This is a genomic window from Streptomyces sp. N35 (assembly GCF_016464295.1).
Lineage (GTDB): Bacteria > Actinomycetota > Actinomycetes > Streptomycetales > Streptomycetaceae > Streptomyces.
In genome coordinates this window covers 1-57671 of record NZ_JAEIMH010000012.1, presented here as the reverse complement: position 1 = coordinate 57671, position 57671 = coordinate 1, and the positions used below count along the sequence as shown (strand labels likewise).

Sequence of the window (57671 nt, the reverse complement as noted above, 5' to 3'; positions counted from 1 at the left end):
GTCGGGGGGGGGGGCGGCGGGGCCCCGGCGACCGGGGAAGTAGACTCCGAGCCGGGACAGGCCGGCGCCCGAGCGCCCGCACAGCACGCGGACGCGAGCGCACCCGCCGCCGGCAGCCGCTTCGACGGCGGCCGGATCCGGGGCGACAACAACGGGGTGTCAGCAGGCCAGATCGTCGGGAACATCTCGTTCGGCGGGCGGGGTGAGCGATGAGCACCGAGGCGCCCGAGGCCGCGCCCCAGCAGCAGGCCGGTGACTCCGACGGCGGTGAGCAGCCCGAGTCCGCCGCCGGCGGCGAAGAGACCGCCGAGGCCGGTGACGAGCAGGTCCAGGACGCCTGGGCCGCCCGGCGCGATCTGGCGGACCACACACCGAGGAGCATGCGGTTCGGTGCCCGGACCCGGTTCGACGGCGGACAGGTCGACGGCGACAACCACGGGGTCACCGCGGGCCAGATCGTCGGCGACGTCACGATCGGCGGGAAGACCGAGGTCCACTACCAGTTCGGCACCAGCACGCACTCCGCCGGCGAGGTGCCCGAGGCCACCCTGGAGCGGCTCGCCTCGCACTTCGTCGCCGACCGGCCGGTGTTCGAGTCGCTGGCCGAACAGCTGCGGTCCAAGCGGGTCCTGGTGCTGTCCGGGGCGCATTTCTCAGGGCGCCGCACAGCGGCCCTGATGCTCCTGCACCAGCTGGGCGTCTCCCCCGTACGCGCCCTCGACCGCTCCGTGCACCCCAGTGAGCTGGCCCGGCAGCTGGGCGCCGGCGGTCACCTCGTATGCGATCTGCTCACCGACCAGGGCCGCCCCCTGCGCGAGGCGGATCTGCTGGCCGCCCGGGACAAGCTGGCCGAGCAGGACGCGGCGTACCTGGTGATCACGGTGGACCCGAGGGCCGCCCTGGAGGACATCGAGGTCGTCGAGTGGCAGCCGCCCTCGCCCGCCCGCGTACTGGAAGCGCATCTGCGCACGCTCGTCCGCGCCGATGACGTACCGGCGCTCCTCGAGCTGCCCGCGGTGAAGGAGTTCCTCGGCCGTGCGCATCAGCTGCGCGAGGCCGCCGCCTACGCCCGGGCGCTGTCCCGGTACGCGGCCGGACAGGCGCAGGGGCGGGACATCGAGCGGTTCTCGCTGGCCGCCCTGGAGAGTCAGGTCCAGGAGTGGTTCGAGCAGGCCGAAGCGTCGCTGCATCTGCGCGACAAGTCCTTCCTGGTCGCCCTTGCCGCCTTCGACGGCGGCCCGTACGCGCTGACCGCGGAGCTCAGCGATCTGCTGTACAGCTTTCTGCAGAAGACCGAGAACCCCCATCTGCCGCCCACCGTCCCGGTGTTCGGCACCCACATCGGCAAACGGCTGCAGCTCGCCAGGGCCGAGCGCTACCGCGAGGACGGGCACACCGAGTGGGGTCCCGTGCCCCAGTGGATGGCCGCGTTCCAGGACGAGCGCGCCCCTCTCGTACTCCTGCGCGAGGTCTGGACCGGGCATCCCTCCGCCCGGCCCGCTCTCGTCGCCTGGCTGCGCAGGCTCGCGACCGACGGCCGTCCTTTCGTACGGACCCGGGCGGCGGCGACGGCCGCGGTGCTCGCGTACACCGATCTGCCGTCCGCCATGGCGCTGGTCATCGGACCCTGGGCGGCCAACAACCGTTTCCTGCCCCGGCAGAGTGCCGCCTTCTCGCTGACCCTCGCGCATGATCTGGGCACGCCGCATGTGCCCCGCATCATCGACTCCTGGTGCACCAGTGACGACTGGAGGCTGAGCTGGGTCGCCATCCGGGCCCACGGTCTGATCGGCCCCGAACGCCCGGCGCAGGCGCTCGCCGCCCTGCGTGCGGCCGCGCGCCGGCAGGCCGGGCACGAGGAGCCGCACGCGATCCTGCTCGAGGAACTCGCCGCCTCCGTACAGCTGCTGATCCTCTCGATCGGCGGTCACACCGCGCTGGCGGAACTCGTCCGCACCCTGCGCGACGACCGGGCGGTCTTCGACCTGGCCCTGAACGGGTTCCTCGGCGCCTGTCTGCACACCGGGAACGACGAGCCGTACGGCCGCCCCCTGGTGCTCGACCTGTTCGCGCGCGCCCGCCAGGAGCAGGACCCCGCCGCGGCGCACATCGCCGAGCTGTGGCGTGCGGCGCTCGGCGACCTGGGCCATACCGAGCCCGCCCTCGATGTCCTACGGAACTGGGTGCTCACCGCGGACCGGGACCAGGCGACCGAGTGGGCGCTCGCGGCCCTGCTGCCGGCCCTGGTCACCACCGCGCCCGAACTCGCCCGCCTCGACCACCTGTGGCGCAGGATGCCGGGGGAGGAGGGGGCGCCCCCGCCGCCGGCGGCGAGCCGGCTCCTGACCGTGCTGCCGCGGGCCTGATCCACGGCGCTTCCCGCGCCCTGCCGGTCCCTCACCCGTGCCGTGCCCGTCCCCACTCCCACACCCCGCCCGTCCCCACCCCACTCCCTGACCCCATCCGCTCGTGCCCTGCGAGGAGACCCGAAGCCATGGCCCCGACCACCGACTGGGAGCAGCCGGCCGACCGGCACAGCGAACTGGTCGACCCCGTGATCACCGTGCGGCAGCTGTCCCGGTTCGAATTCGCCCGCAAGAACCTCACCCGGATCGACCACGCCCTGGTCTTCTCGACGCCCAAGGGCTCGTACGACACCTATCTGCCACCGGTGCGGCCGACCCGCGCGGAGGCCGCGGCCAAGCGCTACACCTCGGTGTACGAGGTGGACATGGGCGTGCACCCGGTCAGCGCGGAGCTCCAACTGCCCAGTGACAACGACGCGTTCCAGTTCGGGGTGGTGGTCGACCTCTCCTGGCAGGTCGCCGAGCCCGGGCGGTTCGTGGCCTGCGGACACCGCAACGTCCCCCGTCTCGTCCTCGGCGAGCTGGAGCAGGCCGCACGGCCGGTCGCCCGCCGCTTCCCCATCGCCGACAGCGCGGCCGCCGAGGCCGAGATCCTCCGCGCGGTGGCGGCCGTCGGACCGCTCGGTGCCTGTGCCGGGCTCACGGTCACCTGGACCATCCGGCTCCGCCGCGACCAGGAGAACATCGACCATCAGCTGCGCCTTCAGGCCATCAACCACAACGTGACCGAGCAGATCCTGGCGCAGCAGCGCGGCATGGAGTATGACGTCGAGCTGGACCGGCGGCAGCGGCAGCAGGACGCCCTGACGGTGGGCCGGGCCATGGATTACGGCCGGCAGCAGCAGGAGCTCACGCTCCAGCAACAGCAGTGGCAGCACGAACAGGCCATGCTGCAGGCCCGCCGGCAGGTGGAGCTGCAGCAGATCGAGGCGCAGAAGATCGCCTTCTACCAGCACCACCTCGAGCAGGGCGGCGTGCATACCTGGGCGCTGCATCTGGCGCAGCACCCCGAGGACTCGGCACTGGTGATGAACAGCATGCGGGAGGACCAACTCCGCCTGATCCAGGCCCAGATGGACCTGGTCGGCCAGCTGCTCGGCGCGAACGGTGCGGAGAACTACGAGCTCGAAGGCCCCAAGCAGCTCGCGCTGCGCGCCGTGAGCGACATCCTGAACCAGCGGCTCCCCGGCGTGGCCCAGGGCGGACCGGCGGCCGGCGCCTCCGTGCCCGCGTACCCGGGGCAGCTGCCCGGGCAGCCGGGCGCGGGGCCGGGGCAGGCGGGCGTCGGGGTGGGGCAGACGGGCGTCGGGGCGGGGCAAGCGGACGCCGGGCCTGGGCAGGCGGACGCGGGAGTAGGAGTGGGACAGCCGAGCGCAGGAGCGGGACAGCCAGGCGCAGGACAGCCAGGCGCGGGAGCAGGCGCAGGAGCCGGACAGCCAGGTGCGGGACAGCCAGGTGCGGGACAGCCAGGTGCAGGAGCGGGGCCGGTGCAGCCCGCTCCGGGTCCTTCCGTACCGGATCCCGCTGCCCAGACCTCGGGCTTCCCCGTCCAGAACGTGGGCACCGGACCGCCCGCCGATGCGCCCCCGGGCGCCTTCGGCGCAGAGCGGCCCCCTGCCGCCGCGCCTGGCGTCGCCCCCGACGCCCAGGCCGCCGCATCTCCCGTATCGGCGGGGCAGTTCCCGCCGCAGGCCCTCTCCCCCGGGCAGCAACCGCAGCCAGCCGCTCCGGGCAGCCCCTATCCGCCGCAGCCACCCGCCACGGGCGGTGGGTTCGCGGGCTGGCAGCCCCCGGCCGGGTACGGAAACGTCCCGGTCATGCCGCAACCGGCCGCACCGGCGCCCTCGGACGGTATGGCGGGCCCCGCCGCGGAAGCGGTACATGGCCGGGCACCGGTGAGTGACGGCCCACCGCCGACGGCCGGAGACACCGACCCGCAGCACGGCGGCACCCAGTGACCACCGCCGGCCCGCAGACGGATCCGGTGTCGCCGGCCGATCCCACCGATCCCACCGATCCGGCCACCCCACCCGATCCGGCCAACCCACCCGACCCGACCAACCCACCCGGACCGACCAACCCACCCGGACCGGCTACCCGCACCGGCCCCAACGGTCCAGCCGCCCCGGCCACCCCGGCCGACCCAGCCACCCCCAGCAGCGAGGTCGCCGCGCGGCTCCTCGCGGACCTCCGTACGGAAATCGCGCGCGCCGACAGCAAGGCCTCGGTCCTCGTGGGCGCGCTCGGCATGACCGCCGGTGTCGTCAGCGGCCTGCTCGCCGGACGCGGCTGGCGGCCGGGCACCCTCTCCGTGCTGGGAGCGGCCGCCTGGTGGGCCGGCGCCTGCACGCTGGCGGCCGCACTGCTCGCGCTGCTCATGGCGGTGATGCCCCGCTACCGCAGCCGCGGCTGGATGCCGGGCCGGCCGCTCTCGTACTTCGGCGATATCCAACAGGCCGCGCAGCAGGGCCTGTTGGCCGAGGCCCTGGCCGCGACCGAACGCGCACCGACCACCGCTCTGCTCGCCGCCCTGGCGGACACCAGCCGGATCGCCGCCCGCAAGCACCAGTGGATACGCGGCGGCCTGCTCGCCTACTGCGCGGGCGCCGTGCTGCTGCCCGCCTCCTTGTTGATCGGCTGACGTCCGCCCTTGACCGGCTGACCCCCTCACCGCCCCTTGCCCTGCTGACGCCCCACCGCCTCTTGACGGGCTGACGCCCCACCGCCCGTTGACGGGCTGACGCCCCCACCGCCTCTGCGAAGGATCGCCATGTCCCAGCCTCCCGTGGAACCTCCCTACCCGGGCGCCCGGCCCGAACCCGCCCCGGCGTATCCCCAACCGCCCTACCCCGGCGCCCAGTCCGGCCCCGCTCCGACCCACCCCGAACCGTCCTACCCGCACGAGCCGAGCACGCCGCCTCCCGCGTACCCCGAAGCGCCCCATCCCGGGGCCCACTCCGTCCCCCCGCAGCCCGGCCCCGCGGCGCCGGCTCGGCCCCCGTACCCGGGCAGCCAGCCACCGCCCTACCCGCATGCGGGCCCACCACCCGGCCAACCGCCGTATCCCCGACAAGCCAACCTCATACCGCCACCTCCACCCCCCTCCCCGGAGCCCCGGCCGGCCACCGCACCCGACGACCTGGACTACCGGCACCAGCCGGGCAACCGGGTCCACTACAAGGCCTACCAGCGCGGCACCGACGCCACGTCCGTCGGCCAACTGGCGCTCCACGTCCCGGGGTTCCTGATGAGCCTCATCGTGGTGGTGATGGTCTCCGCGATCCTGGAAGCGCTCATCGGCCTCCCGTACTGGATACCGACGCTGGCCTGGCTCGCCTCCGGCGCCCTGGTCTTCCACCGCCCCGCCGAGGACCGCTTCGCCCGTTATCTCCTCAAGCTCAAGCGCCCTCTCCCCCAGGAACGCGCGCGCCTGGAACCCGTATGGCGCGAGGTGACGGTCCGTGCAGGTGTCGACGGCCGCCGCTACGAGCTGTGGATCGAGGAGAGCCAGGACCTCAACGCGTACGCCGCGGCAGGCCATATCGTCGGCGTCACCCGGTTCGCCCTGGAGAATCTGCCGAGCGCCCAGCTCGCCGCCGTGCTGGCCCATGAACTCGGCCACCACACCGGCGGCCACGCCTGGTCCTCGCTGCTCGGCTACTGGTACTCGCTGCCCGGACGCATCGCCTGGCGCGTCGTCCGCAACGTGATCATCCTCAGCATCGCGGTGGCGAGCTACTTCTCCTGCCTGGCCACCGCGGTCCTGATCGGCCTGGTCGCCCTGTTCACGTTCATGACCATCACGGTCCTTTACGGGCTTCCGCTGGTGCTGCTGCTCATCCCGTATCTGACCGCCGCCGTCGGCCGGCGCTCCGAGCTGCGCGCGGACGACTACGCGGCGGCACACGGCTTCGGCCCTCAGCTGGCCACGGTGCTGCACACCATGCACGGCATGGAGCAGCGGGCCCGCCACCAGGCCGCGCTCGCCGCCGGCAAACCGGTCGCCGAGCCCGGCGCCCTGGCCCGGCTACTCTCCACCCACCCGGACCTGCAGACCCGGATCGTACGGCTGCAAGGCCAGGCGCAGGCGCGGCGCTGACCGGCGGACACCGAGCCGCAACGCCGAAGGGCGCCCACCCCGCCGAAGCGGAATGGGCGCCCTTCAGTTCAACCGAAGACGTACGCCTTACTGGTTGTACGGACCGTAGTCGTAGTCCTCCAGCGGAACGGCCTGGCCGGAGCCCGTGCCGAACGGCGAGTAGTCGATGTCGTCGTAGCCGACGGCCGAGTACATCGCGGCCTTGGCCTCTTCGGTCGGCTCGACCCGGATGTTGCGGTAGCGGGACAGACCCGTACCGGCCGGGATGAGCTTACCGATGATGACGTTCTCCTTGAGGCCGATGAGGCTGTCGGACTTGGCGTTGATCGCCGCATCCGTCAGGACTCGGGTCGTCTCCTGGAAGGAGGCGGCCGACAGCCAGGATTCCGTCGCCAGCGAGGCCTTGGTGATACCCATCAGCTGCGGACGGCCGGAGGCGGGGTGACCGCCCTCGGTGACCACACGACGGTTCTCGGTCTCGAACTTCGAGCGCTCGACGAGCTCGCCCGGCAGCAGCTCCGCGTCGCCGGACTCGATGATCGTCACGCGGCGCAGCATCTGCCGGATGATGATCTCGATGTGCTTGTCGTGGATCGACACACCCTGCGAGTTGTAGACCTTCTGGACTTCGCCGACCAGGTGCACCTGCACCGCACGCTGGCCGAGGATGCGCAGCACGTCGTGCGGGTTGGTGGCACCCACGGTCAGCTTCTGGCCGACCTCGACGTGGTCGCCCTCGCCCACGAGCAGACGGGCACGCTTCGAGATCGGGAACGGCGTCTCGTCGCTGCCGTCGTCCGGGGTGACGACGATCTTCTTGGTCTTCTCGGTCTCCTCGATGCGGATACGGCCCGCGGCCTCGGAGATCGGGGCGACACCCTTCGGCGTACGAGCCTCGAAGAGCTCGACGACACGGGGCAGACCCTGGGTGATGTCGTCACCGGCCACACCACCGGTGTGGAAGGTACGCATCGTCAGCTGGGTACCGGGCTCACCGATGGACTGGGCGGCGATGATGCCGACCGCCTCACCGATGTCGACCAGCTTGCCGGTGGCGAGCGAACGGCCGTAGCAGAAGGCACAGGTGCCGACCGCCGACTCACAGGTCAGGACCGAGCGGGTCTTGACCTCCTCGACGCCGTTGGCGACCAGGGCGTCGATGAGCACGTCACCCAGGTCGACGTTGGCCGGCGCGATGACCTTGCCGTCGATGACGACGTCCTCGGCGAGCATGCGGGCGTAGACAGAGGTCTCGACGTCCTCGGCCTTGCGCAGCACGCCTGCGGCGTCCTTCTCGGCGATCCGCAGCTTCAGACCGCGGTCGGTGCCACAGTCCTCCTCGCGGATGATCACGTCCTGCGAGACGTCCACCAGACGACGGGTCAGGTAACCCGAGTCGGCGGTACGCAGGGCGGTGTCCGCCAGACCCTTACGGGCACCGTGCGTGGAGATGAAGTACTCCAGTACGGACAGACCCTCACGGAACGACGCCTTGATCGGACGCGGAATCGTCTCGTTCTTGGCGTTGGACACCAGACCACGCATACCGGCGATCTGACGCATCTGCATCATGTTTCCTCGGGCACCCGAGTCAACCATCATGAAGATGGGGTTCGTCTTGGGGAAGTTCTCATTCATCGCCTCGGCAACCTCGTTGGTCGCCTTGGTCCAGATGGTGATGAGCTCCTGCGTGCGCTCCTGCTTGGTGATCAGGCCGCGCTCGTACTGCTTCTGAACCTTCTCGTCCTGCGCCTCGTAGCCCGCGACGATGGCCTTCTTGGCCTCGGGGACGACGATGTCGGAGATGGCCACGGTGACACCGGAGCGGGTGCCCCAGTAGAAGCCGGCCGACTTCAGATTGTCGAGCGTCGCCGCCACGATGACCTTGGGGTAGCGCTCCGCGAGGTCGTTGACGATCTCGCCGAGCTGCTTCTTGCCCACCGAGTAGTCGACGAACGGGTAGTCCTCGGGCAGCAGCTCGTTGAAGAGCGCGCGGCCCAGGGTCGTCCGCAGACGGAAGGTGTCACCGGGCTGGTACTCCGGCTCGCCTTCCTCGGCGACCGGCGGCACCCAGCCACGCGGCGGGATGGTGCCCACCGGGAACCGGATGTCGATGGACGACTGCAGCGCGAGCTCGCCGGCGTCGAACGCCATGATCGCCTCGGCGACGGAGCCGAACGCACGGCCCTCGCCCTTGGTGTCACGGAGATCGCCGTCGGTGGTGAGGAAGAACAGACCCAGGACCATGTCCTGCGTCGGCATCGTCACCGGACGGCCGTCGGCGGGCTTGAGGATGTTGTTCGAGGAGAGCATCAGGATGCGCGCCTCGGCCTGCGCCTCCGCGGAGAGCGGCAGGTGCACGGCCATCTGGTCACCGTCGAAGTCCGCGTTGAACGCGGTGCAGACGAGCGGGTGGATCTGGATGGCCTTGCCCTCGACCAGCTGCGGCTCGAAGGCCTGGATGCCGAGGCGGTGCAGGGTGGGAGCACGGTTCAGGAGAACCGGGTGCTCGGCGATGACCTCTTCGAGGACGTCGTACACGACCGTGCGGCCGCGCTCCACCATGCGCTTGGCGCTCTTGATGTTCTGCGCGTGGTTCAGGTCGACCAGACGCTTCATCACGAACGGCTTGAAGAGCTCCAGCGCCATGGCCTTCGGCAGACCGCACTGGTGCAGCTTCAGCTGCGGACCGACGACGATCACGGAACGCGCGGAGTAGTCCACACGCTTACCGAGAAGGTTCTGACGGAATCGACCCTGCTTGCCCTTGAGCATGTCGCTCAGGGACTTCAGCGGGCGGTTACCGGGACCCGTGACCGGACGGCCACGACGACCGTTGTCGAACAGCGCGTCGACGGCCTCCTGAAGCATGCGCTTCTCGTTGTTCACGATGATCTCGGGCGCACCGAGGTCAAGGAGTCGCTTCAGACGGTTGTTGCGGTTGATCACACGGCGGTACAGGTCGTTCAGGTCGGAGGTCGCGAAGCGGCCACCGTCCAGCTGCACCATCGGACGCAGGTCCGGCGGGATGACCGGGACGCAGTCCAGGACCATGCCCTTGGGGCTGTTGTTCGTGGTGAGGAACGCGGAGACGACCTTGAGGCGCTTGAGCGCACGGGTCTTCTTCTGGCCCTTGCCGGTACGGATGATCTCGCGGAGGCGCTCGGCCTCCTCGTCGAGGTCGAAGGTCTCGAGACGCTTCTGCAGCGCCGCGGCACCCATCGAACCGTCGAAGTACGTGCCGAAGCGGTCACGCAGCTCGCGGTAGAGCAGCTCGTCGCCCTCGAGGTCCTGGACCTTGAGGTTCTTGAAGCGGTTCCACACCTCGTCGAGACGGTCGATCTCGCGCTGCGCACGGTCACGCAGCTGCTTCATCTCGCGCTCGGCACCCTCGCGCACCTTGCGGCGCACGTCGGCCTTGGCACCCTCGGCCTCGAGCTCGGCCAGGTCGGTCTCGAGCTTCTTGGCGCGGGCCTCGAGGTCCGCGTCACGGCGCTGCTCGATCTGCTGACGCTCGACGGAGACGTGCGCCTCCAGGGACGGCAGGTCGCGGGTACGACGCTCCTCGTCCACGAACGTGATCATGTACGCGGCGAAGTAGATGACCTTCTCGAGGTCCTTCGGCGCGAGGTCGAGCAGGTATCCGAGGCGCGAAGGAACGCCCTTGAAGTACCAGATGTGAGTGACGGGAGCGGCAAGCTCGATGTGGCCCATCCGCTCACGACGCACCTTGGCGCGCGTGACCTCGACGCCACAGCGCTCACAGATGATGCCCTTGAAGCGGACACGCTTGTACTTGCCGCAGTAGCACTCCCAGTCCCGGGTCGGACCGAAGATCTTCTCGCAGAAGAGTCCGTCCTTTTCGGGCTTGAGCGTGCGGTAGTTGATCGTCTCGGGCTTCTTGACCTCGCCGTGGCTCCACTGACGGATGTCGTCAGCGGTGGCCAGGCCGATCCGGAGCTCGTCGAAGAAGTTGACGTCGAGCACTATGCGTCAATCCCTCTCAGGGTTGTGTCTCATCAATGGTCTGTACGGGGTCCGGGGTCCCGCCACCCGGCCGCGCGGGCCGGGGGGCGCCCCCCCCCGGCCGGGGGGGGGGGGGGGCAGGGGACCCCGTCAGACCTCTTCGACGCTGCTCGGCTCCCGCCGGGACAGGTCGATACCGAGCTCTTCCGCAGCGCGGAAGACGTCCTCGTCGGTGTCGCGCATCTCGATGGACATACCGTCCGAGGACAGCACCTCCACGTTGAGGCAGAGCGACTGCATTTCCTTGATGAGCACCTTGAAGGACTCGGGAATGCCCGGCTCGGGGATGTTCTCGCCCTTGACGATGGCTTCGTAGACCTTCACGCGGCCCGTGACGTCGTCGGACTTGATCGTGAGCAGCTCCTGGAGGGCGTACGCGGCGCCATAAGCCTCAAGCGCCCACACCTCCATCTCACCGAAGCGCTGGCCACCGAACTGCGCCTTACCACCCAGCGGCTGCTGGGTGATCATCGAGTACGGTCCGGTCGAACGCGCGTGGAGCTTGTCGTCGACCAGGTGGTGCAGCTTCAGGATGTACATGTAGCCGACCGAGATCGGGTCCGGGAACGGCTCTCCCGAACGACCGTCGAACAGCTGGGCCTTGCCGGACGGCTGCACCATGCGCACACCGTCACGGTTCGGGATGGTGTGCTCGAAGAGACCGGAGATCTCGTCCTCGCGGGCACCGTCGAACACTGGGGTCGCGACGTTGGAGCCGCCGGGCACCTCATCGGCGCCGATGGACTGCAGACGCTGCATCCACTCCTCGGCACCCTGCACGTTCCAGCCCTGGCTGGCGAGCCAGCCGAGGTGGATCTCGAGGACCTGGCCCGGGTTCATTCGGGACGGGACACCGAGCGGGTTGAGGATGATGTCGACCGGGGTGCCGTCCTCCAGGAACGGCATGTCCTCGATCGGGTTGATCTTGGAGATGACGCCCTTGTTGCCGTGACGACCGGCGAGCTTGTCACCGTTGTTGATCTTGCGCTTCTGCGCCACGTAGACACGAACCAGCTGGTTCACGCCCGGCGGCAGCTCGTCGCCCTCTTCACGGTCGAAGACGCGGACGCCGATGACCTTGCCGATCTCGCCGTGCGGCACCTTCAGCGAGGTGTCACGGACCTCACGGGCCTTCTCACCGAAGATCGCGCGCAGCAGGCGCTCCTCCGGCGTCAGCTCGGTCTCACCCTTGGGCGTGACCTTGCCGACGAGGATGTCGCCGGCGACGACGTCGGCACCGATCCGGATGATGCCGCGCTCGTCGAGGTCCGAGAGGACCTCCTCGGAGACGTTCGGGATGTCCCGGGTGATCTCCTCCGGGCCGAGCTTGGTGTCACGGGCGTCGACCTCGTGCTCCTCGATGTGGATCGAGGAGAGGACGTCGTCCTGCACGAGGCGCTGCGACAGGATGATCGCGTCCTCGTAGTTGTGACCCTCCCACGGCATGAACGCCACGAGCAGGTTCTTGCCGAGGGCCATCTCGCCCTCTTCGGTCGAGGGACCGTCGGCGAGAACCTGGCCCTCGATGACGCGAGCGCCCTCGTCGACGATGACCTTCTGGTTGAAGGACGTGCCCTGGTTCGAGCGGGAGAACTTGGCGATGCGGTACGTGGTGTACGTGCCGTCGTCGTTCGCCACCGTCACGTAGTCGGCGGAGACCTCCTGGACGACACCGTCCTTCTCGGCCTTGATGACGTCACCGGCGTCGACCGCACAGCGGTACTCCATGCCGGTGCCGACCAGCGGCGCCTCCGCCTTAATCAGCGGGACGGCCTGGCGCATCATGTTGGAGCCCATGAGCGCGCGGTTGGCGTCGTCGTGCTCGAGGAACGGGATCATCGCGGTCGCGACCGACACCATCTGGCGCGGCGAGACGTCCATGTAGTCGACGTCGTCGCCCGGGATGTAGTCGATCTCGCCGCCACGGCGGCGGACCAGGACGCGGGACTCTTCGAAGTGGAAGTCGTCCGTCAGCGGCGCATTGGCCTGCGCGATGACGAATCGGTCCTCTTCGTCGGCCGTCAGGTAGTCGACGTCGTCGGTGACGATGCCGTCGACGACCTTGCGGTACGGCGTCTCGATGAAACCGAACGGGTTGATGCGGCCGTACGAAGCGAGCGAGCCGATCAGACCGATGTTCGGGCCTTCGGGCGTCTCGATCGGGCACATGCGGCCGTAGTGCGAGGGGTGCACGTCACGGACCTCGAAGCCGGCCCGCTCACGGGACAGACCACCGGGGCCCAGCGCGTTCAGACGACGCTTGTGCGTCAGCCCCGACAGCGGGTTCGTCTGGTCCATGAACTGGGACAGCTGCGACGTACCGAAGAACTCCTTGATCGACGCCACCACGGGGCGAATGTTGATCAAGGTCTGCGGCGTGATCGCCTCGACGTCCTGGGTCGTCATGCGCTCACGCACGACGCGCTCCATACGGGCCAGACCCGTACGGACCTGGTTCTGGATGAGCTCGCCGACGTTACGGATACGACGGTTGCCGAAGTGGTCGATGTCGTCGGTCTCGACGACGATCTCGCGGCCCGAGGCACCGACGGTCTCGGTCTCACCGGCGTGCAGCTTCACCAGGTACTTGATGGTGGCGATGACGTCGTCGGTGGTGAGCACGCCGGCGTCCAGCGGCTCTTCGGCGCCGAGCTTCTTGTTCACCTTGTAGCGGCCGACCTTCGCGAGGTCGTAGCGCTTCGGGTTGAAGTAGAGGTTCTCGAGCAGCGTCTGAGCGGCCTCACGCGTCGGCGGCTCGCCCGGACGCAGCTTGCGGTAGATGTCGAGCAGCGCGTCGTCCTGGCCCTGGGTGTGGTCCTTCTCCAGGGTGGCGCGCATCGACTCGTACTCGCCGAACTCCTCGAGGATCTGCTCGGTCGTCCAACCGAGAGCCTTCAGGAGAACGGTGACGGACTGCTTGCGCTTGCGGTCGATACGGACACCGACCATGTCGCGCTTGTCGATCTCCATCTCGAGCCAGGCACCCCGGGACGGGATGATCTTGGCCGAGAAGATGTCCTTGTCGGACGTCTTGTCGATGGAGGAGTCGAAGTAGACACCCGGCGAGCGGACCAGCTGCGAGACGACGACACGCTCGGTGCCGTTGATGCAGAAGGTGCCCTTGCTCGTCATGAGCGGGAAGTCGCCCATGAAGACCGTCTGGGACTTGATCTCGCCGGTCTCGTTGTTGGTGAACTCGGCGGTGACGAAGAGCGGGGCCGCGTACGTGAAGTCGCGCTCCTTGCACTCGTCGATCGAGTTCTTCGGAGGCTCGAAGCGGTGGTCGCGGAAGGTCAGCGACATCGACCCGGAGAAGTCCTCGATCGGGGAGATCTCCTCGAAGATCTCCTCCAGACCGGACTTGGTGGGGACGTCCTGACCTGATTCCAGAGCGGCCTCGACCCGACTCTGCCAAGCGGTGTTGCCGAGCAGCCAGTCAAAGCTCTCGGTCTGCAGCGCGAGCAGGTTCGGAACCTCGAGGGGCTCTTTGATCTTTGCAAAGGAGATGCGCAGCGGGGCGGTGCTGGCGCCGTTGTTCGTAATCGCGGTCGAGGCAGTGCGCGAGGCGGCCAAGAGGGGGTCCTTCCGAGGGCTCGGACTCACTACGCGCGTACCGGTCCCAGGCTGAACGCGTCGACAGAAAACCCCAGGTCAGGGAAGGTCGGCCGACGAAGCTCAAGCATGGGCATGCCCCTGGTGACGGGCAGGAGGCAGCTAACAGGCAGCGCAAAGGGTCAGTGTAGCCACTAGGCCCACTGATGTCCAGTGCGGGTTTTCGACCGACCCACGAACACCTCGAATGCTGCTGTTGTGGCGCCCCCGGCAGACCCCTCGCCGGTGGACGCATATCCACACTGCCCAGTTCGTCTTCGATCCATGCCTCGGATCCGGATCGATGTGACGACGCGTCCTGAGAATTGCGCGCTGCGTGCGGTTCGTCAAGGCCCCCTGTCCCGTGGAGATCGTCACCGGGAGCCTTGGGGGGCCTGGGAGAGCACAACGAAGATCACCATACTCGGCCGCACCGCCAGCGCAAGGCAGCCGTCACAGGAACGCCGAAGGGCGACCACCCATATGGGTGATCGCCCTTCAGTGTCTGCGCGTTACAGCCCTGGGGCCGTACTACGCGAAAGAGTCAGACGACTCGTGAAGTCACTTGACCTCGACGGAGGCGCCGGCAGCCTTGAGGGACTCGGCAGCCTTCTCAGCGGCCTCCTTGGCGACCTTCTCGAGGACCGGCTTCGGGGTGCCGTCGACGAGGTCCTTGGCCTCCTTGAGACCCAGCGAGGTGAGCTCACGCACGACCTTGATGACCTGGATCTTCTTGTCGCCGGCACCGGTGAGGATGACGTCGAACTCGTCCTGCTCGGCCTCGGCCTCGGCCGGGGCGCCCGCAGCGGCGGGGCCGGCAACGGCGACGGCCGCGGCGGCGGTGACGTCGAACTTCTCCTCGAAGGCCTTCACGAACTCGGAGAGCTCGATGAGGGTCATCTCTTCGAACTGCGCGAGCAGGTCGTCCTGGGACAGCTTCGCCATGATGGCGTCCTTCCACTAATTCGGCTGGTGCCGGGGTGTACTAGAGAGGCGGGCGTACATTCGGGCCCGCTGCGACCGCCGCCCGGTGGGCGACAGTCAATGCGCGAGCCGAATTACTCGGCACCGCCCTGCTCGGCCTGCTTGGCACGAAGCGCTTCCGCGGTGCGGACGAACTTCGACGGGAGCGCCTGGAAGACCTGAGCAGCCTGAGTCTGCTTACCCTTCATGGCACCCGCCAGCTTGGCGAGCAGAACCTCGCGGGACTCGAGGTCCGCAAGCTTCTTGATCTCGTCGGCGGACAGCGCCTTGCCATCAAGGACACCGCCCTTGATGACGAGAGCGGGGTTGTCCTTGGCGAAGTCACGCAGACCCTTCGCCGCCTCGACCGGGTCACCGGTAACGAAGGCAACGGCCGTCGAGCCCTTGAGGTGCTCGTCCAGCGCAGAGAACCCGGCCTCCTGGGCCGCGATCTTGGTCAGCGTGTTCTTCACCACTCGGTACTGAGCGTTCTCGCCGAGAGAACGGCGCAGCTGCTTGAGCTGCGCCACGCTGAGTCCGGTGTACGAGGTGACAACAGCGGCGTTGGAGTTGCGCAGGTCGCGCGTGATCTCCTCGACAGCTGTGACCTTCTCGGTCGTCGCCATGAGCCTCGGCCTCCTTCCGGGGTGATGATCCTCGACTGACCTTCCGATCAGTCGCGTTCGCCGGACCGCCTGAATCAGGCACTTGGAGAAGGGGCTCTGCACAAACGGGCTGTACAAAACGAAACGCCCCGGCGCAGGCGCACGGGGCGTGAACTCAAACCGAATGTAACCATCCGGGAGTGCATTCCACAGTCACCTGCGCGGGTCGTCCGCTAATGCGGATCCTTCGGCCGCCGCGCTCCCTGACGGGCGCACAGCAACGACCAGCGGTCTTTGGCTTCCTCGGAAGAGTACGCGAACGAATGCTTGTCGAGCAAATCGGGCCAGGAGCATCTACGATGCGCCCGGCCCGCTCGCCGTACAGCTGCCCTGCCACCGCGTCGGATCAGCCTTCGAGGCCGCCCTCTTCCAGGCCGAGACCCTCGAGCTCCTCGAGCATCTTCAGGACGTCGAAGGTCTGCGACGCCGGCGGAACCTCGACCTGAGCCTTGGCCCCGTAGTCGGAGAACGTCTGGTGGATCTCGACGGTGCCCTCCGGGGACTCCATCCCGACATCCATCTTGACCGGGTAGCCGTCCTTGTTGACCCAGACCTCGGTGTCGTAGCCCTTGATGCCGGACTTCTCCATGTTCTTCAGGAGCTCCTCGCGGTCCTTGCCTTCGAGGAAGTCGAGGGAGTCGTTGGACTCCAGCATCTCCGCGACCGTCAGCTTGCCCTTGTAGTGGTCGGCCTTCTGGCCGGCGACCGTCTCGGTGCCGAGGTGCTTGAGGTTCTCGGACTCCAGGAGCAGGGCCATCTGCTGGGCCGGGTCCTGGTTCATGTTCTCCATGCCGCCCGTCAGCGCCTTCTGCAGCTGCGGGTCGGCGCCTTCCTCGGCCATCTTGTCGGCCATGGCGCCGAAGTCCATCTTCATCCAGCGCTTGCCGTCCATCTCGGCGAGCGCGGCTTTGCCCATGTCCATGTACATCACGTTGTCGCGCATGACCATGCGGATCTGCTCGGGCGCGTCCGGGTCACCCGCGCTGAGCGCCGAGCCCGACATCGTCATGTCCAGGACGGTCGGGTCCCAGCCCATGACACCGGACATCTTCATGTCGCCCCCGCCGTCCAGGCCGGCCGGCATCGACATGGTCATCTCGACCTTGGCGGACTTCGCCTCGGCCGTCTTCTCGTACGCGGCCGTCAGCGTCTTGATCGCCGTCGCACGCGACTGGAACCTCGGCGCCTTGTCGGCGGCGGCCTTGCCGTCCGTCCCCGAGCCCTGGCAGCCGGCCACGGCGACCAGAGTGGCGGCGGATACGGCGGCCAGGCCTATGCGCTTGTACGTGCTCATCGGTGCAACCCCCCAGTGGTGCTTATGAGTAGACAGTCAACGTAGCCGAGGCCACCGACACGTAGAAACGCAAAAACCCCGGACCCGCCAGGCCCCCCGGGGGGCGGCGGGGGCAGGGCAATGACCAGCTGTGAGCTTCAAGCCCAGACCGCGGCCGGGTCCTCCTCGACGAGGAGGTTGCGGGTGCGGTTCGGGTCGAGCGGAATGCCGGGGCCCATCGTGGTGGCGATGGCGGCCTTCTTGATGTAGCGACCCTTGGCGGCGGACGGCTTCAGACGGAGGATCTCCTCCAGGGCCGCGCCGTAGTTCTCCACCAGCTTGGTCTCGTCGAAGGAGACCTTGCCGATGATGAAGTGCAGGTTCGAGTGCTTGTCGACGCGGAACTCGATCTTGCCGCCCTTGATCTCGTTGACCGCCTTGGCGACGTCGGGCGTCACGGTGCCGGTCTTCGGGTTGGGCATGAGACCACGCGGGCCGAGGACGCGGCCGAGACGGCCGACCTTGCCCATGAGGTCCGGGGTGGCGACGACCGCGTCGAACTCGTTGAGGCGGTTGCCCGCCGCGATCTCGGCGATCAGCTCGTCGGAGCCGACGATGTCGGCGCCCGCGGCTTCCGCGGCCGCAGCACGGTCACCGGTCGCGAAGACCAGGACCCGGGCGGTCTTGCCGGTGCCGTGCGGGAGGTTCACGGTGCCACGGACCATCTGGTCGGCCTTGCGCGGGTCGACACCCAGGCGGAAGGCGACCTCGACGGTGCCGTCGAACTTGGTCGCGGAGGTCTCCTTGGCGAGACGGACGGCCTCGAGCGGGGCGTAGAGCTTGTCCCGGTCGATCTTGGCGTCCGCAGCGCGGAGAGTCTTGCTGCGCTTCACATCTACTCCTGAGGTTCAGGGTGGGAGTTCGTGGTGCGGACCAGCGCTGGCCCTACCACTACTTCAAAGGTCTTACGGGGGTGAGGTCAGCCCTCGACCGTGACGCCCATGGAACGGGCGGTGCCCGCGATGATCTTGGACGCGGCGTCCAGGTCGTTCGCGTTCAGGTCGGCCATCTTGGTCTCGGCGATCTCGCGGACCTGAGCCAGCGTGATCTTGGCGACCTTGGTCTTGTGGGGCTCGCCGGAGCCCTTCTCGATACCGGCGGCCTTCAGGATCATCTTCGCGGCCGGCGGCGTCTTGGTGATGAAGGTGAAGGAGCGGTCTTCGTAGACCGTGATCTCCACCGGGATCACCCAGCCACGCTGCGACTCGGTCGCGGCGTTGTAGGCCTTGCAGAACTCCATGATGTTGACGCCGTGCTGGCCAAGGGCAGGGCCGACCGGCGGAGCCGGGTTGGCCGCGCCGGCCTGGATCTGGAGCTTGATAAGCCCCGTGACCTTCTTCTTCTTGGGAGGCATTGCTCTCTCCGGGTCCTAGTGAGAGTGAACCGCCTTCACCCGATCATCCGGATGGAGGCATACCGCACAACGATAACGGGTATCCATGCGCGGCTAAAAACCGAGCAGGTCAGACCGGCTTTAGAGAGCCCGTCTGACCTGTTCGGAAGCGTGCTGTCCAGTAAGAGCTAGTTCTTCTGGATCTGGTCGAAGCTCAGCTCGACCGGGGTCTCGCGGCCGAAGATCTCGACGAGGCCCTTGACCTTCTTCGAGTCGGCGTTGATCTCGTTGATGGTCGCCTGCAGCGTCGCGAACGGGCCGTCGGTGACGGTGACCGAGTCGCCGACCTCGAAGTCCAGAACCTGGACCTCGACCTTGCGCTGCGGAGCGGGCTTGCCCTCGGCCTCGGCGGCCTCGCGGGCGGCCTTCTCCTCGGCCTCCGGGGCGAGCATCTTGACGATCTCGTCCAGGGTCAGCGGGTACGGGTCGTAGGCGTTGCCCACGAAGCCGGTGACGCCGGGGGTGTTGCGGACGACGCCCCAGGACTCGTTCGTCAGGTCCATGCGGACGAGCACGTAACCAGGCAGCTTGTTCTGCTTGATCGTCTTGCGCTCGCCGTTCTTGATCTGGGCGACCTCTTCCTGCGGCACCTCGGCCTGGAAGATGAAGTCCTCGACGTTGAGCGAGACGGCGCGCTGCTCGAGGTTGGTCTTCACGCGGTTCTCGTAACCGGCGTAGGTGTGGATCACGTACCACTCGCCGGGCAGCGTGCGCAGTTCCTCGCGCAGGGCGGCGATCGGGTCGACCGGCTCGGCGGGCTCCTCGTCGGCGACGTCCTCGTCGGGCTCCTCGGCGGCGACGTCCTCGGCGGCGGCCTCGTCGGCCTCCGTCTCGGCGACGGCTTCGGCTTCGTCCTCGACGTGCACGGCCGCTTCTTCGGCGGACTCGCCGGCAGCGGCGTCGGCAGCTTCGGCCTGGTCCGGGTCCACGGAGTCCGCCGCCTCGACGATGTCGAGCTGGTCCTCTACGGACTCGATCGACTCGCTGGCGTCGTTCAGGTTCGGGTCAGACACGGTGGCTGCTTCTTCCTGGCTACAAAATGGGGGTGGAACGCGCGAAAGGGACGCCGAAGGTAACGGCGTCCTTGTCGCTGTGGCTTCTAACCGAAGATGTACTTGACGGCTTCGGAGAAGCCATAGTCAATCACGGTCACCAAGCCGATCATGATGACAACGAAGACAATCACCACTGTGGTGTATGTCGTCAGCTGATTGCGAGTCGGCCAGACAACCTTGCGGAGTTCGGCGACGATCTGGCGGTAGAAGATCGCGAGGCGGCCCAGGGGGCCCTTCTTTCCTCGCTTGCCGCCCTTACGAGCCTTCTTCTTGGACTCGGTCGCCTCGTCCGGGGCATCAGGCGTGTCGATGGAGCCCACGGCGTCCGTCACTCGTTTTCACCTGATTCCGGGTCGTGGCCGTGCCGCGCCCGGGAGAGCCGCACGGCGGTGCTTTGCAGTACGTACATGCGCACACATCCTGGCGATGGTGTGTGTAGCAGGGCCGGAGGGACTTGAACCCCCAACCGCCGGTTTTGGAGACCGGTGCTCTACCAATTGAGCTACGACCCTTTGAGTTCCCCCAACGTACCGCATCCCAACAGTCGCACGGGGTGCGGTAGGTGGGAGCGGCCTGTGAGGGCCAACGAGGGATGAGTGTACGTGGTCCGGGCCGTGGCGTCGAACAGGTACCTGCCCGCTGCCCATCAGACACCTGTCCAGGGGCGATGTCCGCTCTTCGGAACTCATGTGCTCGGGGCTGCGCGGGTCTGGAACGATGGGGCGCATGAGCGCTGCAACCCCACCCACCGAACGCCGTATCTCCCGCAGGATCGGAGCGATCTCCGAGTCCGCGACCCTCGCCGTCGACGCCAAGGCCAAGGCCCTCAAGGCCGCCGGCCGGCCGGTGATCGGCTTCGGCGCCGGTGAGCCGGACTTCCCGACGCCCGGTTACATCGTCGAGGCCGCCATCGAGGCCTGCAAGAACCCGAAGTACCACCGGTACACGCCGGCCGGCGGGCTGCCCGAGCTCAAGGCCGCGATCGCCGCGAAGACGCTGCGCGACTCGGGATACGAGGTCGAGGCCGCCAACGTGCTGGTCACCAACGGTGGCAAGCAGGCGATCTACGAGGCCTTCGCGACGATCCTGGATCCGGGTGACGAGGTCATCGTGCCGACCCCGTACTGGACGACGTACCCGGAGTCGATCCAGCTCGCGGGTGGTGTCCCGGTGTTCGTGACCGCGGACGAGACGACCGGCTACCGGGTCTCGGTGGAGCAGCTGGAAGCGGCCGTCACCGAGAACACCAAGGTGCTGCTCTTCGTCTCCCCCTCCAACCCGACGGGCGCCGTCTACACCCGCGCGCAGGTCGAGGAGATCGGCCGCTGGGCCGCCGCCAAGGGTCTGTGGGTCCTGACCGACGAGATCTACGAGCACCTGGTGTACGGCGACGCGGAGTTCGCGTCCCTGCCGGTGGTCGTGCCCGAGCTGCGCGACAAGTGCATCATCGTCAACGGTGTGGCCAAGACGTACGCCATGACCGGCTGGCGCGTGGGATGGGTCATCGGCCCGAAGGACGTGGTCAAGGCCGCGTCCAACCTGCAGTCGCACGCCACCTCCAACGTCTCCAACGTCGCGCAGGTGGCCGCCATCGCCGCCGTGTCCGGTGACCTGTCGGCCGTCGACGAGATGAAGACCGCTTTCGACCGTCGCCGCCAGACGATCGTGCGGATGCTCAACGAGATCGACGGCGTCCTGTGCCCTGTGCCCGAGGGCGCCTTCTACGCGTACCCCTCGGTGAAGGGTCTGCTCGGCAAGGAGATCCGCGGCAAGCGCCCGGAGTCCTCCGTCGAGCTCGCCGCGCTCATCCTGGACGAGGTCGAGGTCGCGGTGGTGCCGGGCGAGGCCTTCGGTACGCCGGGTTACCTGCGGCTTTCGTACGCGCTCGGCGACGAGGACCTCGTCGAGGGCGTCTCGCGGATCCAGAAGCTGCTCGCCGAGGCGCGCTGACCTCCGCGGACTTGTACGGGCCCCTGGCTTCGGCCGGGGGCCCGTTTGTTCGTTCGGGCAAGTACTCGTTGGTGGAAAGCGGCTACCGGGACGCCTGGTGCGTACGGCAGGATCTTCAGATGGAGCGTGTACGTGACGTACGGCTGTTGCCGAAGGCCCATCTGCATCTGCACTTCACCGGGTCGATGCGGCCCACGACCCTGCTCGAGCTCGCCGACAAGTACGGCGTGCATCTGCCGGAGGCGCTGACCGGCGGGGAGCCGCCGAAGCTGCGGGCGACCGATGAGCGCGGGTGGTTCCGGTTCCAGCGCCTCTACGACATGGCGCGGTCCTGTCTGCGGGAGCCCGAGGATATTCAGCGCCTGGTCAGGGAGGCCGCCGAGGAGGACATCCGGGACGGGTCCGGGTGGCTGGAGATCCAGGTCGACCCGACCTCGTACGCCCCACGGCTCGGCGGTCTGATTCCGGCGCTCGAGCTCATCCTCGACGCGGTGGACACGGCTTCGCGGGAGACGGGGCTCGGCATGCGTGTCCTGGTCGCCGCGAACCGGATGAAGCACCCGCTGGACGCGCGCACGCTGGCCCGGCTCGCGGTGCGGTACGCGGACCGGGGCATCGTCGGGTTCGGGTTGTCGAACGATGAACGCCGGGGCATGGCAAGGGATTTCGATCGCGCCTTCGCGATCGCGCGCGAGGGCGGTCTGCTCGCGGCGCCGCACGGCGGGGAGCTGACGGGGCCCGCGTCGGTACGGGACTGTCTCGACGATCTGCACGCCTCGCGCATCGGGCACGGAGTGCGGGCCGCCGAGGATCCGCGGCTCCTCAAGCGCCTTGCCGACAGGGGTGTGGCCTGCGAGGTCTGTCCGTCGTCCAATGTCGCGCTCGGGGTCTACGAGAAGCCCGAGGACGTACCGCTGAGGAAGCTGTTCGAGGCCGGGGTGCCGATGGCGCTGGGGGCGGACGACCCGCTGCTCTTCGGGTCCCGGCTTGCGGCGCAGTACGAACTGGCGCGGGCGTACCACGGGTTCACGGACGCCGAACTGGCGGAGCTGGCGCGGCAGTCGGTGCGTGCGTCGGCCGCGCCCCACGACGTGCGGGACAAGCTGCTCGCCGGGATCGACGACTGGATCGTCGGCTGACGCGGGTTGCGGGCTGATGCGGGTTGCGGACTGACGCGGGTTGCGGGCTGACGCGGGCCGGCCGAGGGGGCCGCTAGCCGATCCCCGCCAGGAGCGTGCGGACGAGGTCACGCGCGAACGCGTCCGCCGGAGGGGGCGGGAACTGGCCTGCCGCGTCGTACGCGAAGGCGCGCTGGGCGCAGGCGCCGAGGAGCAGGGACGCGGCCGCGTACGTGTCGGCTTCGGGGCGGATACGGCCTGCCACCTGCTCGGCACGGAGATAGGCGTCCAGGCCGACGATCGGCATATGAGGGCCCGTGCCCATCTCGCGCATGGCCGCTTCATGGCGGGTCTTGAGCTGGGTCTCGGCGTACAGAGACGCGGCGATCGGGAAGCTCTGCTCGTAGAACAGCGCGGCCTCGTGGGCGATCCGGACGAGGTTCTCCTCGATGGAGCGTGCGCTGGGGTTTCCGGCCAACTGGTCGAGGAGCGGTGTGAGCCTGGGCAGGCGCTCCTGCAGGACGGTCACGAAGAGCTCCTCCTTGCTGGTGAAGTGCTTGTAGAGGGCGGCCTCGGAGCAGCCGGCCTCCTTCGCGATGACCTTGGTGGTGGCGCGGGCCAGGCCGACGCTGAGCATCAGGTGATGGGCGGCGTCGAGGATGCGGGCTCTGGCCGGTTTCTGCATGGGGGCTCCTGGGGGGGCTTGACGGGTGAGTGAATGCTTACCCACTCTAGGGGTGAGTGAATACTCACCCACCCCGGGCGGTGAGTGAGTGTTCACCGACCGAAGTGAGTACTTACCCACCCGAGGAGGGGCCATGAAGCTCACTGTTTTCGGTGCGACCGGCGGGATCGGGCAGGAGATCGTCCGGCAGGCGCTGGCGGCGGGACACCAGGTCACGGCAGTCGTACGGGACCCTGCCCGGCTGTCCGTACAAGGGGAGCGCCTTGAGGTCTTCCGGGCCGACCTGTCGGATGCCGAAGGGCTGCGGGCCGCTGTCGCCGGGCGCGACGCGGTGCTCTCGGGGCTCGGGGCGCGCGGAATGAAGGACGCGCGCGACGGGATCGCGGCCCGGCTCACGCGGCCGGTGCTGCGGGCCATGGAGGCGGAGGGCGTGCGGCGGCTGCTCGTGGTCAGCGCCGCGCCGCTCGCCGGTGCAGCGGCGGAGCGCGAGCCGGCGGTGGACCGGGTGATGTTCCGGGTGATCAGCCGGGTGCTCAAGCCGGTGTACGACGATCTGCGGGTGATGGAGGACGAGCTGGCCTCCAGCGCGACCGACTGGACCTCGGTGCGGCCGCCGAAGCTGGTCGACAAGCCGGTGACGGGCACGTATCGCACGCGGACCGGCGGCAATCCGCGCAGCGCGCGCACGATCGGGCGAGCGGATGTGGCGCACGCGATGCTGGCGCTGATCGACGATCCGGGGACCGTCAAGCAGGCGGTCGGAGTCGCCTACTGAAGGGCGGTCGGCAGCTGTCGCGTCAGGCGGCCAGGCTGCCGGTCAGGTCGCGCGGCTGCCGGGTCAGGTCGCGCGACCGTCGCGTCAGGGCGGGCGACCGTCGCGTCAGGTCGCGCGACCGTCGCGTCAGGCCGGGCGACTGTCGCGTCAGGGCGTGCCGACTGCCGCATCAGGCCCGGGCTGCTGACGGGTCAGGTTGCGCTGCTGCCTGGCATGTTCGTCAGCTGCCAGAACTCCTCCAGGAGGGTCGGTGGGGTCGGACCGCCCAGCTCGACCTGTGTGAGCAGGATGCCGACCGCACCCGTGGCCGGATGGAGATGGGCCGAGGTGCCGGTGCCGCCGACCCAGCCGTAGCGGCCGGGGACGCTCCACGGGTGGGCCGCCACGAGGTCGACTCCTGCGCCGTAACCCCAGCCCTGGCCATCGAGGAACAGGTCGCTGCCCGCGCGCTGGGCTTCGGTGAGCTGGTTGGTGACCATGGCGCGGAGCGAGTCCGGGGACAGCAGGCGGTGGCCCGCGCCCGAGGCGCCTTCGGCGAGCATCATGCGCGCGAAGGCGTACCAGTCGTCGACGGTCGAGACCAGTCCGCCCGCGCCGGAGAGGAAGGCGGGCTCGCTGCTCCACTGGCCGTCGGGGGCGTCCACCAGTTCCAGGCCACTGCCGTCGGGGCTGTTGCGGTAGTACGAGGTGAAGCGGCCCAACTCCGTTGCGGGGACGGAGAATCCGGTGTCCTTCATGCCCAGCGGCTCAAAGATCCGCTCGGCGAGGAAGCCGCCGAGCGACCGCCCCGAGACCCGGGCGATCAGCACGCCCTGGAGCTCGGAACAGGTGTTGTAGAGCCAGGTGTCCCCCGGCTGGTGCAGCAGCGGGACTTGCGCGAGGGCCGCCATCCACTCGTCGGTGGCGGCGACTTCCTGCGGCCTCGGCGGCCCCTGCTTGAGCTCGGTGAAGAGCGGGGCGAGGGCGGGCTTGGAGAAGTCGGACGTGAAGCCGTATCCGGCCGTGAAGTCGAGCAGGTGGCGGACCGTGATGGGGCGGACGGCCGGGACGGTGTCGTCCACGGCAGCGTCCGGGGTACGGACGACCCGCGGCTTCTCCAGCTCGGGGAGCCAGTGTGCGACCGGATCGTCCAGACCGATGCGGCCGTCCTCGATCAGCATGAGGACGGCCGCGGCGACGATGGGCTTGGTGATCGAGGCGATACGGAAGAGGGTGTCGCGGGTCATGGGGGTGCCGGAGCCGAGGCCGGTGGCACCGACGGCCTGGACCTCCACCCGGTCGCCGTGAGCGATCAGGGCGACTGCACCGGGAACGGTGCCTTCATCCACGTAGCGCTGGAGGAGGGTGCGCAGAGCGGTCATGGGTGGCCTTCCCGTCGCCATGAGGTCCATGGAGGTCTACGAAAAGGGTGACTGCCTCAGCGACCGGAACTCATCTCTGCGCTCGGCGCGCCCGGTCAGGCTGCGCCTCTGTCGGCGGGGCGGAGCGTGGCTTCGCGGAGTTCGCGGGTGAATCGGGGCAGGGAGACGTGGTCCGCTTCCGCGGGGGTCGCCACGATGCCCACGCTGCCCTTGTCGATCCAGGCACAGAGGGTGAGGGGCCCTTGGCCGAGCGCATAGCCCATGCACTCCATGCGTCCTCCGAGCGATCCCGGGTCGGCGCTCCAGGAGTCCGTCGGTTCCCCCAGGGCAGAGAACCCGTTGCGCATGGCGGCGAGAAGCTCGGCGGGATCTTCACGATGCAGGTCCCCCGTCGCGCCGAAGAGGATAAAGGCCACACCTTCCTCCTGGGACGAGTAGACACCGGAGAAGGCCCGTGCTCCGGGTGGCAGGGGCATGCCTGCCACTCGCTTCTCCATCACCCCGCTCACCGCATCCCCCGTGTGGAGCGGAAGGCCGAGAAAGGACGTCGGCACCGACGCCTCGTACCGCGGATACTCCGCCGCCCGCGCCGCGTACCACCCGGCGGACCCCGTCACCGACCCGAACGCCACAAGGACCGCGAGCGCGCCGATCAGCCGCTCACGCCGGGTGGCGGACGGAAGGTCGGGGGCGCCCGGGGCCGGCTCCCGGTGGTCGAGGGGCAGCCTGACCTCGGCCCGCGCGCGGGCGCGGCGGAGCAGGACGTGTTGCTGCAGTACGGGGAGCAGCACCAGTGCGGCGGAGTACGCCACCGGCGCGGGCAGGTGGAGCGCGGGCGCTCCGAGGGCGACAGCGGCCACGAGCAGGGCCGCGACCAGGGCGTACATGTGCGGCGTGCGCACCACGATGCGAGCGAGCAGGGCGCTGGGCCGGGCCAGGCCCGCGAGGGTCTCGGCGCGTACCGCGAGGCGACGGTCGTAGGGCCACGCGGCGGCCGCCTGCTCGGCGTGCGCGGCGGCTGTCCGCACGTCCACGCCACCGGACAGCGCGCTGCGTGCGTCGTAGCGCTGGACGGTGGCGGGCTCCGCCCACTGGGCGCCGGACCCCCCGCCCGGGTGGCGCTCGCGCGCCTGCGGGGAAGGGGGCGCGAGTCCCTTGACCCGGCCCGCCGCGGCCCTGCCGCGTGACACCCGGCCCGGCTCGTCGAGCGCGTCGCCGGCCAGACCGAACTCCGCGTAGGCGGCGAGCAGGTCCAGGTCGTCGGGGAAGGTGACCAGGCCCATCTGGAAGGTGCGCTCCGCGGCCGCGTCGTGATCGTCCTCGTTCTCGGCGGCATGTGCCCGGCCGAGGACCAGATACAGCCCCGCGTAGGGCCCGAACGCGTCGAGTGCGTCCTGTGCCTGCGTACGCGCCGCCTTGAACTCCCCCGCCCGCAGCAGCGCCTGGGCGCGCTCGATGGCGAGCTGCGCGGACTGGCCGTCCACGGGCAGCCCGAACTGCCCGTTGTTGTCGTGCATCTGTGGTCCCCACCCCTGATGTGCTGTCGCCGGTCAAGTCGGCGCAGTCACTATCAGGGGCACCCCACAGCGCGGTCAAGCATGAATTCCCAGCTCAGAGGGATACGCCGACCATCACGGGCTCGTTGACCAAGGTGACTCCGAAGGCCTCGTGGACCCCGGCGACGACCTCGCGGGCCAGCGCGAGGAGGTCCTCCGTGGTGGCCGCGCCCCGGTTCGTCAGGGCCAGGGTGTGCTTGGTGGAGATACGGGCCGGGCCCGTGCCGTACCCCTTGGTGAAGCCGGCCTTGTCGATCAGCCAGGCGGCCGAGGTCTTCGTCCGCCCCTCCCCCGCCGGGTACGCGGGCGGGGTGACGTCGGCGCCGAGGCGCTCGTGGGCACGCTCCAGGAACGCCTCGTACTCGCCCGCCGTCAGGATCGGGTTGGTGAAGAACGAACCCGCCGACCACGTGTCGTGGTCCTCCGGGTCGAGCACCATGCCCTTGCCTGCGCGCAGCTTGAGCACCGTCTCGCGGGCCTGTCCGAGCGGTACGCGGTCGCCGGCCTCGACGCCGAGGGCGCGGGCGGTCTCCGGGTACTTGAGGGGGGCGCTCAGACCGCCGGCGTCCTCGAGTGCGAAGCGGACGCGCAGGACGACGTAGCGCTCCGGGTCGGACTTGAAGCGGCTGTGGCGGTACGAGAAGGCGCATTCGGCGTTCGGGAGGGTGACCGTCTCACCGGCTTCGCGGTCGTACGCGATTACCTCGGTGATGGTGCTGGAGACCTCCTGCCCGTACGCCCCCACGTTCTGGATCGGGGTCGCGCCCGCCGAGCCGGGGATGCCGGCCAGGCACTCGATGCCCGCGAGGCCCGCCTCGACCGTGTGCGCCACGGCGTCGGTCCACACCTCGCCGGCCGCCAGCTCCAGCTGCGTACCGTCGAGTTCGAAGCCCTGGGTGGCAATCCTGAGGGCCGTACCGGCAAAGCCCTTGTCGCCGATGATCAGGTTCGAGCCACCGCCGACGATGAGCAGCGGGGTGCCTGCGGCGTCGGCCGCGCGCACGGCTTCGATCACCTCGGCGTCGGTGGTCGCGGTGATCAGGCGGGCGGCCGGGCCGCCGAGCCGGAAGGTGGTCAGTGGGGCGAGCGGGGCTTCGTGGAGTTCCTGCACGCGCTCAAGGGTACGGTCCGGGGCCGACAGCTCCCGGACCGTACCCTCGTGCCTTCCTGCCCGGCGCCTCACGCACCGATCAGTTCGCGGCTCTCCTCATGGGTCTCGCCGACGTGCACGGCGGTCTTGCTCCGGCGCGGGATCGCCAGCGCCGCGAGGGCTGCCACGGCCACCGCCGCGGCGCCCGCCCACAGCGCGGGCTGCAGTCCGTCGACGAAGGTCTGCGCGGGCCCGTAACCGCCCTGCGCCGAGAAGACGGCCGCGAGGGTCGCGATGCCGAGGGCGCCGCCGACCTCGCGCAGCGCGTTGTTGGCGCCGGAGGCGACGCCCTGTTCGGAGGGGCGGACGCTGGACATGACCAGGTTCGCGGCGGGGGCGAAGAACAGCGCCATACCGATACCGCTGATGATCAGGGCCGGGAGCTGCGCCGCGTACGAGACGTCGGGGCTGAGGATCACCGCGAACCAGGCGAGGCCGATCGCCTGCAGGGCCAGGCCCGCGGCGACCACCGGGCGGCCGCCGATACGGTCGGACAGATAGCCCGCGATCGGCGCGACGATCATCGGCATCCCGGTCCAGGGCAGCATCCGCAGGCCCGCCTCGGTGGGCGAGTAGCCGAGGACGTCCTGCAGGAACTGGCTGAGCAGGAAGATGGAGCCGAACATTCCGAGGAACATCAGCAGGCTCGCCGCATTGATGCCGGCGAAGGCGCGGTTGCGGAACAGCCGCATGGGCAGCATCGGGTTCTCGGCACGTATTCCGTGGCGTACGAAGGCGGCGAGCAGCAGTCCGCCGCCGATCAGGCCGGCGAGGACCTGGACGCTGGTCCAGCCGTCGATGTTGCCGCGGATCAGGCCGTAGACGATGCCGAACAGGCCACCGCTGGCGAGCACGGTGCCGGTGATGTCGAGCGGAGCGCCGTTGCCGTACGACTCCTTGAGGCGCAGCCGGGCGAGCGGCAGGACGGTGAGACCGAGCGGCACGTTCAGCCAGAAGATCCACTGCCAGGAGATGTGCTCGGTCAGGCTGCCGCCGATGAGCGGGCCGCTGGCGACCGCGAGGCCGTTGACCGCGCCCCAGATCCCGTACGCCATCCCGCGCTTGGCGGCCGGAACGGCGGCCGTGAGCAGGGTCAGCGTGAGCGGCATCATGATCGCGGCGCCGACGCCCTGGACGGCGCGGGCGGCGATCAGGGAGTCGATGCCTGGGGCGAGCGCGGCCGCCGCGGAGGCGCCGGTGAAGATCGTGAGCCCGACGAGGAAGAGCTTGCGCCGGCCGAAGCGGTCACCCAGTGCGGCGCCGAACATCAGCAGAACGGCGAAGGTCAGGGTGTACGCGCTGACCGTCCACTCCAGGTCGTGCATCTCGCCGCCGAAGTCCGCGCGGATCGCGGGCAGGGCGGTTGTCACGACCAGGTTGTCCAGGGCGGCCATGAAGCCGGCGATGCTGGTGATGACGAGGGCCCAGACGGCTCCCCCGCGCCCTGTGGTGGTCTCGGTCTCTGCTCGCTGTGACATTGCTTTCCCCTCCGGCCAGTTGATTAGTTATTGATGACTAACTTCCGCGGGTACAAAAGTGCGCACCCTTCCGTGCCGTGCCACACCTCGCCTCACACCCAACGCCTGGACTACCGCGGCTGAACCTCGTCATAGAAGCCGGCCCACACCCGGTGATCAGACTGAAAGCCCATCGACACCAGGACGTTGATGAGCATCCCGTACGCGAGGAACTGCGTGGCCTCGTCGACGTCCGCCCCCATCGCCAGGTTGGCGACGTCGTACATCTCCATCCACTCCGCCCGCAGCGCCTCGCCGAACTCACGGTCGCCCGCGGCCTCGGCGGCCGCGACCGCCACGTACATCTGCATCTGCATGAGCAGTTTCTCGGGGTCGTCCGCGATGAGCGCCTGGTACGCGTCCCCCATCGCCTTGGTGGCCTCCTCGCCCTGCAGCCCGTCGGACGCCCGGCGGAAGACCTCGGTGACGTCCCGGCAGCAGCGGCGGGCGGCCTCGAGGAAGATCGCCTGCTTGCCCGGGAAGAGCCGGAAGAGATACGGCTGCGAGACACCGACCCGCTTGGCGATCGCCTCCGTCGAGGTGCCGTGGTAGCCGCCCCGGGAGAACTCCGTGACCGCCGCCCGGATGACGCTCTCGCGTCGCTCGTCCGCACTCATCCTGACCATGCGAGTAAGTTAGTGGCCAATTACTAACTACGTCAAGGGGTACGCGGAAGGGGCGCCCCGCCTGAGGAGCGCCCCTTACTGTTCTCGCAGGTCAGACAAGCTGGACTACGGCACGCGACATCCCGATCCGTCAGACCAGCTGGACGACAGCCCGCGACATCCCGAGCACCTTCTGCCCGGCGCTCATCGCGAGCAGATCCACCCGCACCCGGTTGTCGTCGAGCTTGGCCGCGACCTTGGCGCTGACCTCGATCGCGGCGCCCTCGCCGTCGTTCGGCACGACGACCGGCTTGGTGAAGCGCACGCCGTACTCGACGACCGCGGCCGGGTCGCCGGTCCAGTCGGTGACGACGCGGATCGCCTCGGCCATGGTGAACATGCCGTGCGCGATCACGTCCGGAAGGCCGACCTCGACCGCGAACTTCTCGTTCCAGTGGATCGGATTGAAGTCACCGGAGGCGCCCGCGTACTGCACGAGCGTGGCGCGCGTCACGGGGAAGGTCTGGGCCGGCAGTTCGGTGCCGACCTCGACATCTGCGTACGAAATCTTCGCGCTCATCGTCACTCTCCGTCCGCAGCGCGCGCGACGAGCTTGGTCCACGCGGTCACGACATGCTCGCCGGCCTCGTCGTGGACTTCGCCGCGGATGTCCAGGATGTCGTTGCCCGCCATGGACTTGATCGCCTCGATGGTCGAGGTGACGCTGAGGCGGTCGCCCGCGCGCACGGGGCGCGTGTAGGCGAACTTCTGGTCACCGTGCACAACGCGGCTGTAGTCCAGGCCGAGCTGCGGGTCCTCGATGACCTGGCCCGCCGCCTTGAACGTGATGGCGAACACGAAGGTCGGCGGCGCGATCACATCGCTGTGGCCGTACGCCTTGGCGGCCTCGGCGTCGCGGTAGACGGGGTTGGCGTCGCCCACCGCCTCGGCGAACTCGCGGATCTTCTCCCGGCCGACCTCATAGGGGTCGGTGGCCGGGTAGGTCCGCCCGACGAAGGACTGGTCGAGCGCCATGGGCTCGGCACCTCCTGCAACAGATGGGGACGTACTGCTGGGTACTGCGGGCGAAAACGACGCGAGGCCGCCCCCAAATGAATGGGGACGGCCTCGCGTACGAGCCTTGTTATCGCGTCTCGCGGTGCGCGGTGTGCGCATTGCAACGCGGGCAGTGCTTCTTCATCTCAAGACGGTCCGGGTTGTTACGCCGGTTCTTCTTGGTGATGTAGTTCCGCTCCTTGCACTCCACGCAGGCCAGCGTGATCTTCGGGCGGACATCGGTGGCAGCCACGTGAGTGCTCCTTGATGAACGGATGGTATTAACGCATAGAAGAGTAGCCGACCGGAGGACCGACCCCACAATCGGCTACTGTCAGTAGCGGTGACCGGACTTGAACCGGTGACACAGCGATTATGAGCCGCTTGCTCTACCGACTGAGCTACACCGCTGTGATGCAGGCCACGAAATGTGGTTGCACCAGAGCCCCAATGCGGAATCGAACCGCAGACCTTCTCCTTACCATGGAGACGCTCTACCGACTGAGCTATTGGGGCGAGCGATGAAGACATTACACGGTTGGTCGCCGATCGCCCAAATCCTTATGTCCCGCCTGGGCTGAGGCCCTCCCCGGGTACCTCACGCGCCTCCTGCACCACACCGGTACGACTATTTCGCTCCTCCTCGAAGCGGGCCGTGCGGCGCCCTAGGCTCGGAACACGCTGCGTGATCTTGATCGTCACGCCCTCCTGTTCCCCCGCCTCTGGAGTGCGATGCCCGACAGCCAGCCGCAGCCGCCGCACCGCGACGGCGCAGCCGAGGAGACGGCCTCGCTTCTGCTGTGCGGGGCGCGGCTCACCGACGGTCGCACGGTGGACGTACGCCTCGGGCGCGGGCGGATCGAAGCGGTCGGTACGGCGGGGTCGCTGGCCGCGCACTCCTCGCGCGTGGATCTCAGCGGCTATCTGCTGCTTCCGGCGCCGGCCGAGCCGCACGCGCACAGCGACACCGCACTCGCCGCGGACGGTGACGGGCCCGTCTCGTACGACGTGACGGATGTTCAGCGGCGCACCACCGAGGCCGCGTTGCTGCAGCTCGGGCACGGTGCGACGGCGCTGCGCTCGCATGTGCGGATCGGTGATGTGCAAGGGCTCGGACCGATGGAGGCGGTGCTGCAGGCGCGGCGTTCGCTGCGCGGGCTCGCCGAGCTGTCGGCGGTGGCGGTGCCGCGGCTGCTCACTGGGGTCGCCGGTGCTAACGGTCTGGCGATGCTGCGCGACGCCGTGAAGATGGGCGCCTCCGTGGTGGGCGGCTGCCCGGACCTCGACCCCGACCCCACCGGCTATGTGGAAGCGGTTCTCGAAGTGGCCGCCGAGCACGGCTGCCCCGTCGATCTGCACACCGACGGCCTCGACCCGGCCCGGCTCTCGCGCCTGGCGGCGATGGCGGGCGGGCTGCGGCCCGGCGTGACCATCGGCCCGCTGGGCGGGCTCGGACGGGTGCCGCGCGAGGTGGCCGTGCGGTCCGCGGAGGCGCTGGCGGCGGCGGGCGTGCGGGTCAGCTGCCTGCCGCAGGGCGACTGCGGCGGTCTCGGACGGCGCGGCAGTACGACGGCTCCGGTACGGCTGCTGCGTACCGCGGGTGTACGGGTGGCGGCGGGCAGCGGGGCGCTGCGGGATCCCGCGAACCCGGTCGGCCGCGGGGACCCGCTGGAGGCCGCGTATCTGCTGGCCTCGCAGCATGGGCTCGACCCGGCCCAGGCCTACGACGCGGTCTGCGGTGAGGCACGGGCGGCGATGGCGCTGCCCGAGGTACGGGTCGAGGCGGGCTTCCCGGCCGAGCTGCTCGCGGTCCGCGGCGAGGGCCTCGCGGGCGCGCTGTCCCTCGCGTACAGCAGGATCGTGGTGCACCGCGGGCGGGTGGTGGCGCGCACCAGTGCCGTACGGGAGTACTGCGATTCGGCGGCGGCCGTCGCGCTCGATCTGCCGCGGCAGGGGCGGGCCAAGGGCAAGGAGCCTTCCTGACATCCCTTGCGGGACCGGGGAGTTGAGGGCCGGCAGCGGTGCGCGGCGGGTTTCCTCCGCGCCTGACGGGCGTCCGTACGCGAGGGCTCGAGGCGTATCGGGCAGGCGGCGGCGACCGTGTGCGGAGCGTTTCGTGCGGGCGGCATGGCAGGGAACATTCCGGGGCCCTCGCGGTGAACTTTGAGCCGCCGCGCACGGCGCCCTTCTCGCCGAGGCGGCGGGTCGGGGCTGCTCGGCGTACGGTCGGAGCATGCGCATTGTCATCGCCGGGGGACACGGTCAGATCGCGCTGCGGCTCTCCAGGCTGCTGGACGCGCGCGGTGGATACGAGGTCGCGGGGCTCATCCGAAATCCCGCGCAGGGCGACGATCTGCGGGCGGCCGGCGCCGAGCCGGTGCTGTGCGATCTGGAGTCGGCCTCCGTCGAGGAGGTCGCGGCGCATCTGCAGGGCGCGGACGCGGCGGTCTTCGCCGCGGGCGCGGGGCCGGGCTCGGATGCGGGGCGCAAGGACACGGTGGACCGGGCGGCGGCGGTGCTGTTCGCCGAGGCCGCCGAACGGGCCGGGGTGCGCAGGCACATCGTGGTGTCGTCGATGGGCGCGGATCCCGCGCACCAGGGCGACGAGATCTTCGACGCGTATCTGCGGGCCAAGGGCGAGGCCGACGCGTACGTACGCGGCTGCGAAGGCCTGGACTGGACGATCCTGAAGCCCGGGCGCCTGACCGACGGACCCGGTACGGGTCTGGTGCGGCTCGAGGCGTCGACCGGGCGCGGGGACATCGCGCGCGAGGATGTGGCGACGGTGCTCGCGGAGCTGGTGGACTCCTCGGCCACGGCCGGGCTGACGCTGGAGCTGATCGGCGGGACGACGCCGGTGGCCGTGGCGGTGAAGGACGTGGCGGGCAACTAGGGGCCCGTTGTTGGGGGATACGGCTGAGGGGCTTGTGCGGATACGGCTGTGGGGCCGGTCGGAGCGGCCGGCCCCACAGCCTTCTTTTCTGTACGGACGTGGTGGGGGCGACTTTGGTCATTCGTCCGCGCGGCTCGCCGTCATCGTGAGTGGCCTGCACCGGCGGTGAGTTGACGGAACGCCAGGAGACCGCCGATGCCGGGCAGGACGGCGATGGCCTTGGTGGTGGCGCCGGCTCCTTCGATACGCCAGGTCGCGGCGATGACGATGAGGTAGGCGCAGCCGTGGGCCGGACCCATGAGGGAGGAGACCGGCTTCAGGTGGACGGTAGCGAGGTTGGCCAACAGGAGGACCAGGGAGGCCAGTTCCGCGTTCGCGGCGAGGCGCAGGGTGCGGGGGTTCACGGTCAGGCTCCTGTCGTGGAGCCGGGGCGGATGATCATCAGGACCGTGACGGTGGCCCAGAGCAGGTTGAAGATTCCGGTGAGCATGGACAGGCGGGCGGCGGTCTTTGGGCTGGTGTCCGGTGGTGGGGAAGGCTGTGTGCCGGTGACCGGTGGTGCGGAAGGCTGTGTGCCCGTGACCGGTGGTGCGGAAGGCTGTGTGCCCGTGACCGGTGGTGCGGAGAGCGCACGCTCCTGGGCCGGCAGGAGCAACAGGGCCAGCACAGCGGCGGCTCCGGCGGTCAGCACGATCGAGGTGATCAGCCAGGCGTCGCCCAGGACCCCGAGACTGCTCGCGGTGGCGAAGCCGAAGACCGGCACGGCGAGGCCGACGGCGGCGTACACGCGGCAGATCCGGTGGAGCGTGCGCAAGGTGCTGCGGCTGTCCGGGTCGTCCGGTGCGCTGTGCGCGCGGCGCAGGGCCGGCGGGAACATGCTGGCGGCGACGGTGACCGGGCCGACGGCCACGATGGCGGCCAGGACGTGCAGGGCGAGGAAGAACTTGGTCATGGCCGGCGGCCCGCGCCGGTCTGCGGGGTGCGGCGTATGCCGGTGACCTTGGAGGCCGGGAGGCGGCCGGCGCGGGAGGTGCCGGCCAGGGTGTCGCCGTCGAGTGTGACGGCGAACTCCAGGTTCAGGCGCAGGGGCTTGGTGATGGCCTGCTTCCAGGTGAGCCGGTCACCGTCCAGGACCAGGCCGGTGAGCGGGACCTCCTCGCCGGTACCGCGGGCTGTTCCGGTCAGGGCGCCGTCTCTGCGTACGAACTCGGCCTCGGCTTTGATGCGGCCGATGGGGGTGGCGATGGCGAGGTCCCAAGTGCCGTCGGGGTGGGGGTGGTTGGGGCCTTCGGGGTGGTCGGTGGCTTCGGGGTCGGGGTGATCGGTGGCTTCAGGGCGGGGGTGATCGGTGGGTTCGGGGTGGCTGCGGTTGGGGGCTTCGGCCGGCATGCGTGGTTCCTTTGGTGAGGCGGGGGCCGTGCTGGGGTGCGGTCAGAAGGCGGTCAGAAGGCGGCTGGTTCCGGGCCGGTGTTGCGCCAGACGGTGCCGCGCCGCTCGTACGCGAAGAGCGCCTCGACGGCATGGGCGATACGGGGGCCCAGCTCGCGCTCGAGGAGGTAGAGAGCCAGGTCGAGCCCCGAGGTGACGCCGGCGCCGGTGACCAGGTCGCCGTCGTCGACGATGCGGGCGTCGACCGCGTGGGTGCCGGTGGCGTCCAGGAGGTCGAGGCCCAGGTGGTGGGTGGTGGCGTGGCGTCCCTCGATGAGGCCGGCCATGGCGAGCAGCGCAGAGCCTCCGCAGACGGTGGTGACGGTGATCTCGGGGTTCTCCATCGCCGCCTTCAGGAGGGCGGGGAGGTCGGTGGTGAGGGTGCGTCCGAGGAGTACGGGGATGGGCTCGGACTCCTTGGGCCCGAGGGCGTGGGCGGAGGCGAGGGCGTGCTCGGAGGCGAGGGCGGCATCGGTGGAATCGGTGGAATCGGGGACACCGTCGGCATCGAGTTGAGGGTCGGCATCAAGGTGAGGGTCGGCGTCGGGTGTGCCGATCCGGCCCGAGGCGCCGGGGAGCAGGATCAGCCCCGGACGCGTCGGATCCAGGGCGGCCGTGGTCCGGAGCGCCAGCCCGCCGGCCCCTCGGCCGCCCCGGCGGGGCCCTTGGGGGGAGACCAGCTCCCCGGCCAGCTGTCCGCGGGCGGCGCCCCCGCCCGCGGACAGGACCTCGAAGGGGGCGATGGCGTCGAGCGGATCGAAGCCGTCGAACAGGACGACCTGGGCGTGCAGGGGCATGGGAGTCCGAGGCATGGAAGTCCGAGGCATGGGAGTCCGGGGCATGAGCGTCCTAGGTCCTCGCGGGTGCGGGCGGGTGTGATGCGCGGGATCGGGCCGGGTTCCGATCCGGGCACGCACCGAAGCTAATCCGCGTTTCCCTTCGCCTCCCAGTGGCGTTTGTGACAAGTCTCAACGGAATAGCGCCAACCGCAGTTTCAGAGAGTCTCCGTGGCGCTGCACCCCTTCTGGACTGCAGAGAAGGAAGCGAACAGCTCTCCGCACCGGCTTGCGAGGATCCCGTGGGACGGTAGATTCCCGCCATGCACACCATCGCCGTGCTCGCGCTCGACCAGGTGATCCCGTTCGACCTCTCCACGCCGATCGAGGTCTTCACCCGCACCCGTCTCCCGGACGGCCGGCCCGGCTACCAGGTCCGCGTGTGCGCCGCGACGCCGGAGACCGACGCCGGGGCCTTCGTGCTGCGCGCCCCCTGGGGGCTCGACGCGCTCGAGGAGGCGGACACGATCATCGTGCCGGGCACGTCCACGGCCGGCGCCCCGCTCCCCGCGGACGTACGGGAGGCGCTGCGCGGTGCGGCCGCGGCAGGGACCCGTATCGCATCGATCTGTTCCGGGACCTTCGTGCTTGCCGCTGCCGGGCTGCTCGACGGGCTGCGCGCCACCACCCACTGGCTCGCCGCCGGCGCCCTGGCCGCCGCGTACCCGGAGATCGATGTCGACCCGGACGTCCTCTACGTGGACAACGGGCAGATCCTCACCTCGGCCGGCGCCGCCGCCGGCCTCGACCTGTGTCTGCACCTGATCCGCCGCGACTACGGATCGGCGGTCGCCGCGGACGCGGCCCGGCTGTCGGTCATGCCGCTCGAACGAGAGGGCGGGCAGGCGCAGTTCATCGTCCAGGACCATGCCCCGGCCCCTCAGGGCTCCACGCTCGAACCCCTGCTGCTGTGGCTCCAGGACAATCTGTCCCGCGAACTCACCCTCGCCGATATCGCCGCACAGGCCGGCGTCAGCACCCGCACCCTGATCCGCCGGTTCACGGAACAGACCGGCTCGACCCCGCTCCAGTGGCTGCACCGCGCCCGCATCCGCCAGGCGCAGCACCTCCTGGAAACCACCGCCCACCCCGTCGAACGCATCGCCACCCGGGTCGGCTTCGGCTCCCCCACGGCTTTCCGCGACCGCTTCAAGCGGACGACCGGGGTGAGTCCGCATGCCTATCGGCGGGCTTTCAGCTGACTTCCGTACGCCTTCCGTACGCCTTCCGTACGTTCTACGAGGTCACACGCACCACGTACTTGCCCCGCACTCCGCCCGACTCCAGCGCGCGGTGGGCGTCCGCCGTCTCCTCCAAGGCGAACACCTTGTCCACCGCCGGGCGCAGTGTGCCCTCGGCGACGTGGCGGGCGAGGTCGTCGAAGTCCTCGCGCAGGGGGTTGCCGCTGAAGAAGCGCACCCGGCCGCGGCCGTGGACCGCGCTCGCCGCGATGGAGCCGAGCGACGCGACGGGCCGTGACAGGTCGAAGGCGATGGTGACCATGCGACCGCCGGGCGCGAGGAGGCCCCGGAAGGTCCGCAGGTCGCTCCCCGCGGTGTCCAGGACCACGTCGAAGCGGCCCAGCTCCGCCGGCCGCACGGCCCGGTGGTCCACGGCCTTGTGGGCGCCCAACTCCCGTACGAAATCGAGGTTGTCGGCGCGGGCGAGGGCCGTGACCTCCGCGCCGTACGCCCGTCCCAGCTGTACGGCGGCGCTGCCGACGCCGCCGGCGGCTCCCCGTACGAGCAGACGCTCCCCGGGCCGCAGCCCGGCCTTGTCCCGCAGGGCGGTCACGGCCGGGGTGGCCACCGGCAGCGCGGCGGCGTCCACCAGATCGAGGCCCTCGGGTACCCGGCCCAGGCGCTTGACCGGCACGGACACGTACTCGGCGGCGCTTCCGAAGCCGGAGGAGCGCCCCAGGACACCCCAGACACGGTCGCCGATCGCCGGTTCGGTCATACGGTCCCTGAGCGCCGGTTCGGTCGCACCTTCGCCGACCGCCGGATCGGTCACGCCTTCGCCGAGCGCCGGTTCGGTCACGCTTTCGCCGAGCGCGGCGACCTCGCCGGTGAAGTCCAGGCCGACGCGCTGGGGGAACTTCCGGCCGGTCAGGAGGCGGATACGGCCGGAACGGGCCGCCAGTTCACCGCCGTTGACGCTGAACGCGTGCACCCGTACGAGCACCTCGCCGGGGGCCGGTTCGGGGCGTGGCACCCGGCCCACACGGAGCACTTCCGGGCCGCCGTAGCGGTCGTAGAGCACTGCCTTCATCGTGCGGTCGTTCATCGTTCTCACCTTTGGTCACGGGGGCGTCGGGAGGGGCCCGCCATCGACCGTAGGCTCGTAAGTGGACGACATCGTCCGTTTGGGCCGGAGGTGAGAGACAGTGGTGGCGGAATCGTCTCGGATGACGGGTGCGGAGGCAGGCGGGCTGCGCGCGGACGCGCGGCGCAACCGGGAGCGCATCCTGGTCGCCGCCCGCGCGGTCTTCGCCGAGCACGGCATCGAAGCGCCGATGGCGACCGTGGCCCGCAGGGCCGGGGTCGGTGTGGCGACGCTGTACCGGCGGTTCGAGACCCGGGACGCCCTGGTGCGGGCGGCCTTCGCGCAGCAGATGGAGACCTGTGCGCGGGCGCTGACCGAGGCGCTCGCCGACTCCGATCCCTGGCGGGGGTTCCGGCGGCTCGTCGAGACGGCCTGTGCGCTGCAGCGGGAGGAGCGGGGGTTCCCGGCCGCGTTCGTCGCCGCCTTTCCGGACGGCACGACGGAGCACGCACCGACACGGGACCGGGCCGAGCGCGACCTCAGGACCCTGATCCGCAAGGCCCAGGACGCGGGCGCGCTGCGCACCGATTTCCACCCGTCCGACCTCGCCGTCGCCCTGCTGGCCCACTGCGGTCTGGTGACCGCGCTGCCGGGCGACGAAGCCGCTTCCCGGCGCCTGGTCGCGTATCTGCTCGAGTCGTTCCGCGCCGGGCCGTCCAACGGGCCGCTGCCGGAGCCGAGTTCGCTGTCCCTGCACCACTTCCCTGTCGCGGCCGACACCGTCCGGGGCAGCACCTCCGCACGGCCGCGTCGACCGCGGCCGACGCGGGGGTCTCGTAGGGCTTGACGGCGGGTGCCTGAAGGTGGGTGCCTGACGCCGGGTGCCTGACGCCGGGTTCCTGACGGCGGGTGCCTGACGCCGGGTGCCTACCTGCCGACTGGATGGCAGGTCCTCTGCCAAGCCTGCCCCGAACCCGAGTCGGGGCGTGGCCGGCTGACCCGCGTCAGGCCGCGGGACGGGTTGAGGCGTGGCCGGGCGCCCGCATCAGGCGGCGAGACGCAGCTCGGAGGTCGGCGTCCACCGCTGCACGTACCGTCCGAGTACGCCGACCATCGCGACCTCGCAGCCCAGGAGCACCCGCTCCACCAGGCCGATGAACTCACGCCCGCCCGGCCCGGCCACGTAGGCCATGAGCACCGCGCCGGCCAGCGCGGCCAAGGACAGGGCCCGCAGCCGGAGAACCGTTCCCGCCGCGCCCGGCAGAGCACGCGTCCGCCGGTCCAGGAGCAGTCCGGCGAGGGGCAACGCGACGAACGCCGCGATGGAGGCGTACCGGTGGACGTAAGCAGGCGCGCTGAGGTCGGAGGTCAGCGGATCGGTGGGCACCACGGCCGCGACCAGCAGCCCCACCCCCCAGACCGTCAGGAGGACGGACGGCAGCCCGCGTACGGGCAGACGGCGCGCCCTGGCCACCAGCAACAGCACCAGTGAGACGGCGCCGAGCAGCCCCATCGTCATCTCGATCGGACCCCCGCGGTCCAACGCGGCGAAGTCACTGACGGTCAGCTGCAACGGGCTGAGCCCCGGATCGTTGACCGACGGCGCCCACAGGGCGGCGGTCACGGCGAGGACGACGGTGATCCACACGGTGGGGGCGAGCAGGTGGCGGTGACGACGGAACCTCGACGCGATCATGCCCTCAGCGTGCCGCCGCACAGGCCAACGGGACATCGGGGCATACCCCTACCGTCTCCCTACCGCGACCCTTAAGTACCGCCCGGGTTGCGATGCTCCGGCGGATGCGGGGGGTGCAGGGGGTGCGGCGGATGCGGCGGATACGGGGGGGGGCGGCGGATGGCCCGCGTCGCAGACATGGCAGTAGCCGGCGAACCGCCGCTACGGCAGGGGCACTTCATGCGGCTTCGGCTTCCCCGTGGCGCCAGCGTGGAATCACGCCTGCTTCACGCGGGCCGCATAAGCCACACGAGCCACATGAGTCACTCAAGCCACACGAGCCACCTGGGGTGACCGTTCGGGGAACGGTCGCCGTGACCGTTCCCCGAACGCTTGCGCCTAGCGTCCGGTGCGCGGGCATCAGGCGCCGGGTTCCTCCTGGAGGGCACGGACCTCGATCCTGCTGCGCAGCGCCCGCGAGGCCTGCTTGGTCCACTCGATCGCGACGTCGTCGTTCTCGGCCTCGATGATCCAGAAGCCGCCGAGGTACTCATCGGCCTTGACGAACGGGCCCGGTGTGAGGACGGGGCTGTCTCCGGAGTAGTCCACCGTGGTCGCGGTCGACGGGGGCTGCAGGCCGCCCGCGGTCACGAACGCGCCCGCCTCCTGAATGGCGGTGTTGAACGCACCGACCGCGGCGATGACCTCCTGCAGTTCCGCGGGGTCCATGCTCTCCATCGTCGGCTCCTCGGCGGAGTCGTGCGGGAGGCTCAGGAAGTACTTCGTCATGGTCGTCTCCTCGTCGTACGGCCGGCGGCCGGGGCCGCTGTCTGGATGACCGAAACGCTAGGCGGGGCCGACCGCTGAGGAATCAGTCATCGTGACTGGTGTCCGGGCGACCGGCGACCGGCGACTGGCGACCGGCAACTGGCAACTGGCAACTGGCAACTGGCGACCGGCGTCGGTCACTTCACGAGGTGGGCCAGCTCGGCGCGCCCGGTGACGCCGAGCTTCGGGTACGCCTTGTAGAGGTGGTGGCCGACGGTCCGAGGGCTGAGGAAGAGCTGTGCGGCGATCTCCTTGTTGGTGTGCCCGGCGGCGGCCAGCCGTACGACCTGCAGCTCCTGTGGGGTCAACAGGGTGAGCGGGCCGCTGCGTTGAGGCTCGTCGCCCCGCTCGCCGAAGGCGGCCAGCGCGCCGGGCGCCCGCTCGCCCGAGGGCGGCGCGCCGAGGCGCTCGAACGCGGACCCCGCCGCCGCGAGATGGCCGCGGGCCTCGGCACGGCGGCGACGGCGACGCAGCCACTCGCCGTAGAGCAGCTGGGTGCGGGCGTGCTCGTAGGGGCCGCCGTGCCCCTCGTGGAGCCGCAGCGCCTCGGCGTACAGCGCATCGGCCTCGCCCTCGTCGGCCAGCAGGGCCCGGCACCGCAGGACGAGCCCGGTGGCGACCGGGCGGTCGACGTGCTCGGCCCAGTGCCGGAAAGCCGCCAGGGGGCCGTGCGCGCGATCCGGCATGCCGCCGCGCACGGCCGCTTCCACCAGATCCGGCACCGCCCGCACCAGGAGGTCGCGGCTCGCAGGTCCCCGGGACACGTGCTCGAGCCGGTCCAACGCGTCCCCGAACCGCCGGGCGGAAAGGTCGAGCATCCCGAGACCCCACACCGCGATCTCGGCATTGACCCGGTGCCGGGCCCGGGCTCGCGGGAGCACCTCCTCGGCCAGCGCCCGGCAGCGTGCCTCGTCACCCGACACGGCGTGCAACCAGACCTCCACCGACCGGTGGGCCAGGCTCTCGGTCGTGTTCCCGAGTTCGTCGCTCACCGACACGCCTTCCGCCACACACGCGCGGGCGTCCGCGAACTCACCGCGCAACAGCCGCGCCACGGCAAGCACGTTCAGGGTGTACGGGACCCACCCCAGCGCCCCGGTGGCCCGCACCTCGGCCAGCATGTCCTCGGTCCCGGCGAGGACGCGGTCCTCGTCGGCGATCATGAGCCCGCCGAATCCGGCGGTGATGCGATGCATCAGGTCGAGCCCGCCACCGCGGGCGGTGGTGTGGAGCTCGCGCATCGGGCCGACGGCCGGCTCGGGACGTCCGGCGAAAAGCTCCGCCCACCCGAGAAGCGCGGCGACAACAGGTGCCAAGTGCTCCGGCGGGGTGAACCCGCGCATCAGATCCGCCGCACGCTGCAGAAGGTCGTGCGCCGCCCCGTGCCGGGCGGCGTGCGCGGCCTCGTAGAGCGTGAGCGCGGCGCGCTCCGGATCGGTGTCGCGCACCAACGCGGCGACCTCGAGCGTCAGTTCCGCGTCGGCCCGTGGCGAGGTGCGTTCGTACTCCACGGCGCCGCGGGTGTAGATGGCATCGGCCCGGACGCCGGTGTCGGCGGTGAGCGCGAGCGCTTCGGCCGCGAGGCGGGCGGCGCGGTCGGCCTTGCCCGCGTCGAACGCGGCCTGGCTGGCCCGGGCGATACGCCGGGCTTTCAGCTCCCGGTCGGCGCTGAGGCGACCGGCACGTTCGTACGCGGCGCACACCGCCATCGCGCCGCCCCGGTGCCAGGCCCGCTCCGCCACACCTTCGAGTTCGGCGGCCACCGCCTCGTCGGGTGTGGTGGTGGCAGCGGCGAGGTGCCAGGCCCGGCGGTCGGCGTCGGCGTCCGCGCGCAGCGCCTCGGCGTACGCGCGATGCACCTCGATCCGCCGGTGCAGCGGCGCGTCCTGGTAGGCAGCCGCCCGTACCAGGGGGTGGCGGAACGTGATCCGGCTGTCGATCCGGACCAGCCGGTCACGTTCGGCGGGGGCCAAGTCGCCGGCGGCGCCACCGAGGGATTCGACCACGTGCAGGATCGCCGCGAGGGGCGCCGCGGTGTCGGCCGCCGCCACCACAAGCGCGCGTTGGGTGGGTTCGGGAAGCTCCACGATCTGGCGGCGGAACGCCTCCTGCACGCGGCGGGTCACCGGCAGCGGGCCGACCTGCTCGGCCGGGTCGGACTCGTCGGCATCGCGGGCCGCGAGCCGCGCCGACCCGAGTTCGATGATCGCCAGGGGGTTACCGCCGGACTCCGCGAGAACCCTGGTCCGCATCCGTTCGGCGAGTGCCGGCGCGTGGTCGTCGAGCAGCCGGGCGGCCTCGGGCGCGGCGAGGCCGGACAGATCCACGACCTCGACGCCCGCGATCACGGACGGCTCCGCCGTATCGCGTACCGCCAACAGCACCGCGATCGGGTCGGCCACGAAGCGGCGGGCCGCGAACAACAGCGCCTCCACGGAACCCTGGTCGAGCCATTGCAGGTCATCGGCCACCAGCAGCAGCGGGGAATCCTCGGCCAGATCAGCGAGCAACGACAGGGTGCCGGCGGAGATCAGGAACCGGTTGGCGTCATCCCCCTCGGCCAGGCCGAAGGCGCAACGCAGCGCCGTCGCCTGGGGATTGGGCAGCGCGTCCAACCGATCCAAGTGGGGAAACAGGAGTTGGTGCAGACCGCCGTACGCCAGCTCGTAGTCGGACTCGATCCCCGCCACGCGGACCACCTGCATGCCCTCACCCTCGGCGATCGCCACGGCGCGGTCGAGCAGGACCGATTTCCCGATCCCCGGTGCGCCCCGCAGCCCCAGCGCCCCGCTGCGACCGTCGCGCGCGTCCGCCAGCAGGCGCTCAACCCGCGCCTGCTCGACGTCCCTTCCCACCAGCGGCATGCGGGCACCCTAGTCCGAGCTCCGGCTCCTAGTCCGTGCTCCGGCTCCAGCTCCAGCTCCAGCTCCTGCTCCGGGTGACGAAGGCGAGCGTCGACGCTGCCCTGTCAGAGCTTGCCTTCGAGCAGTACGGTGCGGTGGCCACCGAGACGGCGAGAGAAGTCCGCGACGAACTCGGGGCGCAGGGTGGGCCAGTTCCAGAACGTGAACCCGAGATGACCGAACGCGAAGTAGTCGTCGGCCCAGACCCATGTGTGCACGGGAGCTGTCCGGCCGCAGGACGGACACGCGACGGGCTCATCGTCACCCTCGGCCCAGGAACCCACCGCGTCCGCGAACAGGGCCCACCCCTCCTCGATGGGCGACCAGTGCTCGTCGACGAGGGGCATCTCCGCCGCGCAGTGCGGGCAGGTGACGGCCGAGGGTTCGCCCTGCCCGGCATCGAAGACCGTACGCCCCACGGAGACGTGCAGACCGTTGCTCCACATATCGGCCAGCCCGGGATCCGGGTCCTCGACGGCTTCGCCGTAACCCGTCCCTGGCGCGTGCCCGGCGTCAGCGCCGAGGACGCAGTCGGTACGTTCCGCGGAGACGAAGCCGTCCGCAATCAGCCAGTCGAGCACGCTTGCCGCGAGCCCCTCCGCCTCCCCCGGCGTGGCCTCGGTATCGACGATCGTCTGAAACCAGTCACCCATGATTTCCCCCTCCAGCGCGCGTGCGTCCAGCCTGTACCCCGTCGGCGATCTCCCGCAGAACCAGCTTCTCGCCGTGCTCGCGAGCGTACTGCCGGGCGTACTCGATGATCGCCCCGGTGCCCGAACACGAAGAAACCCCCTCCGCCCTGCGTTTCCGCAGTTCGGAGGGGGTTTACCTTCATGTGGCGGCGCCAGGATTCGAACCTGGGAAGGCGAAGCCGGCAGATTTACAGTCTGCTCCCTTTGGCCGCTCGGGCACACCGCCGGGGATGCCGCCTCGGAGGTCTCGCTTGCGCGGTGTTCCGTGGCAACGACGTAAACGATACCTGATGACCGGGGGTGCTCCGCCACCCGATTGATCTGCGCCCGGGCCCGGGCCGGGTGGCTAGGCTTTGCGTCTGTCCGTACCCCGATCCGCAGCCCGTATCCGTAACCCGTACGCATCCACGCAAGGAGCCACAGGACATGGCCGACTCCAGTTTCGACATCGTCTCGAAGGTCGAGCGGCAGGAGGTCGACAACGCCCTCAACCAGGCCGCCAAGGAGATCTCGCAGCGCTACGACTTCAAGAACGTCGGTGCGTCCATCGACTGGTCCGGCGAGAAGATCCTGATGCAGGCGAACTCCGAGGACCGCGTCGCCGCCATCCTCGACGTCTTCCAGTCCAAGCTGGTCAAGCGCGGCATCTCGCTGAAGGCGCTGGACGCCGGTGAGCCGCAGCTGTCCGGCAAGGAGTACAAGATCTTCGCCTCCATCCAGGAGGGCATCACGCAGGAGAACGCCAAGAAGGTCGCGAAGATCATTCGCGACGAGGGCCCCAAGGGCGTCAAGGCCCAGGTGCAGGGCGAGGAGCTGCGGGTCAGTTCCAAGAGCCGTGACGACCTGCAGGCCGTGCAGACGCTGCTCAAGGGGCAGGACTTCGACTTCGCGCTGCAGTTCGTCAACTACCGGTGAGCCTCCGCTGACGACGCATTGACGGCGCACGACGACAAGGCGCACGACGACAAGGGCGGTACGAGAGTTTCGTACCGCCCTTCGTCATGCCCTCGGAAGCCGGAAGCCCGAAGCCCGAAGCCCGAAGCCGTCAGCGGCGCGAGCGTGAGTGGCCGAACAGGATGCGGTACGCGATCAGCAGGGCCAGGGAGCCCGCGATCGCGGAGATCCATGTGGCCGTGTCGTAGAAGTCCGTGGCGATCGGGCGGTCCAGGAAGCGGGACGAGGCCCAGCCGCCGAGGAACGCGCCGGCGATGCCGATGAAGGTCGTGCCGATCAGGCCGCCCGGGTCGCGGCCGGGGAGCAGGATCTTGGCGATGGCGCCGGCGAAGAGCCCGAGGACGAGCCACGCGATGATGCCCATGGGGTGAGCTGCCTTTCCGCGGCGGAGCGCCGTGGAAGAGAACAGTCCGAGGCGCCCGCGCAATGTCCGGATTGCGGTCCTGTGAAGAGGGACGGGTGGGGCCGGTGACCTGGTTGCGGGCGTCAGTAGGGTGCGGCGTATGACACAGAGGCAGGCCGGCGGACAGGCACACGGACCGGCTCAGGAGCCGGCAGGCACGCCGGCTCCGGCGATGCGGCGCACACTCGGGTTGTTCGACGCCGTCACCATCGGGCTCGGGGCCATGATCGGGGCGGGGATCTTCGCGTCGCTCGGGCCCGCGGCGGATGCCGCCGGGTCCGGGCTGTTCTACGGGCTGGCCATCGCCGGGTTCGTCGCGTACTGCAACGCCATGGCGTCGGCGAGGCTCGCGGCGCTCTATCCCGTCGCGGGCGGGACATATGTCTACGGGCGGGAGCGGCTCGGGGCGTTCTGGGGCTATCTCGCCGGGTGGGCGTTCGTCGTCGGGAAGACCGCTTCGTGTGCGGCGATGGCGCTGACCGTGGGGACCTATGTGTGGCCCGGGCAGGCGCATGCGGTGGCCGTCGGGGCGGTGGCGATGCTGACGGCCCTGAACTGCCGGGGAGTTCAGAAGGCCGCCTGGATGAACCGGGTGATCGTCGCTCTGGTGCTCGGTGTCCTCGCGGCCGTGGTCGTGGTCTGCGTGGGGAGTTCGCAGAGCGGTACTGCGGCGTCCCCGGCGGGCATGACCGGTGTCCTGCAGAGTGCCGGTCTGCTGTTCTTCGCCTTCGCCGGGTACGCGCGGATCGCCACGCTGGGCGAGGAGGTACGGGATCCGGCGCGGACCATCCCGCGTGCGATCCCGCTCGCGCTCGGCATCACGCTCGTCGTGTACGCGGCCGTGGCCCTGGCCGTCGTCTCCGTGCTCGGCACCGGCGGGCTGGCCACGGCGAGCGCCCCACTGGCCGACGCGGTGCGGGCCGCCGGCGCGTCCGGCCTCGCCCCTGTCGTACGGGCCGGGGCGGCCGTCGCCGCGCTGGGGGCGCTGCTCGCGCTGATCCTCGGGGTGTCGCGCACGACGCTCGCCATGGCACGGGACCGGCATCTGCCCGGCGTACTCGCCGCCGTGCATCCGCGGTTCCAGGTGCCGCAGCGCGCCGAGATCGCGGTGGGTGTGGTGGTCGCGGTGCTCGCCGCGACGGCGGATCTGCGGGCCGCCATCGGGTTCTCGTCGTTCGGGGTGCTGCTCTATTACGCGATCGCCAATGCCTCGGCGTGGACGCTGAGTTCACGGCTTCACGCCCGGGCGCTGCCCGCGCTGGGGCTCGTCGGGTGCCTGGTGCTCGCGGCCACGCTTCCGGCGTCGTCGGTGCTGTGGGGCGCCGTGGTGATCGCGGTGGGCGCGGGGGTGTTCTTCGTACGGCGGACGCTCATCCCCGTACGGAAATGATCGACAGCCCCACGCACGACCGCCCCACGCGAGACACCCCCACGCGAGACACCCCCACGCGCGACCGCTCTACCAGCGACTCGTAGCCGCGAATGCCTCGTCCGTGCGCACGATGTCGCGGCCGAGCGGCATCAGCGAGATCGGGATCAGCTTGAAGTTGGCGAGGCCCAGCGGGATGCCGATGATCGTGATGCACTGCAGGACGCCCGTGACGATATGGGCGAGGGCGAGCCACCAGCCGGCCAGGATCAGCCACAGGACGTTGCCCACACAGGACGGCGCGCCGGCGTCGCGCTTCTCCACGGTCGTGTAGCCGAAGGGCCAGAGCGCATAGACGCCGATACGGAACGCTGCTATGCCGAACGGGATACCGATGATGGTGATGCAGAGGATCACGCCCGCGAGCAGATAGCCCAGGAAGAGCCAGAAACCGCTCAGGACGAGCCAGATGATGTTCAGGATGGTCTTCACTTCGGGCGACCTGCCTCGCTATCGGCGTCATACGGCATGCGCGACGTCGTACGGCGTTGTACGGCGTTGTACGGCGTTGTACGGCGTCCCTTACGTGATCTGAGACGCGATCGGACCGCTGCCGGATCCCGGCTCCGACCCTGACTCGACCCTGATCGTGGACGAGGACCCGGCCCTGATCGTGGACGAGGACCCGCCCCTGATCGTGGACGGGCTCACCGCTGGCGGCCGGCCATCTGTTCCAGGCGGGCGATGCGCTCGGCCATGGGCGGGTGCGTCGAGAACATCTTGGACATGCCCTGCCCCGGACGGAAGGGGTTGGCGATCATCATGTGGCTGGCCGCCTCGATCTTCGGCTCGGGCGGCAGCGGCAGCTGCTTGGTACCGGCGTCGAGCTTGCGCAGGGCGTCGGCCAGCGCGAGCGGATCGCCGGTGAGCTGAGCGCCGGAGGCGTCCGCCTCGTACTCGCGCGAGCGGCTGATCGCCAGGCGGATCACGGAGGCGGCGATGGGGCCGAGCAGCATGATCAGGAGCATCCCGAAGATGCCCGGGCCCTCTCGGTTGTTGGAGCCGCCGGAGGGGATCAGCCAGGCGAAGTTGACCAGGAACATGATCACGGAGGCCAGGGCGCCGGCCACCGAGGAGATCAGGATGTCGCGGTTGTAGACGTGGCTGAGCTCATGGCCGATGACGCCGCGCAGCTCGCGCTCGTCGAGGATGCGCAGGATGCCCTCGGTGCAGCAGACCGCGGCGTTACGGGGATTGCGGCCGGTCGCGAAGGCGTTCGGCGCCTCCGTCGGTGAGATGTACAGCCGTGGCATGGGCTGGCGGGCCTGGGTGGAGAGCTCGCGGACCATCCGGTAGAGCTGGGGCGCCTCGAACTCACTGACCGGGCGGGCGCGCATCGCCTTGAGGGCCAGCTTGTCGCTGTTCCAGTACGCATAGGCATTGGTGCCAAGGGCCACGAAGAGCGCGACGATCAGTCCCGTACGCCCGAAGAAGCTGCCGATGACGAGGATGAGTGCGGACAGGCCCCCGAGCAGTGCGGCGGTCTTCAGACCGTTGTTACGGCGGTGCACGACTGCGCCCTCCTGGTGGTGCGGCAGGGGAACCCTTTGCTGACCGGCTTCCACTTTCCAGTGGACCCTCCCTGCCTGGTCAACGCCAGGCGGGAAGGCTGAGTTCCCCGGCCGCGGGCCGGGAGGCCTGGACCGAACGGGTGAGGGCGGGTTGTTGTCAGTGGGGGCCGATAGCCTTTGAAGGGCTCGGCCCCCGGGAGGGAGGGGTCTGTCCGGCCACCCTTGCTAGAACAGCGCCGCCGCCGAGAAGCGCAGCACCATCTGCGGGGCGCCCGACAGGACGACGCCCACGAGGGCGGTGACGGCGATGGCGGCCGTGAGGGGCAGCGGGAGCGACGCCGTGTCTGCGGGAGCCTCGGACGTGGCGCGTGCGGGAGCCTCGCCCTCGGGTGCGCGGAACAGCAGCGCCGTCCAGCGCAGGTAGTAGTAGAGCGCGATCACGACGTTGAGCGCCATGACGACCGCGAGCCAGCCGAGCCCCGCGTCGACCGCCGCCTGGAAGACCGTGACCTTGGCGAAGAGGCCGATGATGCCCGGCGGCAGTCCGGCCAGGCAGAGCAGGAAGAAGCCGAGGGCGAGCGCGGCCAGGGGGTGCTGGGCGTACAGGCCGCGGTAGTCGGTCAGGCGGTTCTCGGGCGCGCGGCGGGCGACCAGGGCGGCCACCGCGAAAGCGCCGAGGTTCACGGCCGCGTACATCAGGGCGTACGCGACGGTGGCGCCGATGGCGTCGGCCGGATCGTCCACATAGCCGGCGGCCGCGATCGGGACGAGCAGATACCCGGCCTGGCCGACCGAGGACCAGGCGAGCAGGCGTACGGCGCTGAAGGCGCGGCCGGCCTGCTGGCGCAGGGCCGCGACGTTGCCCGCGGTCATCGTGAGCGCGGCGAGCACCGCCAGCGTCGGGGCCCATACGTCCGCGTACGAGGGGAAGGCGACGACCGTGACCAGGATGAGGCCGGTGAAGCCGACGGCCTTGCCCACCACCGAGAGGTACGCGGCGACCGGCAGCGGGGCGCCGATGTAGGTGTCGGGGACCCAGAAGTGGAAGGGGACGGCGGCCGTCTTGAAGGCGAAGCCGACCAGGGTGAGGGCCACGCCGGTGCGGGCGAGGGTCTCCAGGTCGCCGTCCACGGAGGTGAGTCCGGTGGCGATCTCGGTGAGGTGCAGGGTGCCGGTCGCCGCGTACACGAAGCTGACGCCGAGGAGGGTGACGGCGGTGGCGGTGACCGAGGAGAGGAAGAACTTCAGGGCCGCTTCGGAGGAGCGGCGGTTCCCGCGGCGCAGGCCGACCAGCGCGAACGCCGGGAGCGAGGCGACCTCGAGGGCGACGACGAGCGTGGCGAGGTCGCGCGAGGCGGGGAGCAGGGCGGCGCCGGCGGCGGAGGACAGGAGCAGGAACCAGTACTCGCCCGCGGGGAGTTCCTTGTCCTTCAGGGGGCTTACGGAGAGCAGCGCGGTCAGCAGCGCGCCGCCCAGGACCAGGAGCTGGATGACGACGGTGAAGCGGTCGGCGGTGTAGCTGCAGACGCCGGCGTCGCCGGTGAGGCAGAAGGTCTCGCGGTCGCCGTCGAGGAGCAGGAGCAGCGAGGCGAGGGCGGCGGTCAGGCCGGCCAGGGAGATCCAGCCGAGCAGGGACTTCCGGTGCTCGGGCACGAACAGGTCGGCCACGAGGACGGCCAGGCCGACGACCGCGGCGATGGTGGGCGGGGCGATGGCCGTCCAGTCGACGGACTGGACGAGGCTCGCCGTTTCTTCCGCGGCGATGACGGTGGCGGCGCTCATGCCTTGCCTCCTGCGAGGAGCTTCTGCACGGCCGGGTCGGTGAGGCCGAGCAGCAGCGCGGGCCAGAGTCCGGCGAGGACGGTGAGGGCGGCGAGCGGGGTCCAGGCGGCGAACTCGTAACCCTGGATGTCGGCGAGTGCCTGGGGCTTCTCCTGCGGATCGCCCATGCAGATCCGTCGTACGACGATGAGCATGTACGCGGCCGTCAGGAGCGTGCCGAACGCGGCGATCGCCATGAAGGTGAGGAAGGCCGGGCGGCTGAGGTCCTCGGCGGGCTTGAACGCGCCGAACAGGGCGAGCATTTCGCCCCAGAAGCCCGCGAGTCCGGGGAGCCCGAGCGAGGCGACGGCGCCGAACGCGAGCAGTGCGCCGAAGCGGGGGGCCTTGCCGTAGAGCGCCTGGCCCGTCTGTCCCGCGAGGGCGTCGAGGTCGGTGGTGCCGGTGCGGTCCTTCAGGGCGCCGACCAGGAAGAACAGCAGGCCGGTGATGAGGCCGTGGGCGATGTTGGCGAAGAGCGCGCCGTTGACGCCGGTCGGGGTCATGGTCGCGATGCCGAGGAGCACGAAGCCCATATGGCCGACGGAGGAGTACGCGATGAGGCGCTTGAGATCGCCCTTCGCGCCCTTGCGGGCCAGGGCCAGGCAGGCGAGCGATCCGTAGATGATGCCGACGACCGCGAAGGCGGCCAGGTAGGGCGCGAACTCCCGCATGCCGTCGGGGGTGATGGGGAGCAGGATGCGGACGAACCCGTACGTGCCCATCTTGAGCAGGACGCCCGCGAGGAGCACCGAGCCGACGGTCGGTGCGGCGGTGTGCGCGTCGGGCAGCCAGCTGTGCAGGGGCCACATCGGGGTCTTCACGGCGAGGCCGATGCCGATCGCCAAAACGGCGATGACCTGCACGGACGTGGTGAGTTCGCGGCCGTTGTCAGTGGCGAGTGCGAGCATGTCGAAGGTGCCGGACTTCAGCCCGATCAGCAGGAGTCCGAGCAGCATGACGACGGAGCCGAGCAGCGTGTAGAGGATGAACTTCCAGGCGGCCTGCGTGCGTTGGGCGCCGCCCCAGCGCGCGATCAGGAAGTACATCGGGATGAGGACCATCTCGAACGCGAGGAAGAACAGGAGCAGATCGAGGACGGCGAAGGTGGCGAGGGTGCCCGACTCCAGGACCAGGATGAGGGCGACGAATGCCTTGGGGGACGGGCCCGTAGGCATCTTGAAGTAGCTGTACAGCGCGCAGAGGAAGGTCAGGAGCGCGGTCAGTACGAGGAGGGGGAGCGAGATGCCGTCGACACCGAGGTGGATCCGCACGTCCAGTGCCGGGATCCAGCTGATGTCGGTCGTGGCCTGCATCGTGGCGGGGTGGTCGTGGTCGAAGCCGAGGGCGAGGACCACCGCGGCGATGAGGATGACGCCGGTGACGGTCACGCCGTGCCGCAGTACGGCCTGGTCCGGGGAGTTCCCCTTCAGCCCGGGCGGGGCGGGCAGCAGGGCCGCGGCGGCGCCCAGGAGCGGGCCGGCCACGATCAATGCCAGAAGGAACTGCATCACGGACTCGCTGATATCGATCACGGCTCAGGCTCCCGCTGCGACGAGGACGGCGGCGACGGCGAGGACGACCGAGCCGGCGAGCAGGGCGCTCAAGTAGGTCTGCACGTTTCCGGTCTGGGCTCTTCTGACCAGGGTGCCCAGGAGGTTGGCCGTGTTGCCCGCGCCGCGTACGTAGGTGTCGACGACCTCGCGGTCGAGGAAGCGGACGAGGCGGGCGGCGGCCTGGGTGGGGCGGACGAACAGGGCGGTGTAGAGGGCGTCCAGGTGGAAGCCGGTGGCCGCGGCGTGGTGGAGCGGGCCGAGCAGGAGACGGCCTGGGTCGGCCGAGTCGGGTGCTTCCGCGATCGAGCCGTAGACGGGGGTGTGTGCGGTGATGGCTTCCGCCTCGGTGGCGGCGGGGCCTTCCTCGGGGTGTGCGGCGACGGCACCCAGGGGCTCGCGTCCGTCGACGGCCAGCGGTGCGCGGGCGGCCATCGCCGAGCTGTGGCGCCAGGCTCCGTAGGTGACGATCACGCCGACCAGGGCGAGGCCCGTGGCCAGGACCGAAGTGGTAAGCGTCGGGGTCAGGTCGTGGCCGTCGAACCAGTCGGGGAGCACGCCGAAGCTCAGGCCTGCCGTGAGGGAGGGGATGGCGAGGACCCAGAGGACCGAGGTCATGGCGAGCGGCTGCCTGCCGTGGTCGGGGGCTGCGGGGCCGGAGCCGCGGAAGACGAGGAGCCAGAGGCGGGTGGCGTACGCGGCGGTGAGCAGGGCCGTGACCAGGCCGGCGACCAGGACGATCCAGCCGGCGGTGGCGGGGGCGAGCTCGCTGTGTCCGGTGGCGGTGTGCTCGGCGGCGCCGAGCACGGCCTCCTTGGAGAAGAAGCCGCTGAAGGGCGGGATCGCGGCGAGCGCGAGCAGCGCCACGGTCATCGTCCAGAAGGCGTCGGGGACGCGGTCGCGCAGGTTGCCCATACGGGACATGGCGGCAAGGGAGTTGGTGCCCGCGGCGTGGATGATCACGCCCGCGGCGAGGAACAGCAGCGCCTTGAAGGCGCCGTGCGACAGGAGGTGGAAGGCACCCGCGCCGCGGTCACCGACCGCGAGGGCGCCGGTCATGTAGCCGAGCTGGCCGATCGTCGAGTACGCGAGGACGCGCTTGATGTCGTCCTGCGCGAGCGCGGCGAGCGCCGAACCGGCCATGGTCACGGCGGCCATGACCGCGAGCACGATCAGGGCCGCCGCGGAGGCGGCGAACACCGGGAGGAGCCGGGCCACGAAGTAGACACCGGCGGCGACCATCGTCGCGGCGTGGATCAGCGCGGAGACCGGCGTGGGGCCGGCCATCGCGTCGGGCAGCCATGTGTGCAGCGGGAACTGCGCCGACTTGCCGGCCACACCGGCGAGCAGGAGCAGGGCGATCAGGGTGGGGTGGTCGAGGCCGCCGGCGGCGACCTTGTCCAGGATCGTCGTGATCCGGAAGGAGCCGGCGTCCGCGGCGAGCGCGAACAGGCCGATCAGGAAGGGGACATCACCGAGCTTGGTGACCAGGAAGGCCTTGAGGGAGGCGGCGCGCGCCTCGGGGGTCTCCCAGTAGTGGCCGACCAGGAAGTACGAGCAGATGCCCATGATCTCCCAGCCGACCAGGAGCACCATCAGGTCGCCAGAGAAGACGACGAGCAGCATCGCGGAGGTGAAGAGCGAGACCAGGGCGGCGTACGAGGGGTAGCGCGGGTCGTCGCGCAGATACGCCGTCGAGTAGATCTGCACGCACGAGGCGACCACACCCACGAGGACGGCGGCGAGGACCGCGAACCCGTCCAGGTGGAGGGCGAGTTCGATCGGGACCGAGCCGGTCGGGGTGAGTTCGGTGGCCGCGTCGATCGCGCGGTCGCCGCCCTGGCGCAGGGCCACGACGACGGCGAGGCCGAGCGCGGTCAGGGTGGGCAGGATCGCCAGCGGGCGGACGAACCCGGGGGCCTTGCGCCCCAGGAGCAGACCGGCGACGGCGCCCAGGAACGGAAGGAGGGGAACGAGAACGGCGAGGGTCGTGGTCGTCACGCGGCGGCCTCTGTGGTGTGTGCCGGTGCTGCTGCGGCTGCTTCGGGTGCGTCGTGGTCGCCGTCGTCGGGGCCGTGGCCTTCGGCGGTGTCGCGGAGTCGGTCGACGTCCGAGGTGCCGCGGTTGCGGTACACCATCAGCACGATCGCGAGGCCGATACCGATCTCGGCGGCGGCGATGGCGATCGTGAAGAGGGTGAGCGCCTGGCCGGCGTGCAGGGCGTCGCGCAGCCAGACGTCGAACGCGACGAGGTTGAGGTTGACGGCGTTGAGCATCAGCTCGACGGACATCAGGACCAGGATCGCGTTGCGGCGGGCGAGCACCCCGTACAGGCCGACGCAGAAGAGGAGCGCTGCGAGCACGGCGGGATAGGCGAGGTGCATCAGCGCTGCTCCTTGTCCGCGGTCGGGGTGCCGGAGGTCGGGGTGCCGGCGGCTGGGGTCGGGGTGCCGGCGGTCGGGGTGTCGGCCTCGCCGTTCTTGCGGGAGAGGACGATCGCGCCGACCAGCGCGGCGAGGAGCAGGACGGACAGCGCCTCGAAGGGCAGCACCCAGTGCCGGAAGAGGATCGTGCCCGTCACCTCGGTGGAGCCCTGGGCCGGACCGTCGAGGTCGATCCACTGCGTACGGAAGGCGTCGACGACGACCCAGACCAGGGCGGCCGCAGAGGCGGCCGCGACCGCGAGGGCGACCCAGCGGTTGCCCGAATCGGCGTCCGGGGAGCGGCCGATGGGGGCCTTGGTGAGCATCAGACCGAACAGCAGGAGGACCACCACGGAACCGACGTAGATCAACACCTGCACCCAGGCGATGAACTCGGCGGTGAGCAGGAGGTACTCGACGGCGAGCCCGCCGAGCGCGACCACCAGCCACAGGGCGGCGTGCACCAGCTGCTTGGTGGTGACGGTGATGACCGCGGCGCCGAGCGTCGCGATGCCCACGAGCAGGAAGGCGATCTCGACACCGGTCGGCGAGAGGAAGCCCTGGGGGGCGGTGGCGGCGAGGGTCACGGGGAGTCCGAGGGTCACTGGGGGTCCTCCCCCGGCTGTGGTGGCGCGGCGGCCTGTTCGGCGGCGAGCTTGTCGGCGGCCTTGCGTGCGGCGGCGAGCTCCTTGGGCTCCTCCGCCGCCTCGTCCAGCGCCGGCGGCGCGGGCACCGTCCACATCCACTCGCGGAGCTTGTCGCGCTCGTGGGTGAGTTCGTGGATGTCCGTCTCCGCGTACTCGAACTCCGGGGACCAGAACAGCGCGTCGAAGGGACAGACCTCGATGCAGATACCGCAGTACATGCAGAGCGAGAAGTCGATGGCGAAGCGGTCGAGGACGTTGCGGCTGCGCTCGCGGCCGCCGGGCGCGGCCGCCGGGACCGTCTCCTTGTGGGAGTCGATGTAGATGCACCAGTCGGGGCACTCGCGGGCGCAGAGCATGCAGACCGTGCAGTTCTCCTCGAACAGGCCGATCACGCCGCGCGTACGGGGCGGGAGTTCGGGCTGTACGTCGGGGTACTGCGCGGTGACGGTCTTCTTCGTCATCGTGCGCAGCGTGACGGCCAGGCCCTTCGCGAGGCCGGAACCAGGGATGGGAGCCATTAGTTGATCGCCACCTTCACGATGCCGGTGAGCGCGATCTGCGCGAGCGCGAGCGGGACGAGGACGGTCCAGGCGAGCTTTTGCAGCTGGTCCTCGCGAAGGCGCGGATAGCTCACGCGGAGCCAGATCACGAGGAAGGCGAGGAGGCCGGTCTTCGCCAGGGTCCACAGCCAGCCGAGGCCGTCGGCGCCCCAGGGGCCGTGCCAGCCGCCGAGGAAGAGGACGGTGGTCAGACCGCACAGGACGACGATGCCCGCGTACTCGGCGAGGAGGAAGAGAGCGAAGCGCAGGCCTGTGTACTCGGTGTACGCGCCGAAGATGATCTCGGAGTCGGCGACCGGCATGTCGAAGGGCGGGCGCTGCAGTTCGGCGAGCCCGGCCACGAAGAAGACCAGGGCGCCGACGATCTGCCAGGGCAGCCACCACCACTCGAAGGCGTTCAGGATCCCGGGCAGCGAGACGGTACCGGCCGCCATCGCGACGGAGGCGGCGGCGAGCAGCATCGGGAGTTCGTACGCGAGGAGCTGGGCGGCGGTGCGCAGGCCGCCGAGGAGGGAGAACTTGTTGGCGGAGGCCCAGCCGGCCATCAGCGAACCGAGGACACCGACGCCCATGACGGCGAGCACGAAGAAGATGCCGGCGTCGACGACCTGACCGACCGCGCCCTCGCCCGGGCCGATCGGGATCGCGACCAGGACGAGGAGGTACGGCAGGAGGGCGACGGCGGGGGCGAGTTGGAAGACCCGTCGGTCGGCGTTCGCCGGGACGATGTCCTCCTTCTGCGCGAACTTGACCCCGTCGGCGACCAGCTGGGCCCAGCCGTGGAAGCCGCCCGCGTACATCGGGCCGAGGCGGCCCTGCATATGGGCCATCACCTTGTGCTCGGTCTGCCCGATGATCAGCGGGAAGGTCAGGAACACGACGAAGACGACGAGCAGTCGCAGGGCGACGTCGAGTACGTCGTTCATGCGCGGTCGCCTCCGGCAGGGGGGTCGGGGTTCGGGTCGCGGTCCGGGGTGGGCTCGCGGTCCGGGATGGGCTCGGGGGTCGGGTCCGGGGTGGACTCGGGGGCCGGGCCCGGGGTGGGCTGGGTGGCCGCATCGGTCGGGGTCGGCTCAAGTGCCGCATCGGGTGCAGTCGGCTTGGTGGCCGTTTCGGCTGCCGACGGCTCCGTATCCGCGCCCGTACCCCTGCCCGTGCCTGCACCCGTGCCCGTGTCCGTGCCTGCACCCGTGCCCGCGTCCGTCGGCGGCTCCTCACCGGTGAAAGCCGGGCGCGGGTTGTGCCAGGGAGCGTCGGATGGTGCCGCCGCCTGGCCGGCCGGGCCTTCGCTCGCACTCCGGTTGCTCCGGGGCGCTGCCGCGCCCGCCTGGCTGGCGGAACCCTCGCTCGCACTGCGCGTCCGCCGGGGACGCGGGGCGGCTTCGGCAGTCCCGGCTGCCCCGGCCTCGGGGGTCTCCACCGGAGTTCCGCCGCCGTCGGCCTGGCTCGCCGAGCCCTCGCTCGCGCTGCGCGCCCGCCGCACCGGACGCTCCCCCGCGGCTCCGGCTCCGGCTCCGGCCGCACGCGCACCCGCGGCTCCAGCCCCCGCCGCACGCGCACCCGCACCGGCACCGGCACCCGCGGCCCGC

Annotated in this window: 51 protein-coding genes, 4 tRNA genes and 1 pseudogene (1 of these 56 running past the window's edge); 14 read left to right on the top strand and 42 right to left on the bottom strand. The window is 70.2% G+C overall.

What is annotated here, in order from left to right:
- From JAO81_RS09425 to JAO81_RS43360, 5 genes are all read left to right on the top strand, one after another.
- Positions 1-213: the final stretch of a hypothetical protein gene (locus JAO81_RS09425; protein WP_199547352.1), read on the top strand. 789 nt of this gene lie to the left of the window's left edge; only the last 213 of its 1002 coding nucleotides appear in the window; its start codon lies off the left edge, out of view; its stop codon occupies positions 211-213.
- A complete protein-coding gene (locus tag JAO81_RS09420) occupies positions 210-2366 on the top strand; it encodes a hypothetical protein (protein ID WP_199547351.1) in 2157 nt (718 codons plus the stop codon). The genes JAO81_RS09425 and JAO81_RS09420 overlap by 4 nt, the downstream gene beginning before the upstream one ends.
- 128 nt (positions 2367-2494) lie before the next feature.
- Positions 2495-4324, top strand: coding sequence for a hypothetical protein (locus JAO81_RS09415; RefSeq protein ID WP_199547350.1), 1830 nt, complete (start codon positions 2495-2497; stop codon positions 4322-4324).
- Positions 4325-4350: 26 nt separating this feature from the next.
- Positions 4351-5007, top strand: coding sequence for a Pycsar system effector family protein (locus JAO81_RS09410; protein ID WP_374194277.1), 657 nt, complete (start codon positions 4351-4353; stop codon positions 5005-5007).
- A 129-nt stretch (positions 5008-5136) separates the two neighbouring features.
- The gene (locus JAO81_RS43360; protein WP_199547349.1) at positions 5137-6465 is read left to right on the top strand and encodes a M48 family metalloprotease; all 1329 of its coding nucleotides are present in this window, start codon (positions 5137-5139) and stop codon (positions 6463-6465) included.
- 87 nt (positions 6466-6552) lie between these two features.
- On the opposite strand, the gene JAO81_RS09400 is transcribed toward JAO81_RS43360, so the two are convergent.
- From JAO81_RS09400 to JAO81_RS09355, 10 genes are all read right to left on the bottom strand, one after another.
- Positions 6553-10452 (bottom strand): DNA-directed RNA polymerase subunit beta', encoded by a 3900-nt coding sequence (locus tag JAO81_RS09400; RefSeq protein WP_199547348.1) that lies wholly within the window; start codon positions 10450-10452, stop codon positions 6553-6555.
- Between the two features lie 129 nt (positions 10453-10581).
- The gene (gene rpoB, locus JAO81_RS09395) at positions 10582-14064 is read right to left on the bottom strand and encodes a DNA-directed RNA polymerase subunit beta (RefSeq protein WP_199547347.1); all 3483 of its coding nucleotides are present in this window, start codon (positions 14062-14064) and stop codon (positions 10582-10584) included.
- A gap of 579 nt (positions 14065-14643) precedes the next feature.
- A complete protein-coding gene (gene rplL / locus JAO81_RS09390; RefSeq protein ID WP_199547346.1) occupies positions 14644-15027 on the bottom strand; it encodes a 50S ribosomal protein L7/L12 in 384 nt (127 codons plus the stop codon).
- A gap of 113 nt (positions 15028-15140) precedes the next feature.
- A complete protein-coding gene (rplJ, locus tag JAO81_RS09385) occupies positions 15141-15671 on the bottom strand; it encodes a 50S ribosomal protein L10 (protein ID WP_165331761.1) in 531 nt (176 codons plus the stop codon).
- 385 nt (positions 15672-16056) lie between these two features.
- On the bottom strand, positions 16057-17004 hold the full coding sequence (locus JAO81_RS09380) for a hypothetical protein (RefSeq protein ID WP_199547345.1): 948 nt from the start codon (positions 17002-17004) through the stop codon (positions 16057-16059).
- A 137-nt stretch (positions 17005-17141) separates the two neighbouring features.
- The gene (gene rplA, locus JAO81_RS09375; RefSeq protein ID WP_199547344.1) at positions 17142-17876 is read right to left on the bottom strand and encodes a 50S ribosomal protein L1; all 735 of its coding nucleotides are present in this window, start codon (positions 17874-17876) and stop codon (positions 17142-17144) included.
- An 86-nt stretch (positions 17877-17962) separates the two neighbouring features.
- Positions 17963-18397, bottom strand: a complete 435-nt coding sequence (rplK, locus tag JAO81_RS09370) for a 50S ribosomal protein L11 (protein WP_165331764.1) — start codon at positions 18395-18397, stop codon at positions 17963-17965.
- A gap of 167 nt (positions 18398-18564) precedes the next feature.
- Positions 18565-19449, bottom strand: coding sequence for a transcription termination/antitermination protein NusG (gene nusG / locus JAO81_RS09365; RefSeq protein ID WP_199547343.1), 885 nt, complete (start codon positions 19447-19449; stop codon positions 18565-18567).
- An 86-nt stretch (positions 19450-19535) separates the two neighbouring features.
- Positions 19536-19823, bottom strand: coding sequence for a preprotein translocase subunit SecE (gene secE, locus JAO81_RS09360; protein WP_165331766.1), 288 nt, complete (start codon positions 19821-19823; stop codon positions 19536-19538).
- 107 nt (positions 19824-19930) lie between these two features.
- A tRNA-Trp gene (locus JAO81_RS09355) sits at positions 19931-20003 on the bottom strand.
- Between the two features lie 214 nt (positions 20004-20217).
- Here JAO81_RS09355 and JAO81_RS09350 point away from each other — a divergent pair.
- Complete coding sequence (locus tag JAO81_RS09350) at positions 20218-21441, top strand: pyridoxal phosphate-dependent aminotransferase (protein WP_199547342.1); 1224 nt, start codon at positions 20218-20220, stop codon at positions 21439-21441.
- Positions 21442-21560: 119 nt separating this feature from the next.
- Positions 21561-22580 (top strand): adenosine deaminase, encoded by a 1020-nt coding sequence (locus tag JAO81_RS09345; RefSeq protein WP_199547341.1) that lies wholly within the window; start codon positions 21561-21563, stop codon positions 22578-22580.
- A 73-nt stretch (positions 22581-22653) separates the two neighbouring features.
- Here JAO81_RS09345 and JAO81_RS09340 read toward each other — a convergent pair whose 3' ends face one another.
- Positions 22654-23244: a TetR/AcrR family transcriptional regulator gene (locus JAO81_RS09340; protein WP_199547340.1), complete on the bottom strand. Its 591-nt coding sequence runs from the start codon at positions 23242-23244 to the stop codon at positions 22654-22656.
- Positions 23245-23377: 133 nt separating this feature from the next.
- On the opposite strand from JAO81_RS09340, the gene JAO81_RS09335 reads away from it, so the two are divergent.
- On the top strand, positions 23378-24019 hold the full coding sequence (locus tag JAO81_RS09335; protein ID WP_199547339.1) for an NAD(P)-dependent oxidoreductase: 642 nt from the start codon (positions 23378-23380) through the stop codon (positions 24017-24019).
- A 191-nt stretch (positions 24020-24210) separates the two neighbouring features.
- On the opposite strand, the gene JAO81_RS09330 is transcribed toward JAO81_RS09335, so the two are convergent.
- The 10 genes from JAO81_RS09330 to JAO81_RS09285 form a co-directional block, all read right to left on the bottom strand.
- Positions 24211-25380 (bottom strand): serine hydrolase, encoded by a 1170-nt coding sequence (locus JAO81_RS09330; RefSeq protein ID WP_199547338.1) that lies wholly within the window; start codon positions 25378-25380, stop codon positions 24211-24213.
- Between the two features lie 95 nt (positions 25381-25475).
- Positions 25476-26897, bottom strand: coding sequence for a lipopolysaccharide assembly protein LapB (locus JAO81_RS09325; RefSeq protein WP_199547337.1), 1422 nt, complete (start codon positions 26895-26897; stop codon positions 25476-25478).
- A gap of 94 nt (positions 26898-26991) precedes the next feature.
- Entirely contained in the window at positions 26992-28047 is a 1056-nt protein-coding gene (locus JAO81_RS09320; protein ID WP_199547336.1) for a UDP-N-acetylmuramate dehydrogenase, read from the bottom strand.
- 68 nt (positions 28048-28115) lie between these two features.
- Positions 28116-29564 carry an MFS transporter gene (locus JAO81_RS09315; RefSeq protein ID WP_199547335.1) on the bottom strand — a complete coding sequence of 483 codons (1449 nt, stop codon included), beginning with the start codon at positions 29562-29564 and terminating at the stop codon, positions 28116-28118.
- 110 nt (positions 29565-29674) lie between these two features.
- Positions 29675-30229, bottom strand: coding sequence for a TetR/AcrR family transcriptional regulator (locus JAO81_RS09310; RefSeq protein WP_199547334.1), 555 nt, complete (start codon positions 30227-30229; stop codon positions 29675-29677).
- Positions 30230-30359: 130 nt separating this feature from the next.
- Positions 30360-30788 carry a MaoC family dehydratase gene (locus tag JAO81_RS09305; protein ID WP_199547333.1) on the bottom strand — a complete coding sequence of 143 codons (429 nt, stop codon included), beginning with the start codon at positions 30786-30788 and terminating at the stop codon, positions 30360-30362.
- Positions 30789-30790: 2 nt separating this feature from the next.
- A complete protein-coding gene (locus JAO81_RS09300; RefSeq protein WP_199547332.1) occupies positions 30791-31243 on the bottom strand; it encodes a MaoC family dehydratase N-terminal domain-containing protein in 453 nt (150 codons plus the stop codon).
- A gap of 109 nt (positions 31244-31352) precedes the next feature.
- Positions 31353-31517 carry a 50S ribosomal protein L33 gene (gene rpmG, locus JAO81_RS09295; RefSeq protein ID WP_003948671.1) on the bottom strand — a complete coding sequence of 55 codons (165 nt, stop codon included), beginning with the start codon at positions 31515-31517 and terminating at the stop codon, positions 31353-31355.
- A gap of 85 nt (positions 31518-31602) precedes the next feature.
- Positions 31603-31675: transfer RNA gene (locus JAO81_RS09290), tRNA-Met, on the bottom strand.
- 32 nt (positions 31676-31707) lie between these two features.
- A tRNA-Thr gene (locus JAO81_RS09285) sits at positions 31708-31780 on the bottom strand.
- A gap of 216 nt (positions 31781-31996) precedes the next feature.
- On the opposite strand from JAO81_RS09285, the gene JAO81_RS09280 reads away from it, so the two are divergent.
- Positions 31997-33247: an amidohydrolase family protein gene (locus JAO81_RS09280; protein ID WP_199547331.1), complete on the top strand. Its 1251-nt coding sequence runs from the start codon at positions 31997-31999 to the stop codon at positions 33245-33247.
- Positions 33248-33497: 250 nt separating this feature from the next.
- Positions 33498-34157 carry an NAD(P)H-binding protein gene (locus JAO81_RS09275; protein ID WP_199547330.1) on the top strand — a complete coding sequence of 220 codons (660 nt, stop codon included), beginning with the start codon at positions 33498-33500 and terminating at the stop codon, positions 34155-34157.
- A 140-nt stretch (positions 34158-34297) separates the two neighbouring features.
- Here JAO81_RS09275 and JAO81_RS09270 read toward each other — a convergent pair whose 3' ends face one another.
- The 4 genes from JAO81_RS09270 to JAO81_RS09255 form a co-directional block, all read right to left on the bottom strand.
- The gene (locus JAO81_RS09270) at positions 34298-34561 is read right to left on the bottom strand and encodes a DUF3817 domain-containing protein (protein ID WP_307813256.1); all 264 of its coding nucleotides are present in this window, start codon (positions 34559-34561) and stop codon (positions 34298-34300) included.
- Between the two features lie 2 nt (positions 34562-34563).
- The gene (locus tag JAO81_RS09265) at positions 34564-35109 is read right to left on the bottom strand and encodes a hypothetical protein (RefSeq protein WP_199547329.1); all 546 of its coding nucleotides are present in this window, start codon (positions 35107-35109) and stop codon (positions 34564-34566) included.
- Positions 35106-35402, bottom strand: coding sequence for a hypothetical protein (locus tag JAO81_RS09260; protein ID WP_199547404.1), 297 nt, complete (start codon positions 35400-35402; stop codon positions 35106-35108). Before JAO81_RS09260 ends, JAO81_RS09265 begins: the two co-directional genes overlap by 4 nt.
- A gap of 197 nt (positions 35403-35599) precedes the next feature.
- Entirely contained in the window at positions 35600-36376 is a 777-nt protein-coding gene (locus tag JAO81_RS09255; protein WP_199547403.1) for a DJ-1/PfpI family protein, read from the bottom strand.
- Between the two features lie 308 nt (positions 36377-36684).
- On the opposite strand from JAO81_RS09255, the gene JAO81_RS09250 reads away from it, so the two are divergent.
- Positions 36685-37623, top strand: coding sequence for a GlxA family transcriptional regulator (locus tag JAO81_RS09250; RefSeq protein ID WP_199547328.1), 939 nt, complete (start codon positions 36685-36687; stop codon positions 37621-37623).
- A 34-nt stretch (positions 37624-37657) separates the two neighbouring features.
- On the opposite strand, the gene JAO81_RS09245 is transcribed toward JAO81_RS09250, so the two are convergent.
- Positions 37658-38707 (bottom strand): NAD(P)-dependent alcohol dehydrogenase, encoded by a 1050-nt coding sequence (locus JAO81_RS09245; RefSeq protein ID WP_199547327.1) that lies wholly within the window; start codon positions 38705-38707, stop codon positions 37658-37660.
- A 103-nt stretch (positions 38708-38810) separates the two neighbouring features.
- On the opposite strand from JAO81_RS09245, the gene JAO81_RS09240 reads away from it, so the two are divergent.
- Entirely contained in the window at positions 38811-39533 is a 723-nt protein-coding gene (locus tag JAO81_RS09240; RefSeq protein ID WP_199547326.1) for a TetR/AcrR family transcriptional regulator, read from the top strand.
- A 198-nt stretch (positions 39534-39731) separates the two neighbouring features.
- On the opposite strand, the gene JAO81_RS09235 is transcribed toward JAO81_RS09240, so the two are convergent.
- From JAO81_RS09235 to JAO81_RS09215, 5 genes are all read right to left on the bottom strand, one after another.
- Entirely contained in the window at positions 39732-40382 is a 651-nt protein-coding gene (locus JAO81_RS09235) for a DUF998 domain-containing protein (protein WP_199547325.1), read from the bottom strand.
- Between the two features lie 399 nt (positions 40383-40781).
- Positions 40782-41150, bottom strand: a complete 369-nt coding sequence (locus JAO81_RS09230) for a YciI family protein (protein WP_199547324.1) — start codon at positions 41148-41150, stop codon at positions 40782-40784.
- Between the two features lie 176 nt (positions 41151-41326).
- Positions 41327-44053, bottom strand: a complete 2727-nt coding sequence (locus JAO81_RS09225; protein WP_199547323.1) for a LuxR family transcriptional regulator — start codon at positions 44051-44053, stop codon at positions 41327-41329.
- A gap of 104 nt (positions 44054-44157) precedes the next feature.
- Complete coding sequence (locus JAO81_RS09220) at positions 44158-44745, bottom strand: hypothetical protein (RefSeq protein ID WP_199547322.1); 588 nt, start codon at positions 44743-44745, stop codon at positions 44158-44160.
- A 183-nt stretch (positions 44746-44928) separates the two neighbouring features.
- Positions 44929-45010: transfer RNA gene (locus JAO81_RS09215), tRNA-Tyr, on the bottom strand.
- Between the two features lie 200 nt (positions 45011-45210).
- Here JAO81_RS09215 and JAO81_RS09210 point away from each other — a divergent pair.
- Positions 45211-45699, top strand: a complete 489-nt coding sequence (locus tag JAO81_RS09210) for a YajQ family cyclic di-GMP-binding protein (protein WP_199547321.1) — start codon at positions 45211-45213, stop codon at positions 45697-45699.
- Positions 45700-45829: 130 nt separating this feature from the next.
- Here JAO81_RS09210 and JAO81_RS09205 read toward each other — a convergent pair whose 3' ends face one another.
- Positions 45830-46102: a GlsB/YeaQ/YmgE family stress response membrane protein gene (locus JAO81_RS09205; RefSeq protein WP_199547320.1), complete on the bottom strand. Its 273-nt coding sequence runs from the start codon at positions 46100-46102 to the stop codon at positions 45830-45832.
- Between the two features lie 139 nt (positions 46103-46241).
- Here JAO81_RS09205 and JAO81_RS09200 point away from each other — a divergent pair, with 139 nt between their 5' ends.
- On the top strand, positions 46242-47531 hold the full coding sequence (locus JAO81_RS09200; protein WP_199547319.1) for an APC family permease: 1290 nt from the start codon (positions 46242-46244) through the stop codon (positions 47529-47531).
- Positions 47532-47600: 69 nt separating this feature from the next.
- On the opposite strand, the gene JAO81_RS09195 is transcribed toward JAO81_RS09200, so the two are convergent.
- From JAO81_RS09195 to JAO81_RS42355, 10 genes and pseudogenes are all read right to left on the bottom strand, one after another.
- Positions 47601-48002: a YccF domain-containing protein gene (locus JAO81_RS09195; protein ID WP_199547318.1), complete on the bottom strand. Its 402-nt coding sequence runs from the start codon at positions 48000-48002 to the stop codon at positions 47601-47603.
- A gap of 215 nt (positions 48003-48217) precedes the next feature.
- Positions 48218-49081, bottom strand: coding sequence for a zinc metalloprotease HtpX (gene htpX, locus JAO81_RS09190; protein ID WP_199547317.1), 864 nt, complete (start codon positions 49079-49081; stop codon positions 48218-48220).
- 225 nt (positions 49082-49306) lie between these two features.
- The gene (locus JAO81_RS09185) at positions 49307-50863 is read right to left on the bottom strand and encodes an NADH-quinone oxidoreductase subunit N (protein ID WP_199547316.1); all 1557 of its coding nucleotides are present in this window, start codon (positions 50861-50863) and stop codon (positions 49307-49309) included.
- Entirely contained in the window at positions 50860-52434 is a 1575-nt protein-coding gene (locus JAO81_RS09180) for a NuoM family protein (protein ID WP_199547315.1), read from the bottom strand. The genes JAO81_RS09185 and JAO81_RS09180 overlap by 4 nt, the downstream gene beginning before the upstream one ends.
- Before the next feature lie 3 nt (positions 52435-52437).
- Entirely contained in the window at positions 52438-54453 is a 2016-nt protein-coding gene (locus tag JAO81_RS09175) for an NADH-quinone oxidoreductase subunit L (RefSeq protein ID WP_199547314.1), read from the bottom strand.
- On the bottom strand, positions 54450-54836 hold the full coding sequence (nuoK, locus tag JAO81_RS09170; protein WP_199547313.1) for an NADH-quinone oxidoreductase subunit NuoK: 387 nt from the start codon (positions 54834-54836) through the stop codon (positions 54450-54452). The genes JAO81_RS09175 and nuoK overlap by 4 nt, the downstream gene beginning before the upstream one ends.
- A complete protein-coding gene (locus JAO81_RS09165) occupies positions 54836-55480 on the bottom strand; it encodes an NADH-quinone oxidoreductase subunit J (RefSeq protein ID WP_307813255.1) in 645 nt (214 codons plus the stop codon). Before JAO81_RS09165 ends, nuoK begins: the two co-directional genes overlap by 1 nt.
- Positions 55477-56040 carry an NADH-quinone oxidoreductase subunit I gene (locus JAO81_RS09160; RefSeq protein WP_199547312.1) on the bottom strand — a complete coding sequence of 188 codons (564 nt, stop codon included), beginning with the start codon at positions 56038-56040 and terminating at the stop codon, positions 55477-55479. The genes JAO81_RS09165 and JAO81_RS09160 overlap by 4 nt, the downstream gene beginning before the upstream one ends.
- Complete coding sequence (locus JAO81_RS09155) at positions 56040-57008, bottom strand: complex I subunit 1 family protein (RefSeq protein ID WP_199547311.1); 969 nt, start codon at positions 57006-57008, stop codon at positions 56040-56042. The genes JAO81_RS09160 and JAO81_RS09155 overlap by 1 nt, the downstream gene beginning before the upstream one ends.
- Positions 57005-57671 (bottom strand): annotated as a pseudogene (locus tag JAO81_RS42355) (hypothetical protein); the annotation flags it as partial. The gene JAO81_RS09155 and the pseudogene JAO81_RS42355, both read right to left, overlap by 4 nt.

Coding starts and splice junctions, on each gene's coding strand:
- JAO81_RS09380 (WP_199547345.1), bottom strand. CDS start 17,004: ATGAGCACGTACAAGCGCATAGGCCTGGCCGCCGTATCCGCCGCCACT.
- JAO81_RS09155 (WP_199547311.1), bottom strand. CDS start 57,008: ATGAACGACGTACTCGACGTCGCCCTGCGACTGCTCGTCGTCTTCGTC.
- JAO81_RS09340 (WP_199547340.1), bottom strand. CDS start 23,244: ATGCAGAAACCGGCCAGAGCCCGCATCCTCGACGCCGCCCATCACCTG.
- JAO81_RS09250 (WP_199547328.1), top strand. CDS start 36,685: ATGCACACCATCGCCGTGCTCGCGCTCGACCAGGTGATCCCGTTCGAC.
- rplL (WP_199547346.1), bottom strand. CDS start 15,027: ATGGCGAAGCTGTCCCAGGACGACCTGCTCGCGCAGTTCGAAGAGATG.
- JAO81_RS09305 (WP_199547333.1), bottom strand. CDS start 30,788: ATGAGCGCGAAGATTTCGTACGCAGATGTCGAGGTCGGCACCGAACTG.
- JAO81_RS09310 (WP_199547334.1), bottom strand. CDS start 30,229: ATGGTCAGGATGAGTGCGGACGAGCGACGCGAGAGCGTCATCCGGGCG.
- JAO81_RS43360 (WP_199547349.1), top strand. CDS start 5,137: ATGTCCCAGCCTCCCGTGGAACCTCCCTACCCGGGCGCCCGGCCCGAA.
- JAO81_RS09225 (WP_199547323.1), bottom strand. CDS start 44,053: ATGCCGCTGGTGGGAAGGGACGTCGAGCAGGCGCGGGTTGAGCGCCTG.
- nuoK (WP_199547313.1), bottom strand. CDS start 54,836: ATGCACCTCGCCTATCCCGCCGTGCTCGCAGCGCTCCTCTTCTGCGTC.
- JAO81_RS09345 (WP_199547341.1), top strand. CDS start 21,561: ATGGAGCGTGTACGTGACGTACGGCTGTTGCCGAAGGCCCATCTGCAT.
- JAO81_RS09245 (WP_199547327.1), bottom strand. CDS start 38,707: ATGAACGACCGCACGATGAAGGCAGTGCTCTACGACCGCTACGGCGGC.
- rplK (WP_165331764.1), bottom strand. CDS start 18,397: ATGCCTCCCAAGAAGAAGAAGGTCACGGGGCTTATCAAGCTCCAGATC.
- JAO81_RS09220 (WP_199547322.1), bottom strand. CDS start 44,745: ATGGGTGACTGGTTTCAGACGATCGTCGATACCGAGGCCACGCCGGGG.
- JAO81_RS09300 (WP_199547332.1), bottom strand. CDS start 31,243: ATGGCGCTCGACCAGTCCTTCGTCGGGCGGACCTACCCGGCCACCGAC.
- JAO81_RS09420 (WP_199547351.1), top strand. CDS start 210: ATGAGCACCGAGGCGCCCGAGGCCGCGCCCCAGCAGCAGGCCGGTGAC.
- JAO81_RS09275 (WP_199547330.1), top strand. CDS start 33,498: ATGCGCATTGTCATCGCCGGGGGACACGGTCAGATCGCGCTGCGGCTC.
- JAO81_RS09235 (WP_199547325.1), bottom strand. CDS start 40,382: ATGATCGCGTCGAGGTTCCGTCGTCACCGCCACCTGCTCGCCCCCACC.
- JAO81_RS09350 (WP_199547342.1), top strand. CDS start 20,218: ATGAGCGCTGCAACCCCACCCACCGAACGCCGTATCTCCCGCAGGATC.
- JAO81_RS09210 (WP_199547321.1), top strand. CDS start 45,211: ATGGCCGACTCCAGTTTCGACATCGTCTCGAAGGTCGAGCGGCAGGAG.
- JAO81_RS09265 (WP_199547329.1), bottom strand. CDS start 35,109: ATGACCAAGTTCTTCCTCGCCCTGCACGTCCTGGCCGCCATCGTGGCC.
- JAO81_RS09205 (WP_199547320.1), bottom strand. CDS start 46,102: ATGGGCATCATCGCGTGGCTCGTCCTCGGGCTCTTCGCCGGCGCCATC.
- JAO81_RS09325 (WP_199547337.1), bottom strand. CDS start 26,897: ATGCACGACAACAACGGGCAGTTCGGGCTGCCCGTGGACGGCCAGTCC.
- JAO81_RS09230 (WP_199547324.1), bottom strand. CDS start 41,150: ATGACGAAGTACTTCCTGAGCCTCCCGCACGACTCCGCCGAGGAGCCG.
- JAO81_RS09415 (WP_199547350.1), top strand. CDS start 2,495: ATGGCCCCGACCACCGACTGGGAGCAGCCGGCCGACCGGCACAGCGAA.
- JAO81_RS09200 (WP_199547319.1), top strand. CDS start 46,242: ATGACACAGAGGCAGGCCGGCGGACAGGCACACGGACCGGCTCAGGAG.
- JAO81_RS09330 (WP_199547338.1), bottom strand. CDS start 25,380: ATGACCGCTCTGCGCACCCTCCTCCAGCGCTACGTGGATGAAGGCACC.
- JAO81_RS09160 (WP_199547312.1), bottom strand. CDS start 56,040: ATGGCTCCCATCCCTGGTTCCGGCCTCGCGAAGGGCCTGGCCGTCACG.
- JAO81_RS09335 (WP_199547339.1), top strand. CDS start 23,378: ATGAAGCTCACTGTTTTCGGTGCGACCGGCGGGATCGGGCAGGAGATC.
- JAO81_RS09280 (WP_199547331.1), top strand. CDS start 31,997: ATGCCCGACAGCCAGCCGCAGCCGCCGCACCGCGACGGCGCAGCCGAG.
- JAO81_RS09315 (WP_199547335.1), bottom strand. CDS start 29,564: ATGTCACAGCGAGCAGAGACCGAGACCACCACAGGGCGCGGGGGAGCC.
- JAO81_RS09185 (WP_199547316.1), bottom strand. CDS start 50,863: ATGAGCGCCGCCACCGTCATCGCCGCGGAAGAAACGGCGAGCCTCGTC.
- rplJ (WP_165331761.1), bottom strand. CDS start 15,671: ATGGCGACGACCGAGAAGGTCACAGCTGTCGAGGAGATCACGCGCGAC.